The organism is Acrocarpospora sp. B8E8, assembly GCF_039871605.1.
Taxonomy (GTDB): Bacteria; Actinomycetota; Actinomycetes; order Streptosporangiales; family Streptosporangiaceae; genus Acrocarpospora; species Acrocarpospora macrocephala.
In genome coordinates this window covers 56,803-114,473 of sequence record NZ_JBDPLV010000034.1, presented here as the reverse complement: position 1 = coordinate 114,473, position 57,671 = coordinate 56,803, and the positions used below count along the sequence as shown (strand labels likewise).

Annotated in this window: 46 protein-coding genes (2 of these 46 only partly in view); 19 read left to right on the top strand and 27 right to left on the bottom strand. The window is 67.1% G+C overall.

The features are described from left to right. Nucleotides 1-883 carry the 3' portion of a small ribosomal subunit Rsm22 family protein gene (locus ABGB08_RS29675; RefSeq protein WP_347596474.1) on the top strand. The gene continues 149 nt to the left of window position 1, outside the view, so only the last 883 of its 1,032 coding nucleotides appear in the window; its start codon lies beyond the left edge, outside the window; it ends in the stop codon at nucleotides 881-883. A gap of 33 nt (nucleotides 884-916) precedes the next feature. On the opposite strand, the gene ABGB08_RS29670 is transcribed toward ABGB08_RS29675, so the two are convergent. Both ABGB08_RS29670 and ABGB08_RS29665 read right to left on the bottom strand, forming a co-directional pair. Next, entirely contained in the window at nucleotides 917-1,246 is a 330-nt protein-coding gene (locus ABGB08_RS29670; RefSeq protein ID WP_347596442.1) for a hypothetical protein, read from the bottom strand. Then, nucleotides 1,243-1,476, bottom strand: coding sequence for a hypothetical protein (locus ABGB08_RS29665; RefSeq protein WP_347596439.1), 234 nt, complete (start codon nucleotides 1,474-1,476; stop codon nucleotides 1,243-1,245). Before ABGB08_RS29665 ends, ABGB08_RS29670 begins: the two co-directional genes overlap by 4 nt. 263 nt (nucleotides 1,477-1,739) lie before the next feature. Here ABGB08_RS29665 and ABGB08_RS29660 point away from each other — a divergent pair, with 263 nt between their 5' ends. Both ABGB08_RS29660 and ABGB08_RS29655 read left to right on the top strand, forming a co-directional pair. Beyond that, the gene (locus ABGB08_RS29660) at nucleotides 1,740-3,419 is read left to right on the top strand and encodes a PHP domain-containing protein (protein WP_347596437.1); all 1,680 of its coding nucleotides are present in this window, start codon (nucleotides 1,740-1,742) and stop codon (nucleotides 3,417-3,419) included. After that, the gene (locus tag ABGB08_RS29655) at nucleotides 3,416-3,967 is read left to right on the top strand and encodes a hypothetical protein (RefSeq protein WP_347596434.1); all 552 of its coding nucleotides are present in this window, start codon (nucleotides 3,416-3,418) and stop codon (nucleotides 3,965-3,967) included. Before ABGB08_RS29660 ends, ABGB08_RS29655 begins: the two co-directional genes overlap by 4 nt. Nucleotides 3,968-4,039: 72 nt before the next feature. On the opposite strand, the gene ABGB08_RS29650 is transcribed toward ABGB08_RS29655, so the two are convergent. Both ABGB08_RS29650 and ABGB08_RS29645 read right to left on the bottom strand, forming a co-directional pair. Further along, complete coding sequence (locus tag ABGB08_RS29650; protein WP_347596431.1) at nucleotides 4,040-4,399, bottom strand: hypothetical protein; 360 nt, start codon at nucleotides 4,397-4,399, stop codon at nucleotides 4,040-4,042. 154 nt (nucleotides 4,400-4,553) lie between these two features. Continuing rightward, complete coding sequence (locus tag ABGB08_RS29645) at nucleotides 4,554-6,746, bottom strand: protein kinase (RefSeq protein ID WP_347596428.1); 2,193 nt, start codon at nucleotides 6,744-6,746, stop codon at nucleotides 4,554-4,556. A gap of 294 nt (nucleotides 6,747-7,040) precedes the next feature. Here ABGB08_RS29645 and ABGB08_RS29640 point away from each other — a divergent pair, with 294 nt between their 5' ends. The 3 genes from ABGB08_RS29640 (at nucleotide 7,041) to ABGB08_RS29630 (ending at nucleotide 9,870) form a co-directional block, all read left to right on the top strand. Beyond that, nucleotides 7,041-7,919 carry a metallophosphoesterase gene (locus ABGB08_RS29640; RefSeq protein WP_347596425.1) on the top strand — a complete coding sequence of 293 codons (879 nt, stop codon included), beginning with the start codon at nucleotides 7,041-7,043 and terminating at the stop codon, nucleotides 7,917-7,919. A gap of 183 nt (nucleotides 7,920-8,102) precedes the next feature. Then, nucleotides 8,103-8,660: a hemerythrin domain-containing protein gene (locus ABGB08_RS29635; RefSeq protein ID WP_347596422.1), complete on the top strand. Its 558-nt coding sequence runs from the start codon at nucleotides 8,103-8,105 to the stop codon at nucleotides 8,658-8,660. A 28-nt stretch (nucleotides 8,661-8,688) separates the two neighbouring features. Beyond that, entirely contained in the window at nucleotides 8,689-9,870 is a 1,182-nt protein-coding gene (locus tag ABGB08_RS29630; protein WP_347596419.1) for a zinc-dependent alcohol dehydrogenase, read from the top strand. A 3-nt stretch (nucleotides 9,871-9,873) separates the two neighbouring features. Here ABGB08_RS29630 and ABGB08_RS29625 read toward each other — a convergent pair whose 3' ends face one another. Genes ABGB08_RS29625 through ABGB08_RS29610 form a run of 4 tightly spaced genes read right to left on the bottom strand, consistent with a single transcriptional unit; the run spans nucleotide 9,874 to nucleotide 14,614 of the window. Continuing rightward, nucleotides 9,874-10,602 (bottom strand): hypothetical protein, encoded by a 729-nt coding sequence (locus tag ABGB08_RS29625; RefSeq protein WP_347596416.1) that lies wholly within the window; start codon nucleotides 10,600-10,602, stop codon nucleotides 9,874-9,876. Nucleotides 10,603-10,611: 9 nt separating this feature from the next. Then, the gene (locus tag ABGB08_RS29620; RefSeq protein WP_347596413.1) at nucleotides 10,612-11,418 is read right to left on the bottom strand and encodes a hypothetical protein; all 807 of its coding nucleotides are present in this window, start codon (nucleotides 11,416-11,418) and stop codon (nucleotides 10,612-10,614) included. Nucleotides 11,419-11,423: 5 nt separating this feature from the next. Further along, nucleotides 11,424-13,598 carry a hypothetical protein gene (locus ABGB08_RS29615; protein ID WP_347596410.1) on the bottom strand — a complete coding sequence of 725 codons (2,175 nt, stop codon included), beginning with the start codon at nucleotides 13,596-13,598 and terminating at the stop codon, nucleotides 11,424-11,426. Beyond that, a complete protein-coding gene (locus ABGB08_RS29610) occupies nucleotides 13,595-14,614 on the bottom strand; it encodes a BTAD domain-containing putative transcriptional regulator (protein ID WP_347596407.1) in 1,020 nt (339 codons plus the stop codon). Before ABGB08_RS29610 ends, ABGB08_RS29615 begins: the two co-directional genes overlap by 4 nt. Nucleotides 14,615-14,717: 103 nt before the next feature. On the opposite strand from ABGB08_RS29610, the gene ABGB08_RS29605 reads away from it, so the two are divergent. Continuing rightward, a complete protein-coding gene (locus ABGB08_RS29605; protein WP_347596404.1) occupies nucleotides 14,718-14,921 on the top strand; it encodes a DUF397 domain-containing protein in 204 nt (67 codons plus the stop codon). 71 nt (nucleotides 14,922-14,992) lie between these two features. Here the strand turns inward: ABGB08_RS29605 and ABGB08_RS29600 are convergent, their stop codons facing one another. The 6 genes from ABGB08_RS29600 to ABGB08_RS29575 form a co-directional block, all read right to left on the bottom strand. Then, nucleotides 14,993-15,886 carry a helix-turn-helix transcriptional regulator gene (locus ABGB08_RS29600; protein ID WP_347596401.1) on the bottom strand — a complete coding sequence of 298 codons (894 nt, stop codon included), beginning with the start codon at nucleotides 15,884-15,886 and terminating at the stop codon, nucleotides 14,993-14,995. 148 nt (nucleotides 15,887-16,034) lie between these two features. Next, nucleotides 16,035-17,273: an oxygenase MpaB family protein gene (locus tag ABGB08_RS29595; protein WP_347596398.1), complete on the bottom strand. Its 1,239-nt coding sequence runs from the start codon at nucleotides 17,271-17,273 to the stop codon at nucleotides 16,035-16,037. Nucleotides 17,274-17,471: 198 nt separating this feature from the next. Next, complete coding sequence (locus tag ABGB08_RS29590; protein WP_347596395.1) at nucleotides 17,472-19,262, bottom strand: glycoside hydrolase family 13 protein; 1,791 nt, start codon at nucleotides 19,260-19,262, stop codon at nucleotides 17,472-17,474. Further along, a complete protein-coding gene (locus ABGB08_RS29585) occupies nucleotides 19,259-20,110 on the bottom strand; it encodes a sugar ABC transporter permease (protein WP_155354454.1) in 852 nt (283 codons plus the stop codon). The genes ABGB08_RS29590 and ABGB08_RS29585 overlap by 4 nt, the downstream gene beginning before the upstream one ends. Further along, nucleotides 20,107-21,684 carry an ABC transporter permease subunit gene (locus tag ABGB08_RS29580; protein ID WP_347596392.1) on the bottom strand — a complete coding sequence of 526 codons (1,578 nt, stop codon included), beginning with the start codon at nucleotides 21,682-21,684 and terminating at the stop codon, nucleotides 20,107-20,109. Before ABGB08_RS29580 ends, ABGB08_RS29585 begins: the two co-directional genes overlap by 4 nt. Nucleotides 21,685-21,694: 10 nt before the next feature. Next, a complete protein-coding gene (locus ABGB08_RS29575; protein WP_347596389.1) occupies nucleotides 21,695-23,008 on the bottom strand; it encodes a maltose ABC transporter substrate-binding protein in 1,314 nt (437 codons plus the stop codon). Nucleotides 23,009-23,221: 213 nt separating this feature from the next. Here ABGB08_RS29575 and ABGB08_RS29570 point away from each other — a divergent pair, with 213 nt between their 5' ends. After that, nucleotides 23,222-25,492 (top strand): alpha-amylase family glycosyl hydrolase, encoded by a 2,271-nt coding sequence (locus tag ABGB08_RS29570; protein ID WP_347596386.1) that lies wholly within the window; start codon nucleotides 23,222-23,224, stop codon nucleotides 25,490-25,492. Between the two features lie 44 nt (nucleotides 25,493-25,536). Further along, nucleotides 25,537-26,556: a LacI family DNA-binding transcriptional regulator gene (locus ABGB08_RS29565; RefSeq protein WP_155354458.1), complete on the top strand. Its 1,020-nt coding sequence runs from the start codon at nucleotides 25,537-25,539 to the stop codon at nucleotides 26,554-26,556. On the opposite strand, the gene ABGB08_RS29560 is transcribed toward ABGB08_RS29565, so the two are convergent. Continuing rightward, entirely contained in the window at nucleotides 26,548-27,732 is a 1,185-nt protein-coding gene (locus ABGB08_RS29560) for a Bcr/CflA family efflux MFS transporter (RefSeq protein WP_347596383.1), read from the bottom strand. The genes ABGB08_RS29565 and ABGB08_RS29560 overlap by 9 nt on opposite strands. Before the next feature lie 332 nt (nucleotides 27,733-28,064). Here ABGB08_RS29560 and ABGB08_RS29555 point away from each other — a divergent pair, with 332 nt between their 5' ends. From ABGB08_RS29555 to ABGB08_RS29545, 3 genes are read left to right on the top strand one after another with little or no spacing between them, the layout of a single operon-like run. Continuing rightward, nucleotides 28,065-29,684 (top strand): ThuA domain-containing protein, encoded by a 1,620-nt coding sequence (locus ABGB08_RS29555; RefSeq protein ID WP_347596380.1) that lies wholly within the window; start codon nucleotides 28,065-28,067, stop codon nucleotides 29,682-29,684. Nucleotides 29,685-29,714: 30 nt separating this feature from the next. Then, complete coding sequence (locus tag ABGB08_RS29550) at nucleotides 29,715-31,373, top strand: PQQ-dependent sugar dehydrogenase (RefSeq protein ID WP_347596377.1); 1,659 nt, start codon at nucleotides 29,715-29,717, stop codon at nucleotides 31,371-31,373. Beyond that, nucleotides 31,366-32,574 (top strand): carbohydrate-binding protein, encoded by a 1,209-nt coding sequence (locus tag ABGB08_RS29545; protein WP_347596374.1) that lies wholly within the window; start codon nucleotides 31,366-31,368, stop codon nucleotides 32,572-32,574. Before ABGB08_RS29550 ends, ABGB08_RS29545 begins: the two co-directional genes overlap by 8 nt. Before the next feature lie 54 nt (nucleotides 32,575-32,628). Here the strand turns inward: ABGB08_RS29545 and ABGB08_RS29540 are convergent, their stop codons facing one another. From ABGB08_RS29540 to ABGB08_RS29525, 4 genes are read right to left on the bottom strand one after another with little or no spacing between them, the layout of a single operon-like run. Then, nucleotides 32,629-33,675, bottom strand: coding sequence for an ABC transporter ATP-binding protein (locus ABGB08_RS29540; protein WP_347596371.1), 1,047 nt, complete (start codon nucleotides 33,673-33,675; stop codon nucleotides 32,629-32,631). Continuing rightward, nucleotides 33,657-34,463, bottom strand: a complete 807-nt coding sequence (locus ABGB08_RS29535; protein ID WP_347596368.1) for an ABC transporter permease — start codon at nucleotides 34,461-34,463, stop codon at nucleotides 33,657-33,659. Before ABGB08_RS29535 ends, ABGB08_RS29540 begins: the two co-directional genes overlap by 19 nt. 22 nt (nucleotides 34,464-34,485) lie before the next feature. After that, nucleotides 34,486-35,259 carry a molybdate ABC transporter substrate-binding protein gene (gene modA / locus ABGB08_RS29530; protein ID WP_347596365.1) on the bottom strand — a complete coding sequence of 258 codons (774 nt, stop codon included), beginning with the start codon at nucleotides 35,257-35,259 and terminating at the stop codon, nucleotides 34,486-34,488. Nucleotides 35,260-35,275: 16 nt separating this feature from the next. Continuing rightward, complete coding sequence (locus ABGB08_RS29525; RefSeq protein WP_155354463.1) at nucleotides 35,276-35,674, bottom strand: helix-turn-helix transcriptional regulator; 399 nt, start codon at nucleotides 35,672-35,674, stop codon at nucleotides 35,276-35,278. A gap of 134 nt (nucleotides 35,675-35,808) precedes the next feature. Between ABGB08_RS29525 and ABGB08_RS29520 the strand changes: the two genes are divergently transcribed. The 6 genes from ABGB08_RS29520 to ABGB08_RS29495 all read left to right on the top strand — a co-directional run bounded on the left by ABGB08_RS29520 (nucleotide 35,809) and on the right by ABGB08_RS29495 (nucleotide 41,928). Next, a complete protein-coding gene (locus ABGB08_RS29520; RefSeq protein ID WP_155348796.1) occupies nucleotides 35,809-36,732 on the top strand; it encodes a LysR family transcriptional regulator in 924 nt (307 codons plus the stop codon). Between the two features lie 97 nt (nucleotides 36,733-36,829). Next, entirely contained in the window at nucleotides 36,830-37,987 is a 1,158-nt protein-coding gene (locus ABGB08_RS29515; RefSeq protein WP_347596361.1) for an NAD-dependent formate dehydrogenase, read from the top strand. Between the two features lie 377 nt (nucleotides 37,988-38,364). Further along, nucleotides 38,365-40,257, top strand: coding sequence for a DUF6571 family protein (locus tag ABGB08_RS29510; protein WP_347596358.1), 1,893 nt, complete (start codon nucleotides 38,365-38,367; stop codon nucleotides 40,255-40,257). A gap of 110 nt (nucleotides 40,258-40,367) precedes the next feature. Continuing rightward, nucleotides 40,368-40,859, top strand: coding sequence for a hypothetical protein (locus ABGB08_RS29505; RefSeq protein ID WP_347596355.1), 492 nt, complete (start codon nucleotides 40,368-40,370; stop codon nucleotides 40,857-40,859). A 62-nt stretch (nucleotides 40,860-40,921) separates the two neighbouring features. Then, nucleotides 40,922-41,167: a hypothetical protein gene (locus tag ABGB08_RS29500; RefSeq protein WP_155354467.1), complete on the top strand. Its 246-nt coding sequence runs from the start codon at nucleotides 40,922-40,924 to the stop codon at nucleotides 41,165-41,167. Between the two features lie 164 nt (nucleotides 41,168-41,331). Beyond that, nucleotides 41,332-41,928, top strand: a complete 597-nt coding sequence (locus tag ABGB08_RS29495) for a class I SAM-dependent methyltransferase (protein ID WP_347596352.1) — start codon at nucleotides 41,332-41,334, stop codon at nucleotides 41,926-41,928. 236 nt (nucleotides 41,929-42,164) lie between these two features. Here the strand turns inward: ABGB08_RS29495 and ABGB08_RS29490 are convergent, their stop codons facing one another. From ABGB08_RS29490 to ABGB08_RS29475, 4 genes are read right to left on the bottom strand one after another with little or no spacing between them, the layout of a single operon-like run. Next, a complete protein-coding gene (locus tag ABGB08_RS29490; protein WP_347596349.1) occupies nucleotides 42,165-45,395 on the bottom strand; it encodes an amino acid adenylation domain-containing protein in 3,231 nt (1,076 codons plus the stop codon). Continuing rightward, complete coding sequence (locus ABGB08_RS29485; RefSeq protein WP_347596346.1) at nucleotides 45,392-46,630, bottom strand: nucleotide disphospho-sugar-binding domain-containing protein; 1,239 nt, start codon at nucleotides 46,628-46,630, stop codon at nucleotides 45,392-45,394. The genes ABGB08_RS29490 and ABGB08_RS29485 overlap by 4 nt, the downstream gene beginning before the upstream one ends. Beyond that, nucleotides 46,618-46,944 carry a phosphopantetheine-binding protein gene (locus tag ABGB08_RS29480; RefSeq protein WP_347596343.1) on the bottom strand — a complete coding sequence of 109 codons (327 nt, stop codon included), beginning with the start codon at nucleotides 46,942-46,944 and terminating at the stop codon, nucleotides 46,618-46,620. The genes ABGB08_RS29485 and ABGB08_RS29480 overlap by 13 nt, the downstream gene beginning before the upstream one ends. Continuing rightward, nucleotides 46,941-52,310, bottom strand: coding sequence for an amino acid adenylation domain-containing protein (locus ABGB08_RS29475; RefSeq protein ID WP_347596340.1), 5,370 nt, complete (start codon nucleotides 52,308-52,310; stop codon nucleotides 46,941-46,943). The genes ABGB08_RS29480 and ABGB08_RS29475 overlap by 4 nt, the downstream gene beginning before the upstream one ends. 742 nt (nucleotides 52,311-53,052) lie before the next feature. On the opposite strand from ABGB08_RS29475, the gene ABGB08_RS29470 reads away from it, so the two are divergent. Then, nucleotides 53,053-54,084, top strand: coding sequence for a polysaccharide deacetylase family protein (locus ABGB08_RS29470; protein WP_347596337.1), 1,032 nt, complete (start codon nucleotides 53,053-53,055; stop codon nucleotides 54,082-54,084). A gap of 87 nt (nucleotides 54,085-54,171) precedes the next feature. On the opposite strand, the gene ABGB08_RS29465 is transcribed toward ABGB08_RS29470, so the two are convergent. From ABGB08_RS29465 to ABGB08_RS29450, 4 genes are all read right to left on the bottom strand, one after another. Further along, nucleotides 54,172-54,456, bottom strand: coding sequence for a YiaA/YiaB family inner membrane protein (locus ABGB08_RS29465; RefSeq protein WP_155348804.1), 285 nt, complete (start codon nucleotides 54,454-54,456; stop codon nucleotides 54,172-54,174). A 69-nt stretch (nucleotides 54,457-54,525) separates the two neighbouring features. Then, nucleotides 54,526-55,725 carry an alpha/beta hydrolase gene (locus ABGB08_RS29460; RefSeq protein WP_347596333.1) on the bottom strand — a complete coding sequence of 400 codons (1,200 nt, stop codon included), beginning with the start codon at nucleotides 55,723-55,725 and terminating at the stop codon, nucleotides 54,526-54,528. 33 nt (nucleotides 55,726-55,758) lie between these two features. Continuing rightward, nucleotides 55,759-56,796, bottom strand: coding sequence for an ABC transporter permease (locus tag ABGB08_RS29455; RefSeq protein WP_347596330.1), 1,038 nt, complete (start codon nucleotides 56,794-56,796; stop codon nucleotides 55,759-55,761). Between the two features lie 162 nt (nucleotides 56,797-56,958). Further along, nucleotides 56,959-57,671, bottom strand: the 3' portion of a protein-coding gene (locus ABGB08_RS29450) for an ABC transporter ATP-binding protein (protein ID WP_347596327.1). Its footprint extends 178 nt past the window's final position; only the last 713 of its 891 coding nucleotides appear in the window; its start codon lies beyond the right edge, outside the window — the gene reads right to left on this strand; its stop codon occupies nucleotides 56,959-56,961.

Genomic DNA, 57,671 nt, shown 5'->3' with positions numbered 1-57,671 from the left:
GGTTGCTCCCGCTGAGGTCATCCTCGACTCGGAGATCGATGTTGCGGCGTATGCCGGGTATCGGATGCCTGCGACGTTCGCGGCGGTGTCGGCGGCTTTGCGTCATACGGCGGAGTTGGCGCCGGGCTTCTTGCCGCGTTCCCATGTGGATGTCGGTGGTGGGACCGGGGCCTCGGTGTGGGCGGCGGCGCGTGTCTGGGAGTCGCTTGAGAAGGTGACGGTTCTGGAGCAGTCGCCCAAGGCGATCGCCATGGGTGAATGGCTGGCGAAACGGTCGGAGAGTTCGGCTGTGCGTAGGGGTCAGTGGAGGCGTGGAGTTATCCACAAGGCTGTGGATAAACCTGTGGCGGATCTGGTCACCATGTCGTACGTGCTGGGCGAGTTGCCCTCCGCTGTGCAGGAGAGCGTCGTCGGGTCGTTGGCCGCGGACGCCGAGATGGTCGTGTTGATCGAGCCTGGCACTCCGGCGGGATACGGCAGGATCCTCGCCGCCCGCGATGTGCTGATAAATCATGGTCTGTCAGTGGTGGCTCCTTGCCCGCATGACCACGCCTGCCCGATCCCCCGCGGCCGGGACTGGTGCCATTTCTCGGTACGGCTGAACCGCACCGCCCTGCACCGGCAGATCAAGGTAGGCACCCTCAGCTTCGAAGACGAGAAGTTCTCCTATGTCGCCGCCTCCCGCCACCCCTGGCCGCGGGCGACCAACCGGGTCCTACGCCATCCCACCCAACGCAAGGGAATGGTCTCCATGCGCCTGTGCACAGACGAACACGGCCTGACCGACGCCATCGTCTCCAAACGCCAGCGCGACCTCTACCAGCACGCCCGCGACATCTCCTGGGGAAACCAATGGCCACCGGCGACTGCGGAGAATCACTGACGTTCCACGAGGACGAAAGGCGTGGTGAGCACGTCAGGCAGCGGAGATATGACGCAGGAGTTCGGCTCGATCGGCCTGTGAGATCCCTGCCTCGGTCAGCTGAGAGGCCAGGGACTCCAGCGCCTCCTGCACTCCGGGCAGCGCGTAGACATACTCCACCACGATGGGCGTCTCCTCGGGCAGGTCCAGGACGAAGTGCTTGAACTGCTCGACCTCGGCATACAGGTCAGCGAGGGTCTCGCCTGCCACGCATCCGATGGTGTGGTCGACCGGGGCGGCGACCCAGACCAGTGCGCCGGTCTGCAGGTCTTCTTCGCGGGTGATGTGAAAGGTAAGCCGGTGGGTGGCGGTGGTCGTGGTCATTTGAGCCACTCCTTTCCGAACAGATGCTCAAGCGCGCGCTGGAGCTCCAATACGGCACGAGCCGTTACCGGCCGTACCGGCACCGAGGCCCGGCCGACCACGATCTGATCGCGGTCGTGGAGCAAGACTAGGCGAGCCGACCGAGTCGTCTCCGCCCAATCGACCCGCAAGTCGTGCTGCCGGGCGAGTTCGTATATCCGATCCCGGATCTCGGCGTAGCTAATCAGCACGTGGCCAACGTAGCCGGACGGGACGAAGTTCGAGGGGGCCTTCAAACAGATCACTGGGTAGCCCCGGCACCGAGACGACGGAGATAAGGGCAGCCACGGCGGGACTACGAGTCGGTGCTGGTTTATGCGTGTAGGCGAGTGATGGTGTCGGGAATCGGGTGGTTCGGGTGGTGACGCTTCACTCGTTGGATTGATCGGTGTCACCGGGTGTTCTCACGGGTGGCCCATGGTCTGTTCCGTACCAGACGGATACGGAGGCGACAATGGGCCACAGTCACCACCATCATGACCAGCACGAGCACCATCACGATCACGCGGGCGACCTGTCCGTGCCGGAGCGGGAACTGGAGCCGGGTGAGTTGAACCGGCGGTCGCTGATGCGGCGGGCGGGGTTGCTCGGTGCGGCGGCGATGGCGGCGGGGGCGGTGGCGAGTCCGGCCGCGGCGGCGACGCCTCGGCATCCGGGGCGGGAGCCGCGGCACGGGTACCAATGGCTGGCGGGCGATCACCACATTCACACCCAGCACAGCAGTGACGCGCTCTACCGCGTGGTCGACCACGTGCGGCACGCCAACGCGTACGGTCTGGACTGGATGGTCATCACCGACCATGGTGGCGCGGCGCACGCCAGGATCGGTGTGGAGAAGGTGAATCCGGACATCGTCCAGGCGCGTGAGGCGTACGAGGATGTGCTGATTTTTCAGGGGCTGGAGTGGAACATTCCGGCCGCTGAGCATGCCACCGTTTTCGTGCACCCGGGGCGCAACGAGGTCGCGGTGCTGAAGGAGTTCGAGAACTCCTACGACGGTTCGGTCAAGAGCGCCAACGACAGCACGCCGGCCAATGAGGCGCTGGCCGTGGCGGGGATCGCGTTCCTGGGTGAGCAGGTGCGGCGGCGGCGCGTTCCGGACGCGCTGTTCTTCGCCAACCACCCGGCGCGGCGGGGCGTCGACTCGCCGCACGAGATCCGCGCCTGGCGGGACTCGGACCCGTCGATCGCGGTCGGTTTCGAGGGCGCGCCCGGCCACCAGGCCGCGGGGATCAAGGCGCCGCTCGGGCCGGGCAGCGGGCGTGGCTTCTACAGCGGCAGCCCGAGCGCGGCCTCATTCCCGGCGTATCCGGTCGAGAGCTACCGTACGTTCGGCGGTTTCGACTGGATGACGTCCACCGTCGGCGGGCTCTGGGACAGCTTGCTCGCTGAGGGCAAACCATGGTGGATCAGCGCGAACTCGGACTCGCACCAGGTGTACGGGGACACCGCGCAGCGCGGCCCGAACAGCGACTTCGAGGCCAACGGGCGCTACAACGACCCCGTCTACGGGCAGCCCACGCAGGTCACGGCGGGTGACTTCTGGCCGGGCTTCTACAGCCGCACCAACGTCGGCGCCGAGGACTTCTCCTACGCCGCCGTCATGCGCGGCCTGCGCGCGGGCCGGGTCTGGGTCGACCACGGCAACCTCATCAGGGGCCTGAACGTGCGCGCCCGCGTCGCCGGGAGCCGGGATTCGGGCATCACGCTCGGCGACACGCTGGCGGTCCGCAAGGGCACGCCGGTCGAGCTGGTCATCGAGATCGATCTGGCCGCCGAGCCGAACTGGGCGCAGTTCGTGCCGGTGCTGGCCCGGGTGGACGTCATCCAGGGCGACGTCACCGGACCGGCCGCCGATCCCGACGTGTTCACCACGCCGAGCACGAAGGTCGTCAAGTCCTTCGAGGTCACGGCGGGGGCGAAGGGATCCGTCCGGTTCGTGTACGGGATCGGGCCGGTCGATCGGCCGATCTACCTGCGGGTGCGCGGCACGGACGGCAAACGCTCCGCGGTCGGCCTGCTCGGTGCGGGCGTGGACCCGGCCGGGCCCCAGATGGACGTGCTCGGCGACGCCGACCCGTGGCTTGACCTGTGGTTCTACAGCAACCCGCTCTGGGTGCGTCCGCGCGGATGACCATCCTGGGAATCGACGCGGGCACCCCCGACGTCGCGGCGGCCGAGCATCTGATCCACGACCTGGTGACGATGCTCGGGCCGCCGACGCTGGCCTGTACGCACTTCGTGCGCACCGGCCGCCCCCATGTGGCGGTCACCCTCGTCGTGGAACCTGATGTCCAGCCCGAGCAGTTGGCGGAGTACGGCGTTGCGTGGGGCGACAGGCGTACCGGGCCGGAAGAACTGGCGGCAGGGGCGTCGCAAGCGGTGGCCGAATTTGAGGCCGGAGGCGGGCGAGCCGTGGTTTTCGCCGGATCCGCTGGAATAGGTGGTGTGCTGACGGTGGCGGAGTTGGTCGAGCGGTCGGCCATCGAGCAGGTGTCTGTGCTGGCGTCGCCGTCCCCGGCCGGACCGGAGGTCGTGCTGGATACGCGCGGGTATCTGCGGCCGGAACGGAAAAGCGGAGTGCTGACCCTCGCCGCGACGCCGGGATTGCTGCCGGATGGGTCGGTAGGGCTGGTGCCGTTTGAGATTCTTGATGTGCAGGCGTGCTGCGGGGGGCACTAACTAAGAACGTGCCTGGTTCTGTCGTGACGGCGTTCGTAAATCTTCACCGTCCCTACGAGTGCCGCGCCGACCTCATGGGACGCAGTGTTTCTTAGAAGAGGTCTCGTATCCCTGGGAGTATCCAGAGCCGTAGCCTGCTCTGTACCCCACCCACCAAGCACCCTCCTTATCCGCGTAAGCCAGGGCGTATCCCTTGTTCACGTCGAACTGGCAACGTTGCCAAGCATCCTGCTCAGCGGCCGCCATGCCGTTGCGTGTGCCTTCCGCGTAGCCCTCTTGGTACGGCGACGGTGGATCGGCGCCCGGAGCCGCCGTCATCGAGGTGATGACCTTGGCCGACGTGGAGTCGGTTGAAGCCTCCGAACTGCTGACCGGGCACAGCGCGGCAGTGACGACTACGGCGCAGCCAATTGTTGCGCGAAGGTCACTCATATTCGATTTCCTCCGCTTTTCACACTAATGCGCGGTGAGGAAATACCTCAACCACCGCACTTTAAAGATTTGGGACGTCCAGTTTTGCCGTGATGCGGAGACGGCCTCAAGTAACCGGTGCCAAGTGCGGCGGCAGCGGCATTCTGAAAGTGTTCTAGGTGAGGTTCCAGAGTCTGATTGTTTCGTCTTTGCTGCCGGTGACGGCGATGGGTTTGCCGTTGAGTTCGGCGAAGGTGACGGACCAGATGCAGTCGGTGTGGCCGGTTAGTGGGGGGCCGAGTAGCTTTCGGGTGGAGAGGTCCCAGGCGCGGGCGGTGTTGTCTTCGCTGCCGGTGAGGGCGATGACGTTGTCGCCGATTTTGGTGAGGGCTACCGACCAGATCCAGCTGGTGTGGCCGGTGAGGGGGGCGCCGAGTTGGGTTTGGGTGGTGAGGTCCCAGATTCTGGCGGTGTTGTCTTCGCCGCCGGTGAGGGCGATGGGCTTGCCGTCGAGTTCGGCTACGGCGACGGAGCGTACCCATCCTTGATGTCCGGTTATGGGGGCGCCGATTTGTTTTCTGGTACGGAGATCCCAGAGGCGTACCGTGCTGTCGTCGCTGGTGGTGACCGCGATCGGGGTGTTGTCGAGCGTGGTCAGGGCAACGGACCAGACGGTGTCGGTATGGCCGGTGAGGGGGGCGCCGATCTGTTCGCGGGTGCGGAGGTTCCAGATTCGGGCGGTTTTGTCGACTCCGGCGGTGATGGCGATGGGGGTGCCGTCGAGGTCGCCTAGGGCGACGGCTTTGATGCCGCCGGGGTTTCCGGCGATGGGTGAGCCGGTGCGCCGGCGGGTGTTGAGATTCCAGACCAGGGCGGTGCCGTCGTCGCTGCCGGTGAGGGCGATCGGTTCGTTGTTGAGGGTGCCGATGGCGACGGAGCGGACCCATTTGGTGTGGCCGGTGAGGGTGGGGGTGAGTTCCACCCCTTGGATCAGGTCGACGACGCGGGCGGTGTTGTCGTCGGAGCCGCTCACGGAGATGGGGCCGTCGAGTTGGCCGATCGCGATCGAGCGGACGTCGTCGGTGTGGACGCGGATGGGGTCTCCGACAGGGGTGCCGAATGTGGAGGAGGGTTTGAGGGTTGTGCTGGTGCGGGCTTGGTTTGTGGGGGTGCTGTTCCGCGGCCACAGGGTGACGGCTGTCAGCACGGCGGCGACCACGAGAATGCTGCCCAAGACGAGCAGGATCGGGGTGCGCCGGGATTTACGGACCGGCTGGGTGTACGGGAGGCCATTCGCGGGCTGCCCGGACGAAGCATACGGCGACGCGAGATCTGTGGACGGAGGGTCCATGGACGCAAGGCGCGTGGAGGGGAGATCCGCGAAAGGCCGATCCGTGGCGGAAGGGTTGGTGGAAAGTCGATCCGTGGGGGGAAGGTTCGCGGTCGAACGAGATGGAATATCGGGCGGGGCATTTACGACGGGTGCGGGGCCTGCGACCGGAGCGGCACCCGGGAAAGAAGCAGCACCCGCGACCGGAGCGATGCTCGGGAGAGGCGCAGCGCTCGCGGAAGGGGCAGGAGTGTCATCGCCAGTCAAAGTTCTGACGAGGTCAGCCGCCGTAGGCCGGTTCTCGGGTGATTTATCCAGACATTTCGTGATTAATGGGCGCAGGCTGTCGGGGACGCCGGACGTGTCTGGGGTGCCGTACAGGAGGGCGTGCAGGACCACCGGGACCGAGTCGCCCTGGAAGGCCGGACGGCCGCTCGCCGCGTACACCATCGTGGCGCCCCAGCTGAAGACGTCGGCGGCCGGACCCACCTCGCCGGACGCGACCTGTTCGGGCGCCATGTAGCCGGGCGTCCCCATCGACCCCGTGTGCGTGACCGTGTGGTCAAGCGCCCGCGAGATGCCGAAGTCAATGACCACCGGCCCTTCCGGGCCCATGATGACATTGCTCGGCTTGAAGTCCCGATGCACGACCCCGGCCCGATGAATAGCGGCCAGCGCGGTCGCGGTAGCCACGGCAAGCCGCTCAAGCCCTCCGCCCGTGCGCGGCCCCTCCTGCCGTACGACATGATGCAACGACGCGCCAGGCACGAATTCGCTGACAATGTACGGCTGATTGTCATGGACGCCCACATCCAGGACCCGCGCCGTGCAGAAAGGCGCCACCCGCCGCGCGAGTTCCACTTCCCGGAAGAATCGGCGGCGCGCGCCGTCGTCCTCGGAAAGCGTCGCATGCAATATCTTGACCGCGACCTCGGCCCCCGACGGCGCGGTGGCCCGATGGACTTCGCCCTGCCCGCCGCTCCCGATCCGGCTGGTCAGCCGATAGTCACCCAGGTCACGGGGTTCGGCACTGGGCAAGAGCCACCTCTTCAATAAACCACTCGATCGGCCACCCAATAATACGCGCCGACCATCCCGCGACAGTCAGCCACCGAATCCTCCATTGCCCGTCAATTCACCTCCGATTAGCGCGGAATTTCTCGTCCGTACATCAAGGCGTAGACTGATCGCAAAGCATCAAGAAGATCAGGCCTGGCCGCCGAGGAGCGGTGGAGCGGTTGGACGTGAGCTACCGGGCGGGAACCGGTGGCTGACGCCGTATCGTTGCGCCACTCCTGCGTCGCCGGGTCCTCGAACGTAGGAGGACATGCGATGAAGGTCGCATTCTTTGGTGATGTCCATGGCTATGTGCTGCACGCGCTGGGCGCGGCGGTCATGCTCCAGAACCGGCGGGGAATCACCCTCGACGCGTTGATCCAGGTCGGCGACCTGGGCGCGTTCCCCTCGCCCGAACGCTGGGACGAACCCAGCCGCCGCTTCGGCGCGAACGCCCCAGCCCAGGGCGATTTCTTCCGCCTGCTCGACCCCTCACCACACCTCGCCGCGGGAGTGCGGCTCGCGCTCGCGGAACTCCCGCCATTCCTGTTCGTGAGCGGCAACCACGAAGACCACGAGTGGCTCGCCACCCTGCACCAGGCGTCCGCCGCCGGCGTGACCCCCGTGGATCCGCTCGCCGCCTACCACCATGTCGCCTGCGGCCAGGTCCTGGACCTCGCCGGTCAGCGCGTCGGCTTCCTCGGCATGGTCGACGTGCCCGGCAAAATGGACTTCGACCCCGACGCCTACGCCTACTTCCTCACCGCCGAACCCGGCAGCGTAGACATCCTGATCACCCACGAAGGCCCATACGGCATGTCGCGCAACGTCCACGGCCACGTCCAAGGATCCGCGAAACTGACCAAGCTCATCGAGCATTTACAACCCCGCCTGCACGTCAGCGGCCACTACCACCACGAGAACGGCCACCGCCACTATGGCCGGACCATCTCGTACGCCCTCGCCCAACTGGTCCCACCCAAGATCACCCGTTGGGACCCCAACCCGGTCAACCCGCAGCAACAGGTCGCCCCCGGCAGCATCGCCCTGCTCGACACCGATACCGGCACGTTCGACTACATCCACGACCCCTGGCTGGCCGAGATCAGCGGCGACTACCTCGACCTGGCCAAGCTCGTCGCGACCTCTCGTTGATCCCCAAGCCACACCCACCGGACGTTGCGCTCTCCCCCAAACTTCCCCAAACGCGTACCCAATTCGGGCGTGGGAGCGCGCCCACCCGGTTCGACCCGACATACCTGGGCATGCGTGACCCTTAACCGCAAATAACGCGAAAGCAGCGAAAGTAGCGCAAGCAGCGAATAAGGAAGAAGGGTCATGAAGGACACAGACATGGACGTCATCACGTTTCTCATGCGCCAGCACGACGAGATCCGGGAGCTGTTCGAGGAAGTCGTCACCACCAAGGGCACCGGCCAGCAGGATGTCTTCCACCATCTCGTCCGCCTGCTCGCCATCCACGAAACCGCCGAGGAGGAGCTCGTCCACCCGTACGCCCGCAAGGCCATCGCCGGCGGCGACAAGGTGGTGGACCAGCGGCTCCAGGAGGAGAACTCGGCGAAGGAGCTGCTGAGCCGCCTCGACGACATGGGCACCGACCACCCCGACTTCCTCAAATACTTCGACGAGCTCCGCACCGACGTGCTCGCCCACGCCGAAGCCGAGGAGAAGTTCGAGTTCGCCAAGCTGCGCGAGAAGGCCAGCGGCCCGCAGCTGCGCGCGATGACCGCGGGCGTGAAGGCCGCCGAGGCCCTGGCCCCGACCCGCCCCCACCCGGGCGTCGAGTCCGCCACCAAGAACGTGCTGCTTGGCCCGCCGACCGCCATCATGGACCGCACCCGAGACGCCATCCGGGCCGCGATGGGCAAGTCCTGAGCACGCCAGAGCGAACCGAGGAGGAGACGTGAAGGCTCTCACCTGGCACGGAAAGCGCGACGTCCGCGTCGACGAAGTCCCGGACCCGGCGATCAAGGAACCCAACGACGCGATCATCAAGATCACCTCAACCGGGATCTGCGGCTCCGACCTGCACCTCTACGAGGTGCTCGGCCCGTTCCTGGCCGAAGGCGACATCCTCGGCCACGAGGCCATGGGCATCGTGGAAGAGGTCGGCTCCGAGGTCACCAACCTCAGACCCGGCGACCGGGTGGTCATCCCGTTCAACATCTCGTGCGGGCACTGCGTGATGTGCGACAACCGCCTGTACGCCCAGTGCGAGACCACCCAGAGCCCCGAGTACGGCACCGGCGCCGCCCTGTTCGGCTACACCAAGCTCTACGGCCAGGTCCCCGGCGGCCAGGCCGAATACCTGCGCGTCCCGCAGGCCCAGTTCGGCCCGATCAAGGTGCCCGACGGCCCTCCCGACGAGCGTTACCTCTACCTCTCCGACGTCCTGCCCACCGCCTGGCAGGCTGTGCAGTACGCCAACATCCCGGACGGAGGCAGCGTCACCGTCCTCGGCCTCGGCCCGATCGGCCAGATGTCGGCCAGGATCGCCCGCCACCTCGGCTACCGCGTCATCGCCGTGGACGGCGTGATGGAACGCCTGGCCATGGCCCGCCGCCACGGCGCCGAGATGATCGACGCCAGCGAGACCCACCACGTCGCTGACGCCGTACGCGAGTTCACCGGCGGCCGGGGCACCGACGCCGTCATCGACGCCGTCGGCATGGAGGCCCACGGCTCTCCGGCCGCCAAGTTCGCCCAGACGATCACCGGCCTGCTCCCGGACAAGCTCGCCGCCACCCTGATGACCAACGCGGGCATCGACCGCCTCGCCGCCCTCACCATGGGCATCGACATCGTCCGCCGCGGCGGCACCTTGTCCATCTCCGGCCTGTACGCCGGCACCGCCGACCCGCTGCCCATGCTCCGGATGTTCGACAAGGGCATCACCGTACGCATGGGCCAGGCCCACGTCCGGCGCTGGACCGACGCCCTGCTCCCGCTCGTCAACGACGAAACCGACCCGCTGGGCGTGATGGACTTCACCACCCATCAGCTGCCCCTGGACCAGGCCCCGCACGCCTACGAGATGTTCCAGAAGAAGCAGGACGGAGCCATCAAGATCATGCTCAAGCCGTAAGGGTCAGATCTCGCCCACCTTCCGGGTGGGCAGGCCGAAGCCCGACGCGATCGGATTCCAGATCGCCACGAATCGCGTCTTGTGCGTGGTTGCCCGCTCGGAGTTCCAGTTGCCTGCGCCGAAGGCGGGACTGCCCGAACACCCGGCGGCGAGGAATTCCTCAGCCGCCGCCTGGTAGGCGGCATCGGCCTGGTACGAGGAGTCGAGCGCGCTGACGAGATGCCCCTTGAGCGCCGTGCCTTCGGACAGGAAATCGACCCGCAGGTCCCGGGCCGACTCCAGCTGGGCACGGCGCGCCTCGGTGATGTCGGAGATGACGCCGATCGCGCTGGACTGGCACCTGGTCACCCCGGCGATCGCCGCACCCAGATCCAGCCGGCTGGCCTGGCTGTTGGTGAGCAGGTCGTCGATCGCCGTGGCCTGCTCAGCGGACAAGTCCAGCGGAGAGGGTGATATCGACGGCGACGGCGACGGAACGGGAGTCTCGCTGATCTCGCTCACCAGCGAACCGGTCGTGACGGGGGTCTCGTCGCCGTTTAGCAAGATCACGGCGACGAGGACTCCCATCAGCGTGAGAACCGCCAGGAAGGGAACGGCCGGGGCAACCCGCCGCCGCTGCACGGGCAGCTCGGCCGCGAGCAGCACCGCGTCGCAGTGGGGGCAGGTGGTCTGCTCGCCCGCGTCGTTGCCACACTGCCCGCACAGCCAGCCGGTGGTTCGTGCAATCGCCACAACATCCTCCTAACTGGCATCGTCCGGGTCGCTGAAGACCGACCCGGGAACAAGATCGGGCACGGGGAGTCCCATCATCTTCAGCGTGTTGCGCATGACCGTCTCGCTGCTCGCGACGAAGTCGAAGACGTTGGCGGCCTGCTGCGCGTCGACCACCCGCTTGACCATGCCGAGAAACGCCTCGGCCTCGCTGCGCCGCTCGCCGAGCATGGTGTCGGTCACGTCGGCGATCCCGGTCGGGGTCTCGGCGAGGCGGACCGCGTGCGGCGTGATCCAGTCGTCCAGGCCCTCGGACAGGAGCTCCCGCCAGCGCCGGCGCAGGTCGGTCATCGCCTCGATCTGCCGCTTGGTCGCCTCATGGTCGGCCTCGCGTTCCAGCCGCTGGTGCAGGAACTGTTGCTGCTGCTGGACCACCGGCAGCGGCGGCAGGAGCCGGATCACCGCCGTGCACTCCAACTGGACCCCGTGGTCGACGACCCGGACACCCTTCAGCTTCTCGTTGACCATCGCCTCCGCGTCCGCCGCCCGATGCGGCTCGAACCCGCGGGCGTAGAAGCGGATGGTGTCCTCCACGAAGTAGCGGAACCGCTCCCGGCAGAGGTTGACCTCGCTGGACAGCGTGCCGGCCGGGCAGTTGCCGGTCGCGCGCCACTGGAGCCGGACCGTCACCGGGAAGTGGAAGCTGTCGTTGAACGCGGGCGTCTCGAAGGCGAACGGCGGATCGATCACGTGGGTGGAGGTCGATTCCAGAATGGGGGTGGACCGGAACCAGGATCGGATGACGCTGGTCCAGCCGGTCCTTTCAGGCCGCGTCATGGACATCAGGGACTTCTCCGATCGAGGTAGGCGAGGAAGGTGTTCGCGGTGGCCGTGGAGATCACCCGGTCCCGCCACCAGCTGAGGTAGAAGCGCAGCGCCCGGCGCAACCTCGGGTCGGCGCCGAGTCCGGCGACGAAGTCGCCCAGGAGCGGAGCCAGTCCCGGATCGGTGTCGGCGTGCCGCGCCCACGCGCCGAAGGCGGGCCAGGCCCGGCCGCCCTGGTCGGCGAGCGCGTTACGCCATAACTGCATGATCTCGGCGCGCACCCTGGCCCCTCCCTCAACGGCCTCGCCCTCAACGAGCATGCCGAGCAGCAACGGCCGGTGCGGCTCGTGATCGCGGGTGGCCACGGCGAGGCGGAGCATGGCCTCGACGGCGGCCGTGCGCAGGCCGGTGTTCCCGGCCCTGGCCCAGTCGGCCAGCTCCCGGACGATCTCGCGGTGCGCCCCGCCGAGCGAGAGCTCCGCCATCGCGCGGGCGGCCTCGGTGCGCAGGTCGGCGCGGGCGGTGGCGGCGATTCCGCGCAGGCCGGACAGGGTGTCGCCGATGTCCAGGAGCCCAAGCGAGGTGGCGTAGGCGCGCACGGCCACCGACCGCTGCGGCAGCGTGCCGCGAGCCCACGCCTGCAGCCGCTTCCGCACCCGGGGGGCGAACCTGGCCTCCTGGGCGGCGGCCTCCAGCGCCCACGCCGCCAGCCGGTGACCGGCCACCCGGTAGGCGCGCACCCACGGCTGGATGAACTCCTCGTCGATCGCCGTGTAGTCGTAGCCGGCGAGCTTGCCGATGGCCTGCGCGGCCGCGATCCTGACCTGGGTGTCCTCGTCCTCGGTGAGGTCGGACAGCCAGTCGGTGAGCGGCTCGCGCAAGGTCGGATGATTGTGCCAGGCCACATCGAGGATCATCGGGATCAGCGCGGGCACGCGCAGCCGGATGCGCCGCTCGGTGCCCTCGTCCTGGTGGTCGTCCTCGGCGTGGGCGTACTCGAGCCAGCCGGACAGGGTCTCGTCGAACGGCGACCAGGTGGATTCCACAAACGGACCATCCCGCTCGACGTCCACCTTCTCGGCCAGCCGGAGCGTGGCCGAGGTGATCGTGACCATGGACTTGCCGTCCAGCACGGCGAGGGCCAGCACGAAACTCCGGCGGTAGATGGACTCCTTGGCCTGCGTTGCCGATGCGGCCGGGCCGGGGGCGAGCAGGCTCTGGGCGCGCTCGCGCAGCCGGGACGGCCGCTCGTCGCAGACCTCGTTGATCACCTCGTCCAGGTCCCGGCCCTGGCGCAGCCGATTCAGGACCGACATGGCCAGCGCGTACGCCTCCCGCGGCCGGGTATCGCTGTCGAGTTCCTCCCGGATGCGCTGGTGCTCGGCCAGCCGCCTGGCCTGCCGGTCGGCCTCGAAGCGGCTCTGGTCGCGCAGCCCGTACGCCAGGCAGCGCTCGAACACGCGGATCGCGTGGGGCGGGACGTGGCTCACCACGTAGGTCGAGCGCTGGACGGGGGTGAGGTGGGCGCGCTCGCTCAGGAGCACCACGAAGGCGGACTTGGCCTGGGTGGCCAGGTGGGTCAGGTGCTGGAAGACCGCCTGGTTCTTGCTCCTGGTCCAGTCGGCGTCGCTGGCGTCGATCAGGTAACCGGTCTCGGCCTTCACGTCGGCGAGGCGGAGCCGCCGGGGGTCGGTGACGCCGGGCAGGGTGACGACGCGGGGTCGGGTTCCGAATCGGGCGAGCGCGGCCAGGGCGAGCGTGGTACGGCCCGAGCCCAGCGGCCCGGCCAGCCCGTGGACCCGGCCGGGTTGCATGGCCTCGGCCAGGGTGGTGAGGGTTTCGGTGACGACGAGGTATTCCGGGTCGAGACGGGCAAGCTCGTCCTCGGTCAGCGGGATCGGCTCGGGTCGCTGCTCGTGGCCGGGCGAACCGATGGTGATGTCGCCGTCCGCGTGATAGATCCGCCCGCCCTGGGGCATGTTGAACTGGTTCTTGATCGCGGTGCCGTCGCCGAAGGCCGCCGCCCCGACGGATTCCGGATAGAGCCGGGACAGACCTTCCAGGCGAAGCAGCCGCTCGCGGATCTCCTCCGCCAGTTGCTCGTGCGGCCGCGCGGGTTCGCCCTTCTCCGCCTGAAGCCGCGGCGGCTCATCGGAGTCCGGCTCCTTCGGGGGCGGGTCGATCTCGTTCACTGCTCGTCCGCCTGCGTCTCGGTGACCTCCATGGAGCCTTCGCTGTAGTTGATCCGCGCGTGTGTTCCGGGCACGTTCCACTGGTTCCTGATGGCGGTGCCGTGCTCCCCGGTGGCGAGCGCGTCCACTTTCTCGATCTTCGGCTGGATCGTCTCGGCAGGCTGTTCGGATTCGTTTTCGGTCATGGAACGCTCCTTCGACTGATCGACCAGGGTGATGGTGGCGCCTTGGGTCTTGAGCTGACGGTTGAGGCGTCGGAGTTCGAGCGCGGGGACCAGGCCGAGGTCGGTCAGGCGGTCCTCGATCTGCTCGAACGCGCGGATCGCGTCACCGGCGCCACCGGCCCGGCTGAGTGATTGCATGTACAGGCCGGCGACGATCTCGTTCGGCACCGGTTCGCTGGAAAGCTGGGTGAGCGCGGGAAGCAGCTCCACGTGGTGGCCCATCTCGGTCCGGGCCTCCAGCCAGGCGATCAGGGTGTTCTGGTAGCTCTGCTGGAGCGAGCCTCGGTACCCGGCTGCCCACAGACCGTTCAGTCCTGCCAGCGGTTCACCCCCGCGCAGCCCTTGGGGGATCTCGCCCCACTGCCGCAGGGCTTGCTCGGCGATCCGGACGAACTCGCCCTTGTCCGTGGCGGCCTGGGCGAGTTTCACCAGATCCTCGAACCGGTAGGCGTCGACCGCCACCTCTGGGCCAACCAGCAGCCGATAGCCCTCCCGCTTGTGGTTGTCCGGGATCAGAGCCCCCGCATCCGGATGCGCGACACGCAGCTTCGTACGCAGCTTGTCCATATGGCTGTAGAACAGCCCGATCGGATGGTCCGCCTTCCTCCGGCCTTCCTCGCTCAGCCGTTCCGTCAACTGCGCGGCCGAGAGCGCCCCACCCCGGAGCTCGATCAGGGAGGCCAGCAGCAGCTGGGACTTGGGGGGCAGGTCAACCGGTTCGCCGCGGACGTGAACCTTGACCCGTCCGAGGAGTGAAACGTCAAGCAGGGGACTTTTGTTGAGGTTTGTCATACGAATCCACCATCCAAGGCGAGGTTTCCGCGAGCCTTTCGGCTAACCACGGCGTCGATGCTGGTGCCACGGCCGGAAAGACCGGCCGTGGAAGGGAAACATCATGGCGAGCAAGAGCTGGCGCAAGAGCACCTTCAGCGGGTCCGTCGGGGAGTGTGTGGAGGTCGCGGTGCTGAACACGATCGCGGTTCGCGATTCGAAGAACCCGCACGGGGCCGTCCTCTACTTCACGCCCGGCGAGTGGCGGGCGTTCTGCGCGGGGGTGCGGAACGGGCAGTTCGAGGTCCGCGAGGGAACCTTCGCCTGAGGGGCGAGAACGGGGGCCGCGGCCAAGGGGTCGCGGCCCTTCTCGTCGGGGCGGGGCTGGCCCGAGCATGGCTAGCTCATCTCGGTGCGTACCTCGGTGGCGAGTTCGGTGAGGAACTCTCGTGCGGCATCGTCAAAGATCGCCATCTCGGTGAGCAGCGACCATTGCTTCTCGTACAGCGTGATATCGAAGTCGGGGATGGTGAGCTTGGCGTGGTTGGTCTCCACCTCCACGAAGGTTTCCGCGGTGTCGTCGTCGCCGCCGTACACCGGGCCGTAGATGACGAAACCGTGCAGCGGCAGGACGGTCGACTGGCGGCCGTGCGGGATCAGCCCGATGGAGACGTTGTCCAGCGTGCTCACGGACGCGAGGCGATCCCACTGCGCGAGCAGCTGGGCCGGCGAGCTCGGCCGCCAGCGCAGCGCCGCTTCGGTGATCAGGAAGTCGAAGCGCCGGTCGCCCTCGTAGAGGGCCTCCTGCCGGAACAGGCGACTCGCCGTCGCGGCGGCCAGGTCCTCCTTCTCGTACGGCAAGACCGACATCGCGAACACCGCGCGCGCGTACGCCGCCGTCTGGAGCAACCCGGGGATGACCGCGCACTGGAAGTTGCGCACCAGGCGGACGGAGGACTCCCGCTCCTGGAAGTCGTCCTGCAGGTGCGGCTTGCCCTGGAGCGCGGTGCGCCAGGCGTGGCTTTCGTAGACGGCGGCCTGGGTCAGGTCGGCCAGCCGTTCGCGGGTGTCCAGGGGCGCGTCGACGGCCTCCGCCCAGCGCTGGACTTCCGGCAGGGAGGGCATGGTCACTCCCGATTCGATACGCGACACCTTGGACTGGCTGATCTGGACCCGGTGGGCGAGCTCACGACCGGACAGGCCGGACAGATCCCGCAGGCGGCGCAACGTGGCCGCGAGCCGCAAGCGGCGCGCGCGAGAATCGCTCCCCTCGCCTTCCGACACATCGGCCACGTCGCTGTCCCCCATTACCATGCGCGCTGATTCAAACTGACCCAGGCTGAATCAGCCCCCGTGACACGCAGTAAATGTAGACGCCTGATGGCGTCCTGGGCTGCTTACCCGGAGGAGATGTGACTGATTCGATACGATTCGCGCTGATCTATTTGTGGGCGTAGCCGCCGTTTGCGTAAGCGGAGGTGGGGAGGAGGTTGAGGAAGGTTTCGGTGAGGCTTTCGTTGAATTTGATCTGGGTGTTCCAGGTGAGGGGGATGGCGCGGGCCAGGGTTCGGGTGTTGCGGGTGGCCAGGGCGGTGGGGGGGATGAGGGCCTGGGCGGGGGTGCGGCGGATGGCGTACAGGTCGGAGATGGGGTCGCCGTTGATGTGGCGGAAGGTGGCGTTGACGGTTTCTGCGCTGATGGGTGGGAGGACGGTGGCCAGGGAGAAGAGGCCGGAGGTGGCGCGGACGGATTCGGTGACGAGGGCGCGGGAGTTGGCGTCGGGGGGTTGGTTGGTGGCGTCCACGAGGGTGAGGAGGCGGCGGGCGGTGGTGTGGTCGGTGATCGAGCGGTAGAAGCGGGGGTCGATGCCAAGCAGGTGGGCGATGTACCACCACGTCCGGTAGAGGTCGGAAATTTCGTTGGAAGTCAGGTCGTAGCCGAGGCGGGAGAGGCAGCCGTACGAGATGGGGAGGAAGTCGAGCCAGGTGCGGGCCAGGTCGACCTGGCTGATGGGCGTGCCGAAGGCGGCGACGTTCCAGCCGTTGGCGAGGGTTCTGGCGCGGGCTTGGGCGTGCAGCATGCGGACCTGCAGGGTGGCGACGTAGCCGCGGCCGCCGACGCGAAGCGCCCCTGGTTGCATGCAGCGGAGCAACCAGTCGGTGGTTTCCAGGAGGCGGCGCTGGGTGCTGTTGATGAGCTCGCCCGTGCCGATCAGGACGGCGGCGATGGCGGGCGAGCTGTAGGTGTGGGTCAGGGCGCCTAGCGCCAGGGTGAGCGCATGCGCAGGCAGCGGGATGGACATGAATGTCCTGGATCCACCCGTGTACGTCGAAGGGGTGACCCACGGGGGAATCGTCTCGTTGGCCCGGAGGAACGCGGCGAGCGCGGGCGGCGGGTCGGCGAGGGATTTCAGACCCTGCGCGATGCCGCTCTGGAGGAATTTCTTACCGTCCGAGCCAAGCAGCACGAGTTCGGCCACCACCGCGTCGGCGAGCGGGTCACCGACGTGGAGCATCTCGCCGATGAAACGCTCCGAGTCGCCGAAAGTCGTTCCGTCCCCTCGCTGGGTGGGCCATGGGGCCGCGGCGTGCGCGGGCCAGCGGCCGAGGGTCGCGAGACCGAGCCCGGAGGTCGCGCCGAGGAACATCATGCGGCGTCGGGTGAGGGTGGTCGCCTGCATTGGAAAATCGAGCTCCCCGGATCGGTGGCTGTCAGCGCACCCGATATACCCCCATGATCGTCAACTGTTGATCTTCAGCGCGGCAAGACTTCCCGCCGCATGGAAGCGGCCCGCCCGGGGTGGGGCCAGGCGGGCCGCGGGTGGTGTCCCGGTCCGGATCGGCTTGCTGCAGGAAGGCGTGCCGGATCCGGGCCGGGGTTAGAGGGACCAGACCTGGAAGGTTGGGCCGTCGGTGGGGAGGGTGAGGGTTTCGTCGGTCAGGGTGGTGTGGGCTCCGCCGTAGATGTTGTGGGGGATGTCGCGGGCGAGAGCGGCGGGCAGGTGGAGGGAGGTGTGGGGGGCGCGAGAGGCCAGGATCAGTAGGCGTTCTTCGGGGGATTCGCGTAGGTAGAGGAGGACGTCTGGGCCTGCGTGGAGCCAGCGGAGGCCGCCGTTGCGGAGGGCGGGGTGGGCTCGGCGTAGAGCGATCAGTTCACGGTAGACGTCGTAGGTCGGTTCGGCGAAATGGACAGAGTCGCCCCAGGGCATCGGGACGCGGGCGTCTTCGCCGTTGGCGCCTTCTATGCCGATTTCGTCGCCCATGAACATCATGGGCGTGCCGGGATAGGTGAACAGCAACCCGGCGGCGACGGCCACGCGCTCGGCGGTGCCGAGGAAGGTGCGGATGCGCGGGCTGTCGTGCGAGCTGAGCAGGGTGACGTTGGCGTTGGTGGCCGACCACGGCACGCCGGCCGCGAACGCGCGCATCGTCTGCGCGGTCCGCTCGCCGGGCAGCGCCCGCAGTGGCAGCGGGATGCCGGGGATGATCGGCCCCCGCTGGTACGGCGTCAGCCACGACCACACCGGCTTGGCGAAACCGGCGTAGTTCATGACGCCCTGCCAGCCGTCACCGGGCAGATCAGCCGTGTAGTCGTGAAAATGCTCCGCGAACAGGAACTTCTCCCCATCGACGACCCCGCGCAACGCCCGCGCGGCCTCGTGGTAGTGATCTTCCGCCCCCTGCCGCCCGGTCATGTTGGCGACGTCGATCCGCCACCCGTCCAGCCCGTACGGCTGCCGCAGCCACCGCGAAGCCACCGCCAGAATGCGCTCCCGCAATTCCGGCGAACTCCAGTTGAGCTTCGGCAGCGAAGGCACGTCGAACCAGGAGACGTACCCGCCGTCACCGGTCAGGTAGTAGTACGACGCCTCCGGCGAGGACGGATCGGTCATCGCCCGCCGGAACCACTCATGCGTGTCGCCTGAGTGGTTCGTCGTCAGGTCCCCGATGACCCGCATCCCCCGTTGATGCGCGGCGGCCGTGAGCGCGGCCAGCGCGGCGTCCCCACCCAGATGCGGATCCACCTGGTCGAACGAGGTCGCGTTGTACCGATGGTTGGACGCGGCCGGAAAGAACGGCGTCAGATAGACGACGTCCACCCCCAGCTTGACCAGATAGTCCAGCCGGTCCGCGATCCCGTAGAGGTCACCGCCATAGAACTGGATCCCCGCCTGCGGCCCCCGGTCGATGACCTTGTCGTTCCACTGCGCGGGCAACGCCCAATCGGGCGCGGGCAGATCCACCTGCCCCGACCGAGCAAACCGATCCGGAAATATCTGATAAATCACCGCATCGTCCACCCAGGCGGGCGGGCCGCCGAACGTGGTCAACCGGAAGTCGGTGGCATCGGTCGGGTCATGGTCGCTCAGCCCACCCGCGTGCAGCCAGATGTGCCCGCCATCCCCCCGATCCAGCAGAAACCGGTAACGCGTGTCCGGGTTGTGCACGAGCAGGTCGGCACGCCACCAGACCTCCAGCGCGTCCTGGTGATCGACGACCGCCTGCGCGTACCGCGGTTCGCCGTCGTAAACCGTGCGCGCATAGACGGCTTCGACCGGATAGCCGTGCGGAAGGCGTACATAAACAGGAACGATGTCGCCGAGTGAAGGGCTTTGTTCCGGCACGTGCAGGGCCGAACCGTCATGGTGCGGCACGAGCGCGACTTTCATCCCTTTACTGACCCCCTGAGAAGACCGGAAACGATATAACGCTGCAGGAAACGGAAGAGCAGCACGCTGGGGATCGCCCCGATGAGCGCCCCGGCGGCGAAGACGCCCCAGTTGGCGGAGAGCCGTTCGGAGATCAACGTGTAGAGGCCGACGGCGAGCGTGTGCTCCGACGGCGACTGCAGGATCACGCTGGCGACCAGGAACTCGTTGACGGTGTTGATGAACGCCAGCAGCCCGATGACGGCGAGCACGGGCGCGCCAAGCCGCAGGATGATGGTGAAGAACACCCGCGCGTGGCTTGCGCCGTCCACTTTGGCGGCATCGTCCAGCTCACGCGGGATGGAGTCGAAGAATCCCTTGATCAGGAAGGTGTTCACCCCCATCGCCCCGCCCAGGTAGACCATGACCAGCCCCCACTGGGTGCCCAGCCCGATACCAGGGAAAACACCCTTGATCCGCGCCATCAACAGGAAGATCGCGACCGCCCCGAGCACCTGCGGGAACATCTGCACGAGCAGCAGTCCCAGCAATCCGAGCCGCCGCCCCCGGAACCGGAACCGCGAGAAGGCATAGGCCGCGCTGGCCGCGAGCAGCACGGTCAGCACCGCCGTCGCTCCCGCGATGATCATCGTGTTGGCGAACCACCGCGTATACGGCAAGGTCGGCGAAGTGAACAACTTCAGATAGTTGTCCAGCGACGCCCCATCGAACAGCGTCGCCGAAGCGGTCAGCGTCCCACGCGGATTGAGCGACGCGCTGATGACAAAGACCAGCGGAAACAGCGCGAACGCCAGCATGAAGAACCCGACCAGGTGCCGCCATCCGGTGTCGGCCAGCCAGCGCCTCATGAGTACGTCTCCTCAAGCGAGCGCGTCCGCCGCAGCCCGAAGGCCGAGATACCCGCCACGATAACGAAGATCATCGCGGACATCGCGGAGGCGAACCCCCACTCCCGCCCGGCCCCGCCAAACGCGATCTTGTACACCATCGAGATGAGCAGATCCGTACTGCCCAGCGTGATCGGCGCCTCCGGCAGGTTGGGCCCACCCCCGGTGACAAAGTAAATCACCGTGAAGTTGTTGAAGTTGAACGCGAACGCCGCCACCAGCAACGGCGCCGTCGACACCAGCAACAACGGCAACGTGACCCGCCGGAAATGCTGCCACGCACTCGCACCGTCGATCTTCGCCGCCTCGTTGAGCTCGGCCGGAATCGCCTGCAACGCCCCCGTGCAGATCAGGAACATGTACGGGAACCCCAGCCACAGATTGACCAGCAGCACACTGCCCTTGGCCAGCCACGGATCATTCAGCCAGGGCACGTCAGCCCCGCCGAGCAGCGTCTGGTTCACAAAGCCGAACGTCTGATTGAGCATGCCCGTCCACACCAGCGCGCTCAGGAACGACGGCACCGCATACGGCAACACCAGCAACGACCGGTAGAGATTGCGCCCCTTCATCCCGGTCTTGTTCAGCGCCAGCGCCAGCAGCAACCCGATCGCGAAGTTGAACAGCACCGACAGCGCCGCGAACACGAACGTCCAGATGAACACCGAGACGAAAGGCCCGCGCAACCGCGTGTCGGTGAGCACCCGCGCGAAGTTGTCGAACCCGACGTTCTCCGTCCAGCCCGGCGTGAGGGTGCTCCCGTCGGCGGCCTCGTAATACCCCGAATGGGAAGCCGCGTAGACCTTGCCGCTCTCCACATCGGTCAACGTGTCGGCAGCCGGATCATGCCGCAGCGTCGGCCGGGCCAGAAACCCGGTGGCCCCATCCTGGGTACGCAACGCGCCCTGCGCGCCGAGCGGCACCCGCAGATCCAGAACCTCCTCCTGGCGCGTGGTCAGGTCACGCAACTCCAGCGTGCGATACCCCTCCACCGCCGTGGCCTTACCGGAGGAATCCCGCGTGATCCCCTCGGTCACCTGCTCACCGCCCAGGGTGACCTGACCGGCCGGGTCGGTGGCGAGCAGTTCCAGCGTGCCATCGCTCCCGGTGACCACCGCGACCTTGTAGAGCGGGCTGTCCGGGACACGCTTCTCCGAAACCGCGAGAATGTGCTCAAGCGCGCGCGGTTTCTCCAGGTTGTGGCCGTCGCCCACGTTGGTGAACGCCGCCGCCGCGGTATGGACGACGATGTAGACCTGGAAGACCAGCAGGAACAACAGCCCCGGCACCAGGTACTTGCCCGCCTCGACCCGCTTGCTGAAGTACACGTAGTCGGCGACCGCGGTGGCGATCGCGACGAAGCCGAAGATTCCCCAGTCGCCGACGGCGAAGGCCGTCAGCAGGCCGTAGACGGCCAGGGCGTTGATGGCGCCGAGCAGCGTGATCTTGCCGATCAGCGCCGCGGTGGAGGTGGACCCGCCCTCGGCCAGACGCGGGCGGTGAGCGCCGACGCGCTCACCGCCCTTGGTGGTCAATCCCACAAGATCAGCCGATCTTCGCGCGGATCTTCTCCGCGGCCTGCTTCATCAGCTTCTCCGGGTCGCCCTTGCCGAGCAGGATGTCGCGCTCGGCGTGGCCGTACTCGGTCCAGACCGCGTCCATGGCCGGGATGCTGGGGAGCGGCTGGCCGATGTCGCCGGCGGCCCCGAAACCGGCGATGATCGGGTCGCTCTTCACCTGGTCGTACACCGAGATCATGGCCGGGGGGCGCTTGCCGGTGTCGTACAGCTCCTTCATGACCTCGGGGGTGCCGAGGTAGTTGACCACGAAGTCGTTGGCGACGAGCTTGTTCTTCGCGTTCGCGGAGATCATGAAGCCCTGGACGCCGACGAACGGCGCGGCCGGCTTGCCACCCGCGGACGGGATCGGGTCGATCGCCAGGTCGATGCCCGCCTTCTGGGCGTCCTCCGTGCTCCACGGCCCGGTGATCATGTAGGGCGACTTGCCGGTGTTGAACGCCTCCTTGGCGATGTCCAGCGTCAGGTCGGCGGAGAGCAGCTTCTTCTTGCTCCACGACTCCAGCGCCTTGGCGAACGCCAGGCCGCCCGCGTCGTCGATGGTCAGCTGGGCCGGGTCGTAGCTGCCGTCCGGCTTGGTGGCGAAGATGCCGCCGCCGAAGGAGGTGTGCACCGGGTAGAAGTGGTAGGGGTCACCCTCAGGACCGACCTGCAGGCCCAGCGGCACGGTGGCCTTCTTCTCCTTGACCAGCTTGAGCGCGTTGTCCATCAGCGCGTTCCAGTCCTTGGGCGCCTCGGGCGCCAGCGCGGTGTTGCGGAACAATGCGATGTTCTCGATCGCGTACGGCAGGCCGTAGAGCTGGCCGTCGTACGAGAGCGCCTTGAGGGCGACTTCCTTGAACTGGGAGGTCTTGTCACCGAGCTGGATCGGGGCGACGGCGCCGTTGGTGACCAGCTTGCCCAGCCAGTCGTGCGCGCCGATGACGACGTCGGGGCCCTCGCCGGCCTGACCGGCGGTGACCAGGTTGTCGCGGATGTCGCCGAACTCCAGCTGCTGGACGGCGACCTGCACGCCCTTCTCGGTCGCGAACCTCTGCGCGATCTTCTGAATGATCGGCGAGCGGGTGTCGTCAGCCCAGATCACCAGGTCCGCCTGGGCCCGCTTCACCGGGCCGTCGGTGGGCTCGACGATCGTGGTGGCGCCCGGCGCCGGTCCTGAAGGGGTGGCCGCGGCCGAGGGAGCGGCGCTCTCGCCGCCTCCCCCGCAACCGGCGGTGAGCAGGAGGGTGACACCCGCGGCCAACGTTGAGACCTTGCCTGATCGCTTGAGGCTCAAACGCATGGTGGCTCCTAGGGGGAGATTCTCAGGCGGCCTGAGCGCCGCCCTTCTTGCGAAATCAGGGCAGCATTTGCGCTGCCGTCTTGCGAAAGCTAACCACGGATTTCGGCAAGTTTCTAGACAGTTACTGACATGTTGCAATCGGCTTGATACGGTCGCGCTCAGCCCGGCCCCCAGCCGGGAAGGACCTACCGTCAAGTGTTCTGGAGAACGCAGATGGCCGCCTTACGCAAGCTCGCCACGATCGCGGCGGGAGCGGTACTTCTCGCCCTACTCCCGGCCCAGGCCCCCGCCCTGGCCGCCGGAGCCCCCATCGGACCATTGACCCCCAAAGACGTCGTCTACCAGATCATCACCGACCGGTTCTACGACGGTGACACGGGCAACAACAAGCCCGCCGGATTCGACCCCACCCTGTTCGACGACCCGGACAACAACAACGTCGGCAACGGCAGCGATCTCAAGCTCTACCAGGGCGGGGACTGGGACGGCATCATCGCCAAGATCCCGTACCTGAAGAACATGGGCATCTCCGCCGTCTGGATCTCGGCCCCCTACCGCAACCGGGACACGGTCATCGAAGACCACCAGCCCGGCGGCGGCATCGACCGGTGGACCAGCTTCCACGGCTACCACGTGCGCAACTACTTCGCCACCAACAAGCACTTCGGCGCCCTGACGGAGTTCCGCTCACTGCGGGACGCGCTGCACGCCGAGGGCATCAAGCTGGTCATCGACTTCGTGACGAACCACACCAGCCGCTGGCAGAACCCCACCCTTGGCAACGCCGCCGAGGACGGCAAGCTCTACGAGCCGGACAAGGACGGCCTGGGCAACTACGTCTTCAACGCCGCCGGCGAGCCGATCGACAACAACAGCGACGGGATCACCGAGAACCTGCTCGCCAACCCGCACGCCGACGTCAACGGCTGGTTCCACGGCCTCGGCGACCGCGGCGCCGACTCCAGCAGGTTCGGTTACCGGCACAAGGAGCTGGGCTCGCTCGCCGACTTCTCCCAGGAGAACGCGAACGTGGTCAAGCACCTGGAGAAGGCCGCGCTGTTCTGGAAGGCCGAAGGCGTGGACGGCTTCCGCCACGACGCCACCCTGCACATGAACCCCGCCTTCACCAAGGGCCTGAAGGACGCGATCGACTCCGCGCCGCAGGGCCCGATGGCGCACTTCGGCGAGTTCTTCATCGGCCGCCCCGACCCCAAATACGACGAGTACCGCACGTTCCCGGACCGCACCGGCGTCAACAACCTGGACTTCGAGTACTTCCGGGCCTCCACCAACGCCTTCGGCAACTTCTCCGAGACGATGGCGAACTTCGGCTCGATGCTGACCCAGACCAGCAACGACTACATCTACGAGAACCAGGCCGTGACGTTCCTGGACAACCACGACGTGACCCGGTTCCGTTTCATCCAGCCGAACGACAAGCCGTATCACGCGGCGCTGGCCACGCTGCTCACCGCGCGCGGCACGCCGAACATCTACTACGGAACCGAGCAGTACGTGAGCTCGGTGAACGCCAGTGACGTGGCCGGCCGCCAGTTCCTGCAGACGGCCGCGCCCGCGTTCAGCCAGACCACCACGGCGTACAAGGTGATCCAGGCGCTGTCCGCGCTGCGCCGTACCAACGACGCGGTGGCCTACGGCGAGACGCAGATCCTGCACAGCACCAACGACGTGCTGGTCTTCAAGCGGCAGTTCTACGACAAGCAGGTCATCGTCTCGGTGAACCGGCAGCCGAACACGGCGTTCGTCGTGCCCGCGCTGTCGACCACGATCCCGGCCGGAACCTACACCGACCAGCTGACCGGCCTGCTCGGCGGCGCGTCCACCACGGTCGCGGGCGGGCAGCTCCCGAGCTTCACGCTGTCCGGCGGCGAGGTGAACGTCTGGTCCTACAACCCGTCGCTGGGCACCACGATCCCGCGCATCGGCGATGTCGTCTCCACCTCCGGGCGCGCCGGGAACACCGCCTACATCTACGGCACCGGCCTGGGTGGCGCGGTGACCGTCAAGTTCGGCACGGTCACCGCCACGGTGACGTCGAACTCCGACGGCCAGATCACCACCACCGTGCCCGCGGGCGCGGTCGCCGGGGTGCAGAACATCACCGTGACCAAGGGCGCCAACGTCAGCAACACCTTCCGCTACGAGGTGCTGTCCGGCAACCAGGTCCAGGTCATCTTCAAGATCAATACCGCCACGGTCCCCGGGGAGAACATCCACGTGGTCGGCAACATCCCGGAGCTGGGCTCGTGGGACGCCGCCAAGTCGACCGAGGCCATGCACAACCCGAACTATCCGGAGTGGTTCCTGCCGGTGTCGGTGCCGGCCGGAACGACGATCCAGTTCAAGTTCCTGAAGAAGAACGGCGGATCGACGATCTGGGAGGGCGGCTCGAACCGGAGTTTCACCGTGCCGGCCGACACGCAGGGGTCGACGGACACGACCGTCTACACCTGGCAGCCATGAAAGCCATCATGAATTCCTGCTGCAAGGACTGTTAGACTTTCAGCATGAAAGTGACCTTGACGGAAGTCGCCGCCCGTGCCGGTGTCAGCGAGGCCACTGTCAGCCGGGTCCTGAACGCCAAGGCAGGTGTGGCGGAGGACACCCGGGACCTGGTCCTGGCCGCGGTCGAAGCACTCGGCTACGAGCGCCCGTTCAAGCCCGAAGCCCCGCGCAAAAGCGCGGGGCTGGTGGGCTTGGTAGTGCCCGAACTGGAAAATCCCATCTTCCCGTCGTTCGCTCAGGTGATCGGCACGCTGCTGGCGCAGCAGCGGTACACGCCGGTGCTGTGCACCCAGACCCCGGGCGGCGTCAGCGAGGATGAGTACGTTGAAATGTTGTTGGAACACAACACCGCGGGCATCATCTTCGTTTCCGGCATGCACGCCGACACCCACGCCGACCCGTCCCGCTACCGGCGGCTGGTCGACCGGGGGCTGCCGATCGTGCTGATCAACGGGTTCCTGCCGGGGCTCGACGTGCTGTCCATCTCGGTGGACGAGAAGTCGGCCATGTATCTGGCGGTCGAGCACCTGGCCTCGCTGGGGCACGTCCGGATCGGCATGGCCATCGGGCCCGAGCGGTATGTGCCGGTGATCAGGAAGGTGGCCGGGTTCCTGGAGGCCGCGAAAGCCACCCTCAGTCTGGATTTGTCGGACATGGTGGAGCACACCACGTTCACCGTCGAAGGTGGGCAGGTCGCGGCGTCGCGGCTCATCGACCGGGGGGCGACGGCGATCATCTGCGGGTCGGACATCATGGCTTTCGGTGCCGTACGGGCGGTGCGTGGCCTGGGGTTGAGCGTGCCGCACGACGTGTCGGTGGTCGGCTTCGACGACTCGTCGGTGACCGTGTTCTCCGATCCTCCGCTCACCACGCTCCGGCAGCCGGTCCAGGCCATGGGCACGGCGGCGGTCCGGGGTCTGATCGACGAGATTCACGCGCTCTCGCCGCCCCGAGGGGAGTTCGTGTTCCGTACCGAACTGCTGGCGCGCTCCTCGACCGGGCCCGCGCCGTCGTCATCCTGAGTGTTCGCCGTGGCCCCGCCAGGGGCGGGCCAGGACGGCGAGCGCCAGGACCGCGCAGGTGAGGGCCACCAGCATGATGACGGCCATGGGGGTGGCACTGCTCTCCCCGAACACCCCCACGATGGGGGCGGCGATCGCGCCGAGCAGGAACTGGCCGCCGCCGAGCAGGGCGGAGGCGCTGCCGGCCGAGTGGCCCGCCACGCCCTGGCCGATGGTCATGATGGCGGGGAAGGCCGTGCCCATGCCCGCGATGGTGAGGATCAGGCAGGTCCAGGTCACGGCCATGTTGCCGCCGGTGGTGAGGTTGATGACGACGTGCGCGAGGGTCCCGGTGAAGGACACCGCGAGGGCGGTCATCAGCAGGGTGTTCAGGCGGACCCGGCGGGATAACGCGCCGAACAGGGCGGCCGCGGCGGTCATGCAGAGGGCGTTGACCGCGAAGACGACGCCGTAGCCGAGGGGGCTCATGCCGTACACGATCTGGAAGACGAACGACGAGCCGGACACGTAGACGAAGAGAGCGGCGGCGGCGCAGGACAGGGCGATGGCGTAGCCGACGAAGAAGCGGTTGCGCAGCAGGCCGCCCATGGCGTGGAAGGCGACCCGGAGGCCGCCGGGGTTGCGGCGGTCGGGGGGTAGGGATTCGGGCACGCGCCACCAGACTGTGGCGCACTGGGCGAGGCCGACCAGGGCGAGGACCAGGAAGACGGCCTGCCAGGGGGCGCCGAGCAGGATCAGGCCGCCGAGCAGCGGGGCGATCACGGGGGCGACGCCGGTGATGATGGCCAGGGTGGAGAAGTAGCGGGCGACGCTTGGCCCGCGATACCAGTCCACGATCACGGCGCGGGCCAGCACGGCGCCGCACGCGCCTGCCGCGCCTTGCAGAAATCTTGCGGTGGCCAGGAACTGCACGGTCGGGGCGAGGGCGCAGAGCAGGGAGAAGAAGCCGAACAGCGCGGTGCCGCCGAGCAGCAGGCCGCGCCGGCCGAGGGTGTCGCTGATCGGGCCGAGCAGGAGCTGGCCGAGGACGAGGCCGGCCAGGAAGGCGGTCATCGACAGCTGCACGCCGGAGCTGGTGGTTTCCAGGGTGCGGACCATGTCGGGGAAGGCCGGGACGTACATGTCGATGGCGAGCGGAGCGGCCGCCGTGAGGGAGGCGAGGGAGGGGAGCAGCACTAAGGGCCGGGGTGGAGCGGAGGGCACGTGGCCAAAGGGTAACGAACCCCGTCAGAGACACCCAGCTCAGGGGGCAATTAGTAATTTATGTATTGACACTTATGCTCGCCTCATGTGAACCTTCGGGCGGAAGAAATCATAAGTCGGTTGATCAAGAACCATTCTGTTCGTCATAGGTGCGGCGGCGCGCTCCTCTTCAACTCAAGGAGTGGCGTATGTTGATGCCCAAACGACCGATTTCAACCTTATTTCGCGCCTTATTATCACTCGTCCTAGTCACAGCGGGCCTCGCCCTACTTCCGAGCAGCGCGTCGGCCGCGCCGCTCACCCGGGTGCTGGTCTTCTCCAAGACGGCAGGGTTCCGGCACTCGTCCATCCCCAACGGCATCACCGCCATCCAGCAGCTCGGCGCGGCCAACGGCTTCACCGTGGTGGCCACCGAGGACGCGAACGCGTTCACCACCGCCAACCTGGCCCAGTACCAGGCAGTGATCTGGCTCTCCACCACCGGTGACGTGCTCAACGCCACCCAGCAGAGCGCGTTCCAGTCCTATATCGCCGCCGGTGGCGGCTACGTCGGGGTGCACGCGGCGGCCGACACCGAGTACGACTGGGCCTGGTACGGCGGCCTGGTCGGCGCCTACTTCCAATCCCACCCGGCCACCCAGCAGGCCACCATCAAAGTCGAGGACCGGGCCAATCCGTCCACCTCGCACCTGGCGCCGACCTGGACGCGGACCGACGAGTGGTACAACTACCGGACCAACCCGCGCTCGGCGGTCCGGGTGCTGGCCAGCCTGGACGAATCGTCGTACTCGGGCGGGTCGATGGGCGACCACCCGATCACCTGGTGCCAGGACTACCAGGGCGGGCGTTCCTGGTACACCGGGCTCGGTCACACCGAGGAGAGCTACGCGGACGCGAACTTCCGGACCATGCTGCTCGGCGGCATCCGGGTGGCGGCCAAGGCGGTCCCGGCGGACTGCCGTCCCGAGGTCGGCTACACCCAGCTCTTCGACGGCAACCAGAACACCTTCAGCCAGTGGCGGATGGCGGGCCCCGGCGGGTTCACCCTGGCCAACGGCACGCTGACCTCGTTCGGCGGCATGGGCCTGCTCTGGTATCCGGTGTCCACCTTCAGCAACTACTCGCTCAAGGTCGACTGGATGATGCCGGGCGACGACAACGGCGGCGTCTTCATCGGCTTCACCGATCCCGGCAACGACCCCTGGGGTCCGGTGAACACCGGTCACGAGATTCAGATCGACGCCACGGACGCCGACCCGAGCCGGACCACGGGCAGTGTGTACAGCTTCAAGGCGCCGGACACGGCCGCGCGGGCGGCGGCGCTCAATCCGCCGGGGCAGTGGAACGCGTACGAGATCGGGGTGCACGGGCAGCGGGTGGAGATCTGGCTGAACGGCGTCAAGATCAACGACTACACGAGCACGCGGAACATCGCCAATGGCTACATCGGCGTGCAGAACGACGGTGACGGTGCCGACATCAATTACCGGAATATCCGGATCAAGGTTGACGGCGGCCAGCCGCCGCAGCCGGGCAGCGACATCGCGCAGGGCAAGCCGACGACCGCGTCCAGCGTGGAGACCGGGAGCGCGCATGTGGCCGCGAACGCGACCGATGGCAACTCGGCCACCCGGTGGGGTAGCGCGTATGCCGATCCGCAGTGGATTCAGGTGGATCTCGGTCAGAGTTACAACATCAGTCGGGTCCGGCTGAACTGGGAGGCGGCGTTCGGTCGCGCGTACCAGATCCAGACCTCGCCGAATGGCACCACCTGGACGAACATCTACTCCACGACCACCAGCGACGGCGGCGTGGACGACGTCAACGCGACCGGCACCGGGCGATATGTCCGGATAAATGGCACTCAGCGGGCTCTCACGCAGTATGGCTACTCCCTCTGGGAATTCGACGTCTACGGCTCCTGACACCCCCTCTCTACATCCTCTGGAGTTCTCGTGTTCGGTTCCGCGCGCCTGCGTCGCGCTCTATCCGCGCTCCTGTTACCCGTCCTGGCCGGTACGGCACTCGCCGCGCCCCCGGCCGCCGCAGCCCCACCCCCGACCAGTGGCTTCGAGAAGGTCAAGCTGGACGGCGGCCTCTCCATGGGCGAGCCGATCGAGCTGTCCGTGCTCCCCGACGGCAAGGTCCTCTACATCAACCGCGGCACCTCCGCCGGCGGCGGCCAGGTCAGGGTCTACAACCCGGCCACCCAGACCACCACGGTCGCGCTGACCGTTCAGCTGGACGCCCGCTTCGAGGACGGCCTGATAGGCATCACCCTCCACCCCCAGTTCGCCACCAACCGCTGGGTGTTCCTGTTCTACTCCCCCAAGGTGACACCGCTGGTCAACCGCATCTCCCGGTTCACCTTCAACCCGGCCACCAACGTCCTCGACCCCGCCAGCGAGGACATGATCATCGAATGGCCGACCGAGCGTGACCTGTGCTGCCACTCGGCCGGGTCGATGAGCTGGGACACCAACGGCAACCTGTATTTCGCAGTGGGCGACAACACCAACTCCGGCGGCGACTCGGCGGGCATGGCGCCGATCGACGAGCGGACCAGCCGCAACCCGCAGTACGACGCACAGCGCACGTCGGGCAACACCAACGACCTGCGCGGCAAGATCAACCGCATCCACCCGGAGAACAACGGCACCTACACGATCCCGGCGGGCAACCTGTTCCCGCAGGGGACGGCGCAGACCAAGCCGGAGATCTACATCATGGGGGTGCGGAACCCGTACCGGATCTGGGTCGACAAGAAGGCCAACAACACCCTGTACTGGGGCGAGGTCGGGCCCGACGCTGGGGCCACCATCCCGAACCGGGGTCCGGCGGCCTACGACGAGTTCAACCGGGCGACCGCGCCGGGCAACTACGGCTGGCCGTACTGCGGCGGGCCGAACGTGGCCTACAACGACTGGGACTTCGCGGCGAACGCGCCGCGGGGCTGGTTCCCGTGTGGCGGCAGCACCGGTCCGGTCAACAACTCGCCGCGCAACACCGGGCAGCAGCAACTGCCGCCCACCAAGGCGTCCACCGTGTGGGAACAGCACGGCGGCAGCGTGCAGTGGCCGGCCCTGGACAACCCGGGCGGCTGCGGCTCGCCGAACCACACCGAGGTCTATCACTACGACGCCACCCTGGTGTCGGACGTGAAGTGGCCGCAGTACTACGACAACAAATGGCTGATCTCCGAGTACTGCCGTAACTGGATCAAGGAGGTCCAGTTCGACAACGGCAACCCGTCGACCGGGAACCCGACCATCATCGAGCCGGTGCTCGCGGGCATGAACCTGGGTGCACCCGATCGACATGGAGTTCGGGCCGGACGGCTCGCTCTACCTGCTGGAGTACGGCAGCGGTTACTTCTCCGGCGCGGCCGACGCCGGACTCTACAAGATCAACTATGTCCAGGGGGGAAGGTCGCCGATCGCCCAGGCCACCTCCAACGTCAACAACGGGCTGGCGCCGCTGGCGGTCACCTTCTCCAGCGCGGGCAGCTCCGACCCCGACGGCGAGACCATCACATACGCGTGGGACTTCGACAACAACGGCACCACCGATTCGACAGCCGCCAACCCGTCGTTCACGTACACCACCGTGGGTGACAAGCGGGCGAGGCTGACCGTGCGGGATCCCGGCGGACGTACCGGCACGGTGGTGCTCCCGATCGTGGTGGGCAACAACCGGCCGGTCGTGACGCTCAACGGCATCCCCGCGGGCGGCATGTACAGCTGGAGCGAGAACCTCAACCTCACCGCCAGCGCGACCGACGCCCAGGACGGCACCATCGCCTGCGGTTCCGTCATCATCCGGGCCGCACTCGGCCACCAGGAACACGCCCACGAGGAGGGTGAGGGCACCGGCTGCGGCTCCTCGTTCAACACCGGCCCGATCCACGCCGGTCTGGACGCGGTGCAGTTCTTCGTCCTGCGCGGCAGCTACACCGACCGCGGCGCGACCGGCACGGTCGCGCTCACCGGCGAGCGCGAGATCACCGTCTGGCCCAAGCAGTGGCAGGCCGAGCACTACGTCACGCTCAACGGCCCCCGCGTCGTCGACCAGGCCGCCGCCGAGGGCGGCAAGCGCCTCGGCGACATCCAGGGCGGCGAGTGGGTACGGCACCACGCCGTCAGCCTCAAGGGCATCACCAGCGTCAAGGCCCGGGTGAGCTCCGCCAACGCGGGCGGCACCCTGTCCTTCCGGTACGACTCACCAACCGGCCCCGAAGTCGCCAGGCTCACCGTCGGCAACACCGGCGGCTGGGACAACTACACCGAGGTCACCGGCCCCGTCACCAAGCCCGACGACAACACCCACGACCTGTACCTGGTGTTCAACGGCACCGGCACGCTCTACGACGTGGACAGCTACACCTTCATCGGCCCCGGCGTGAGCGTCCCCGGCACCGGCAACCCCGGCTCGGACCTCGCCCAGGGCAAGCCGGTGACGGCCTCCAGCACCGAAGCCGGCGCGAACGTGGCGGGCAACGTGGTCGACGGCAACTCCGCCACCCGGTGGAGCAGCCTCTACGCCGATCCGCAGTGGATCCAGGTGGACCTGGGCGCGTCGTACGCGATCAACCGGGTCCGCCTCAACTGGGAAGCCGCCTACGGCCGCGCCTACCAGATCCAAACCTCCCCCAACGCCACCACCTGGACGAACATCTACACCACCACAACCAGCGACGGCGGCATCGACGACCTGACGGTCTCCGGCTCTGGGCGTTATGTCCGCATAAACGGCACCCAACGTGCCCTCACCCAGTACGGCTACTCCCTCTGGGAATTCGAGGTCTACGGCACCTAAATCCACCCTCCTGGCCTCCACGGCGCCGCGCATCCCCCCCCGTGGAGGCCCTTCCTAGGCCGGATACGCGTGGGTCTCCGTTGCTTTGACGGAGGCCCATACGTCTTGGCCAGGGGTGAGGTCGAGGGCGGTGACGGCGGCGGGGGTGATGTCGGCGGCAGCGGGGATCGGGCCGCTGAGGTGGATGCGGATGTTGTCGCCGTGGCGTTCGATGCCGTCGATCGTGGCCTGCCAGAGGTTGCGGGGGCTGCCGTCGGGGCGGGTGCGGTAGAGGGCGACGGCGCTGGGGGCGAAGGCGAGGAAGGCTGGTCCTTCAAGGCGTTCTGTGACGGTGAAGAGGATGTCGTCGACTTTGATCTGGCGGTCGGTGGCGGTGCCTCGATAAAGGTTGAGGCCCACCAGGCGGGCGACGTAGTCGGTGCGGGGGCGGCGGGCGACCTCGGTGGGGGTGCCTTCCTGGACGATGGTTCCGTGTTCGATGACGACCAGGCGATCGGCCAGGACCATGGCGTCGAGAGGGTCGTGCGTGACGAGGACCGTCGCGCCGTCGAAGTCGGCGAGGTGGCGGCGGAGCTGGGAGCGGATCTCCAGGCGGGTGTGGGCGTCCAGGGCGGCCAGTGGCTCGTCGAGGAGGAGCAGTCGGGGGCGGATGACCAGGGCTCTGGCCAGCGCGACGCGTTGGGCTTGGCCGCCGGACAGCTGTCTGGGGCGTACGCCGGCGTGGTCTTCGAGGCCGACGCGGGCCAGCCAGGCGGCGGCCTGGCGGCGGGATTCGGCCTTGGCGGCACCGTGGCAGCGGAGGCCGAAGGCGACGTTGTCCAGCGCGGACAGGTGGGGAAACAGCAGGTAATCCTGGAAGACCATGCCGATGGGGCGCTTCTCGGCGGCGAGGTCGTGCAGGGGCTGGCCGTCCAGGGTGATGTGGCCTTCGGTCAGGCGGGTGAGCCCGGCCAGCAGGCGCAACGCGGTCGTCTTGCCCGCGCCGTTGGGGCCGAGCAGGGCGACGACCTCGCCGGGCGCCACCTCAAGGTCGAGATCGAGGCGGAAGTTCGGGCGGGTGAGACGGAGCCGGGCGGTCAGGGTCACGGGCTGTTCACCCATCGATCGCGCAGGCTGGCCAGGATGATCACAGACACCGCCAGGAGCACCAGGCTGAGCACGATCGCGGCCTCAGGTTCGGTCTCCAGGGCCAGGTAGACGGCCAGGGGCATGGTCTGGGTCTGCCCCGGGAAGTTCCCGGCGAAAGTGATCGTCGCCCCGAACTCGCCGAGCGCCCGCGCCCAGCAGAGCACCGCGCCCGCCACGGTCCCCGGCGCGATCAGCGGCAGCGTGACCCGCCTGAACACGACCCAGCGCGTCGCGCCCAGCGTGGCGGCGGCCTCCTCGAAGCGCAGATCGGCGGCTCGAAGCGCCCCCTCCACACTGATCACCAGAAACGGCATGGCCACGAACGCCTCAGCCACCACCACACCCGCCGTCGTGAACGGCAAGGTGATGCCGAACGTGCTGTCCAGCCACTGCCCTACCAGCCCACGCCGCCCCAGCGCCAGCAGCAGCGCGACTCCCCCGACCACCGGTGGCAGAACGAGCGGCACGGTCACCAGCGCGCGTACGACCCGGCGCCCCGGAAACGCCAACCTGGCCAGGCACCAGGCCAGCGGCACCCCGAGCACCATGCAGATCACCGTGGCCAGCGTCGCCGTGACCAGCGAAAGCCGCAACGCCTCCAGCACCTGAGGCTCCGTGAGGCGCGCCCAGAGCGTGGACCACGGCGCTCGGACGAGCAGCCCGACCAGCGGCAGAACCAGGAACACCAGGCCGATTGCCGCGGGCAGTACGAGCACCCACGGCAGACGGCCCGCTACCGGCGAGCGATCGGTGTCGTTCATCCGGTTGATTCGCCTTCGATCGTCAAGGGGCTTGGAAGCCCGCCTTGGTCAGCACATCCTTACCCTGCTGGGACAGGACCAAGTCGACGAACTGCTTGGCCAGGTCGGCTGCGGGGGCCTTGGTGAGGGTCGCGATCGGGTAGTCGTTGATGGCCTGGTCGGCTTCGGGGAAGGCGATGCCGGTGACCTTGCCCGCGGCGGCGATGACGTCGGTCTGGTAGACGAGGGCGGCGTCGACCTCGCCTAGTTCGACCTTGGTGAGGGTGGCCTTGACGTCCTGTTCCAGCGTGACGGGGGTGACCTTCAGGCCGGCGGCGTCCAGGGCCTTGATCGCGGCGGCGCCGCAGGGGACCTGTTCGGCGCAGAGGGCGACTTTGACCTTGGGGTCGGTCAGGTCCTTGAGGGATTCGACCTTGGCGGGGTTGTCCGGCGGCACGGCGATCTGCAGCTTGTTCTTCACGAACACGGTCGGGCCGGTGGCGAGACCGGCGTCGGTGACCGTCGTCATCGTCGCCGGGCTGGCGGCCGCGAACACGTCGGCGGGCGCGCCCTGGGTGATCTGGGTGGCCAGGGTGGCGCTGGAGCCGAAGTTGAATTTCACGGTCGTACCCGGGTGGGCGGCTTCGAAGGTCTTGCCGAGTTCGGTGAAGGTCTCGGTCAGGGACGCGGCGGCGAACACGGTCAGCTCTGTCGCGGCCGGAGCGCTGGCCGCCGGTGCGGCCGTGTCATCGCTCGTACCGCATGCGGATGCGGCTAAGAGGACCGCGATGAGCAATCCGGAAACGCGCCTGAACAATGGGTCCTCCTACTGACTACTGACTCTGATCGGGGATCTCCACGACGACATTGGTGGACTTGATCACGGCAACCGCGACGACGCCGGGCGCGAGGCCCAGTTCGTCGGCGGCCTGGCGGCTCATCAGCGACACCACCCGGTACGGGCCCGCGGCGATCTCCACCTGGGCCATCACCGCGTCCTTGATCACTTCGGTCACGATCCCCCGGAGCCGGTTCCGCGCGGACGAGTGCCCCGAGCCGTTTCCGGTCTCGATCTGCGCTCGCGCGAACGCGGCCAGGTCCGAGCCCTCCACGATGCGATGCCCGTTGTCATCCCGGCGCGCCGGGAGCCGACCCGCGTCCACCCAGCGACGCACGGTGTCGGAGCTCACTCCGAGCAGCCCGGCTGCCTCACTGATTCGGAACGTCGTCACGAAATATCACCTTACCCTCGCACTTTCTGGCCAATACATCCGACATGCCTCGCAACAGCATCGTGATATCCCTCGATGTCCTCGCAGGTGAGATATCACTGGACCAACCCCACGATCACACGACATGCTGTGACGTGCTGTTGCGCCAACTGGAGTATCTGGTCGCGCTGGCCCGGGAGCGACATTTCGCCCGGGCGGCGGCGTCCTGCCACGTCTCCCAGCCCTCCCTCTCCGCCGCGATCCGCAAGCTTGAGCGCGAACTGGACGTGCCCATCGTCCGCCGTGGCCGCAAGTTCGACGGCCTCACCCCCGAAGGCGAGCGTGTCCTGCTGTGGGCTCACCGCATCCTGGCCGAAGCCGACGCCCTCCGCCAGGATCTGTCCCTGATGCGCAGCAGCCTCTCCGGCACCCTGCGCATGGGCGCCATCCCCACCGCCCTGACGGCTGCCTCCCTGCTCACCACCCCGTTCTGCGAACGCCACCCGCATGCCCGCGTGTCCCTCGCGTCCCTTTCCTCCCGCGAGATCACCCGCCGCCTGGCGGACTTCGAGCTGGACGTCGCCATGACGTACCTGGACGGAGAGCCGCTGGGCAACGTCCGCACGACCCCCCTCTACGAGGAGCGCTACCTGCTCCTCACCCCCGACGACGCCGAACTCGCCGGCCGCGCTTTCGTGCGCTGGACCGAGGTGGCCGCCCTCCCGCTCTGCCTGCTCGCCCCCGAGATGCGCAACCGCCGCATCCTCGACGGCATCTTCGAATGGGCCGGCGTCGTCGCCGTCCCCGCCGTCGAAACCGACACCGTCTCCGCTCTGTACGCCCATGTCGCCACCCACCGCTGGTCCAGCGTGATCGCCCACGCCTGGCTGCACATGTTCGGCGTCCCTGACGGCATGCGCGTGATCCCCCTCGAAAACCCCCGCCAGGCCCCCCGGGTCGGCCTGGTGATCGCCGACCGTACCCCCGAACCGGTCCTGGCCCGCGCCCTGCTCGACGTCACCGCCCACATCGACATCCGCGGCACTCTCGACCGGCTACTCCACGATTACCTGCGATAGTTTATATCTATCAATAAATAGGCAAATTCATTTTGACTCTTTATCCGCAGCGCGAGGAGGGTGGAAATACGACCCGATTCTCTTTAGGAGCAAACCCATGGCGAAAATCCTGTGCGTTCTGTACGACGACCCGGTCGACGGCTATCCCTCGGCGTACGCCCGCGACGACCTTCCGCACATCGACCACTACCCCGGCGGCCAGACCCTCCCGACCCCGAAGGGCATCGACTTCACCCCCGGCCAGCTGCTCGGCAGCGTCTCCGGTGAGCTCGGCCTGCGGTCGTTCCTGGAGAGCCAGGGTCACACGCTCGTCGTCACATCCGACAAGGACCGCGAGGGCTCGGTGTTCGACCAGGAGCTCGTCGACGCCGATGTGGTGATCTCGCAGCCGTTCTGGCCCGCGTACCTGACGGCGGAACGCATCGCCAGGGCGCCGAAGCTGAAGCTGGCCATCACCGCCGGGATCGGCTCCGACCACGTGGACCTGGACGCGGCCATCGCGCACAACATCACGGTCGCCGAGGTCACCTACTGCAACAGCATCTCGGTGGCCGAGCACGTGGCCATGATGATCCTTTCGCTGGTGCGCAACTATCTGCCGTCGTACGAGACCGTGCTGAAGGGGGGCTGGAACATCGCGGACTGCGTGTCCCGGTCGTACGACCTGGAGGGCATGCACGTCGGCACCGTGGCCGCCGGGCGGATCGGCCTCGGGGTCCTGCGCCGACTGCACCCGTTCGACGTGCACCTGCACTACACCGACCGCTACCGGCTGCCCCGCGAGGTCGAGGAGGAGCTCAACCTCACCTTCCACGAGAGCGCCGCGGCCATGGTCCCGCACTGCGACGTCGTCACCATCAACGCCCCGCTGCACCCGGAGACCGAGGGCATGTTCAACGACACCCTGATCGGCACCATGAAGCGCGGCGCCTACCTGATCAACACCGCCCGCGCGAAAATCGCCGACCGCGACGCTGTGGTCCGCGCCCTGGAGAGCGGCCAACTGGCCGGTTACGCCGGAGACGTCTGGTTCCCCCAACCGGCCCCCGCCGACCATCCGTGGCGCACCATGCCCCACCACGGCATGACTCCGCACATCTCCGGCTCCTCCCTGTCCGCCCAAGCTCGCTACGCCGCCGGCACCCGCGAAATCCTCGAATGCTGGCTGGACGGCACCCCTATCCGCGACGAATACCTGATCGTCGAAAAGGGAAACTTGGCAGGCACAGGCGCCCACTCCTATTCGGTGAAGTAATCGATTTTCGGTCAACGTCGGCCCCGGTCGGGCAGCCCATCAAGCGGCCCCGCCCGGGGCCCTCCGCGCCGTCTCTCTGACGAATTTTTCATCAGCCAAATCGAGACTTATGAATGAACCGATTCCTTGGCGGGCTGTCTGCGCCACAAACCCAATAGGGAGGGCTCACAGTCGTCGACGCTGTAAACGTGCCTCTCTCCCGAAAACCAGCAGAAAGAAGGTGTGATCTATGTAGTCTGAAGTTCCCGTGCGCATCCGATCGCGTCGGAGGCCCGATGACGCAGCCCTCACCAAAGCCGTCGCCGCGCCCACAGCAGCCCCCGGCCCCCCCGCGTAACGTAGTCGACTGGGATTTCTCGGGGATCGACCCCAAGCTGATGGACGAATTCGAAAAGGGCCTGGGCCGGGCGGGGAACACGCTGAGCGCGAACGAACTGCACATCCGGCGGGCGTTGACCAGGCTGGACCTGGACACATCCGGCTTAGCTGCCCTGCGCGAACTGCAGAACTGGATCAGCAGCAAGAGACCCGAACTCCGCAGGCGGAACGAGACCATCCAGGCCGTCCGCCTGGACTGGGGCCCGGGATCCGGCCCGACGAGCGGACTGACCGCTTTCGACGAAGGGCTCTACAACAAGGCCGCCAACGATCCCGAGGTCTACGCCGCAGCCATGGCTCTCGATGAGACCACGCGCGATGGGCAGATCACCGAAAAGTCCCTCACCGCGCTGGAGAAGCGAATCACCGATCCCGTCTTCTCCACCACTCTGATGTACGCCCTCGGCACGCGCACATTTCATGACCTACTCGCGAAGACCACCGACCCTGCCGACGACGCCAACGCACAGCGCCTGCAAGCAGCCCTAGGCAAGGCACTGGCCACCGCCAGCCCTCGGCTGAGCACCGCCTGGCGAAACGAACTCACCGCCGATCTTTCCGGCAGACACTACGCGCTCTCCAGGGCGCTGGCGCACGGCACTTTCGACGCCGCTTTCCTCTTGGATGTGGCCAGAAAGATCGACGCCAAGATCCATCAACCGCTGCGGTCGGACGAACCAGCGGTGGTTTCCCCGGGGGCGTTCAGGGATTCCATGGTGGGGGTGATGACCGCGCTGGCCCGGGACCCAGCGGCGGCTCAGGATTTCTTCACCCAAGATCCCACAGCTCTGAAGCGTTATATGACCGGCCTCAGAGTAGGCGACGGAAAAGCGCTCAGCGCAGCCCTGGAAGCGGCCACGTTGACCTTCCGCGACCATGACGGATCGGCGGAACACCCCTCACGTGGATACCTGTCGGCGAAACTCACGTCCGAACTCATTCATCTGGAATCCGAACGGATCAGGGCAGGAGACCCGCCCAAAATCACCCCCACCGCCGTCGGCACCATCCTTGCTGGCTACATCACGGACGTCAGCCGGGTCGCATCCACCGATACGGATGAAACCCTCGGCGTGTTTGGGGGAGACAGCCCGCTTCTTCCGGAGCGCGAGAGTTGGGGCGCCAGATTCAGGACCAACGATTTGCGGATTGTGATGGAGCAGTCCTTCCAGGATGACGAAAAGGCTTTCCTGGCCGTGGCCGGCGCCGAAACGGTATGGGCGAACAAGTTGATCGACCACAGTGCCAGCGAGATGGCGGCCAGCGGCAATATCTCGTTGTTCGTAGTCAACGCGAACACGATCGGCAGGGGCTTCGGCTTCATCACGAACGCCGCGGGGATAGCCCGCATCAGGGAAGGCCAGGAACGGGACGAGGCGCAGGAGCGAAACATGAGGGCTCTGATGGCGCTGGTCAACACCGGGCTGGCGATTCCGCAGACCGCGAGTTGGCCCATCACCTCCGGTGTCGTCGGAGCGTGGACCGGAGCCATTGAGGACGCCGCCAAGGGGGATGCGAGAGAGAAGGCTGTGCGCATAGCGAACACGTCGGTGGAAGAAACCCAATTCCTCATCCATCAACTCGCCGCCCAGGCAATGCTCAACCATGGCCTGTTCGGTTCCGCCGACCCACCGGCCAAGACCCATCCGTGGGCTTCGCTCACCGATCTCCAGCCCGGGCAGGATCCCCGGACGGCACCGAGCAACTTCCTGAAGGACGACGGGAAGACGCTGATGACCCGTCGGGAGATGCTGAACGCCACGGACGGGAACCCCGCCGCCTATGACGAGTACCGCATGTGGCTCTATCAGAACGATTCGAGCAAGACATGGTTGGATATCAAGAGAGACCTGGACATCGGCTTCTCCGGAGGGTTCGCCAAATTTCAATGAGGAACCGGAGGCCAGTTACCGCCATAGCGGCCCTGACGTGCGTGTTGATATCAATTACCGGGTGCGGCCCAGAAGACACCGAAGCGGTAGACAAGACACCATTGCCTGCCGTGGCCGCGCCGCCTTATGTCTGTGACCGCATACCGACGCTGGCCGTGGAGCGGATGACAGGGCTGCATGATCCGCTCGTCCGAGGCTCTTTCGTGCTGCCCGGCCCTGAAGGGTACGGTCACGGGTCCTGCACTGTCTACGAGCCGACTGGGGAAAAGTTGGAGGTCATGGATGTGTTGCTGACCCCCATGTCCCCGTTGGAAAACGTCGACGAGGAAGTTCGCCTTGGCGCGAAACGCTTGCCGCAGATCGTCCCAGACGGGGATGGTTTCTATTTCTCGTATCAACACGATAAAGGCTCCGATCACGAAGGGTATACCGCTGCGAAGGCGGCGCTGGTCCGCGGCCAAGCAGCGCTGATCATCAACATTGTTCGGAGCCCCCAAGGGCGTGATCCGGCGGCCGATGCGGTGGCGTTGATGAAGCTGATCGGCCCGGAACTGATCATCGCGGCCGCTCCTCCGTCGCCCTCCCCGGCGAAGAAGGGCTGAACCAGGTGGCGCAGATGGTGCCCAATCCGCTTCACGTGGCGCTACAGGACACGCTCCGGACGGTGGAATCGTTGATCCAGGCGACCGAAAGAGACCTCGGGCGGCCATGCGAGGCCTTTCAATCGGGGAAAGTCTGGACCGGACCTGCCGCCAAGCTGTTCGGCGAGCAACTCGCCCACCTGCGCACCCGAGTCCGCACCTCAGGCGATCGCATCCTCGCCGACCTGCACCACTCCCTGTCCCGAGCTCCCCGCCAGGTAACCGAGGATGAGGCCAGAACCATCAGAGCTCGCTACAACCTGCCGTGACCTGGCATCCCGTCCCCTTCGCGGACGAACGTCTTGCACCAGAAAGGCCGTGGAGCCAGGGCCTAACCACAAGATCAACCTGGACCGGAAGGCTCCACGGTGGGACACCCACTGGCTCCAGGCGTCTGACCTGCTTCTATAAGGCCCAATGACAAAATGGTTTCATGGACCGAGAGAAGATCACTCTCACCGGCTCGCCGGAGACCATGCTGGCCACCCTGTACGCCCGGGCAGTCGACAGCCGGGCCAAACGCCCCATCCTGAATGACCAGGAGGCGGCGCGGGCGGTTGAGCGGATCGATTACGACTTCCGCTGGACTGGAATCAACGCGATGACGGCGGCGGTGGTTGCCCTGCGGGCCAGGCAGTTGGACAACTGGACCAAGGAGTTTCTCGGCGCGCACCCGGATGCGACCGTGCTGCATCTTGCGTGTGGGCTGGACACCAGGGTGCAGCGGCTGGATCGGTCGTCCACCATCCGATGGATCGACGTGGACTATCCCGAGGTTCTGGAGCTGCGGGATCGCCTGCTTCTACGCCCTTCCGGTGACTATCGCATGATCGCGACCTCAGTGACCGACGAAGAATGGCTGACAGAAGTGCCCGCCGACAGGCCCACTGCGGTCGTCTTTGAAGGCTTGTCCATGTATCTCCGCAACGACCAGGGTAAATCCCTCATCCAGCGACTCACCGCAAGATTCCCCTCGGGGGAGCTGCTATTCGACTCCTACGGGAGCATGGGGATTCGATTGCAGCGCTAGATTCCAGCTATCCGTAATGCCGGGGCCAGGCTGTATTGGGCCATCGATGACCCGTACGAGCTGGAGGCCTGGCATCCGGGCCTGAAATGCGTGACAGCACTGAGCAGCACGGAATTGACCGGACTGGCGGAGTTCCCCCCTGCCGCACGCGTCGGCATGTGGGTGATGGCACGAATTCCCGGCCTCCGGGACGCCGGACGTCTCCTGCGCTACACGTTCTGAGCGCCGCCTTCTCCTCAATCATGAGCGCCGGTCAGGCGGGTGGCTTCCTCCTCGGTGAGGTTGGTGAGTTCGGCGGTGATGAGGTCCTCGATGGTGCGGGCCAGGTCGGCGACCGTACGGCGGGTGAAGAGGTTGCGGATGGGGACGTCCAGGTCGATGGTGGCGCGGAGGCGGGCGGCGACGCGGACGGCGATCAAGGAGTGGCCGCCGACGGTGAAGAAGTCGTCGTGGGCGCCGACGCGTTCGAGGCCTAGGACTTCGGCCCAGATGTCGGCGACCAAGCGTTCGGCGTCGGTGCGGGGTTCGACGTAGGTGTCGGCGCGTTCGGGGATGGGGTCGGGGAGGCTCTTGCGGTCGACCTTGCCGCTGATGGTGAGTGGGAGGGTGGGGAGGCGGGTCCAGAGGGCGGGCATCATGTACTGCGGGAGGGTTCGTTCGAGGTGGTCGCGGAGGTCGGCGATGTCGACTTCGCCGACGATGTAGCCGACCAGGATGTCGCCTCGGGCGACGACCGCCGCCTGGTCGACGCCGGGGCAGGTGAGGATGGCGGCTTCGACTTCGCCCGGCTCGACGCGGAAGCCGCGGACCTTGATCTGGTTGTCGAGGCGGCCGAGGAATTCGAGCTGGCCGTCGGGGCGCCAGCGGGCGCGGTCGCCGGTGCGGTAGAGGCGGGCGCCGGGTTTCCCGAAAGGGTCGGGGATGAAGCGGTCGGCGGTGAGGTCCATGCGGCCGTGGTAGCCGCTGGCTACTCCCGCGCCGCCGATCAGGAGTTCTCCGGCGACGAAGGTGGGGGTGATTCCGCCGTGTTTGTCGAGGATGTACACCTGAGTGTTGGCGATTGGGCGGCCGATTCGGGGTTCGGCGGGTTCGGCCGGGACCTCCCAGGTGGTGGACCAGATCGTGGTCTCGGTCGGGCCGTACACGTTGACCAGGCGGCCCAGGCGGGGGCGCAGGTCGCGGGAGAGTTCGTCGGGGAGGGCTTCGCCGCCGACCAGGCCGGTGATGGTGGGGTCGGAGAATCCGGCGTCGATCAGGACACGCCAGCCGGAGGGAGTGGCCTGGATGTGGTTGATCCCGGTGTCCTTGATCAACGCGATCTGGGCGGCTCCGTCGACCGAGGTGTCACGATCGACGATGATGGCCCGGCCACCGCCGATCAGCGGCAAGTAGAGCTCCAGCGCGGAGATGTCGAAGGAGACCGAGGACAGCACCATCCACACCTGATCCGGCTCGGAACCGAATAGATCGGTCATGCCGATCAGCAAGTTGGCGAGCGCGGAGTGCTGAATGGCGACACCCTTCGGCCGCCCGGTCGAACCTGAGGTGTAGAGCAGGTAGGCCGGGTCATCCGGCCCACTTGCCGCAGACGGGTCGGCGGGTACCGCCGCGTGCACACTCGCAGCGAACAACTCGCCCGATCCCGCATCTTGCTCGCCCACAGCAGACAGCCCTACGGATACCGCCGCTTGCGCGGTCGTCGCGAACGCCTCGGAGGATGCCGTCATCGACGCGCGGCCGCTTTCGGTGGGCTTTGCCGTTAATGCGTCGGGGAGGAGGACGATCTTCAGGTCGTTAGGGAGGCGGTCGCGGAGGTGGAGGGCGGCGAGGGCGAGGGTGGCGTTGGAGTCGTTCAGCATGTAGGTGATTCGTGCGGGCGGATTTTCCGGGTCTATCGGGATATAGGCCGCTCCGGATTTCAGGACGCCGAGCAGGGCGGGTAGGAGGAACACCGAGCGTTCGAGGCAGATGGCGACCACTGATCCTCGCCCGGCTCCTTCGGCCATGAGCCGGGAGGCGACCCGGTCGGCGGCGGCGTCGAGTTCGTGGTAGGTGAGGGTGTTTCGCGTGTCGGAGGCGGCGATCGCGTCCGGGGTCCGTACCACCTGGGCTTGGAAGAGGTTCAGCAGCGTGGCGGGCCGCGGCAGCGGGCGGGTGGTGGCGTTCCACTCGACGGCCAGGCGGTTGTGTTCGGTGGCGTCCATGAGGGGCAGCTTGGAGATCGGCGTGCTGGGATCGGCGGCGATGCCGCGCAGCAGGACCTGGAAGCGGTCGAACAACGCCGTGATCGTGGAGGCCTCGAAGAGTTCGGTGTTGTAGCGGGCCACCGCGGCCAGGTCGCCGCTGTCGTCGCCGGCCCACCACAGGTCCACGGTCAGGTCGCACACCACCCAGCGCCAGCCGTGCGGGAACGGCGTCGCCAGCAGGCCGCCGAACCGCTGGTCGCGCTCCAGCTCCCGCGGATGCAGGGTCAGCGTGGTCTGGTAGAACGGGGTGACGCTGAGATCCCGGCCGATGTCCAGCTCGTCCACCAGCCGCTCGAACGGCACGGTTCGCCGGGCCATCGCGCCCAGCAGGGCGGTCCTGGTCCGCTTCAGCAGCTCGCGGAAACTCGGATCGCCGGACAGATCGCCGCGTAGCACCAGCATCCCGGACAGGTTCCCGACCAGGGCGCGGACCGCGTCCCCGTCCCTCCCGGCTTCGGGTACGCCGACGGTGAGATCGTCCTGGCCGCTGTGCCGGGCGAGCAGCACCTGGTAAGCGGCCAGGACGACGGCGAAGAGCGTGCACCGCTCACGCCGGGCCAATTCCGCCAGTTCGGCGGTGAGCGCGGCGTCGATCCTGAAGTCGATCTGCGCGCCGTACCCGAGGCGTTCGGCGGGCCGGGCGCGGTCGGCGGGCAGTTCCAGCGTCGGCGGGTCGGCCAACCGGTCCAGCCAGTACGCCAGTTCCTTCGGATCCACGTCCGGCGTCCGCTCGACATGTTCCTGCGCGGTGATCGTGAGGGGTTTCGGCTCCTGCCCGGTATAGAACAGGGCGAGATCATCCATCAGCACGTCGAGCGACCAGCCGTCGGCGGCGAGATGGTGCATGACCAGCACCAGCACGTGCATGTCCGCGGCCAGCTTCAGTACGGTCGCCCGGAACGGCAGGTCCCGCATCAGATTGAACGGGGTATTGGTCCGCTCCGCGACCAGACGTTCGGCCTCGCCGTCCGCGGCGTCGGTCAGGTCGATCCACTCGATCTGAACGGGCTCGGGCGGCTCGACGAGGCGGATCGGGCTGCCGTCGACGTCGGGGAAGCGGGTGCGCAGCGGCTCGTGGCGGGCGGCGACGGCGGTGATCGCGCGGTTCAGCGCCTCGGGGTCCAGGGCGCCGGTGAGCCGCCGGACCCGGTGGAGGTTGAAGGAGGCGTCCTCCGGGTCGAACTGCTGCAGGAACCAGACGCGGAGCTGAGCCGGGGTCATTCCTTCACTCCAGTTCTCAAGCGGCGGCCGAGCGCGAGTTGCTCGGCCCGGGTGAGCAAATGCCGCGCCGAATACGAATTCGCGCTTCCGATCAGCCCTTCGATAGCCTCGGCGGCTGCCGCCAGGCCGTGATCGGCGGGCACTGCCGGTCGCGGCTGGGCCAGCGCGGCCGCCAGCAGGGACGCGGTCTCCTCGGCAGTCCATCGCGATTCCGGCAACCATGACCCGAGCTTGGCCGCCGCCAGCCGCGCGCCGTTCTCCGACCGGTCGAACCCATGAGCCAGTACGACCTGCGGCGTCCCCGCCGTGGCCGCCCGGATGAGCGTCCCGATCCCGCCATGGTGCAGCACCGCCCCGACGCCCGGCATGACCTCGGGAAACGGCAACCGGGGGAACCACCGCATTCCTTCGGGCAACTTCTCCGGAACCAGATCCCGATGCCGTACGACAAGCAGGGCCGGACGCCCGACCAACCGGCACGCCTCGACGGCGACCTCGTAGAAGCGGCGATGCAACATCCGACCGGTGCCACCGGTGACCAATACGGCGTCCTGGTTGAGCAGTTCGGTGGCCTCGGCAGGCATTTCCGGCATGTCGGTCTCGTCCCCGAGCGGGGCGCCGGTCAGCCGGACCCGGCGGGGGGCGGGGGTTCCGGCGCGGTCGAACCACTCCGGCCAGAGGGCGACGTCCAGGTGCGCGGAAGCGAACCAAGCGGTCCAATCGCCCACCGGAGGGAGGCCGAGGTCGGCTCGGATGCCGTCCAGGTGGTCGTTCATCGTGCGGGCGTACATGTGGGCGATGCCACGTTCGGACATGTACTGAATCGGGGTCACCGCCACCCACGCGGTCGGCGCGTCCAGGGCCTCGCCGGCGAATAGAGCGGAGATCGAGGTGGTGTGCCGGCCGACGAAGACCGTCTTTCCCGGGATATATCGCTCGATCAGGTGGTCTGCTTCGAATTTGAGCTGGTTGAAGAGGTTGTTGCGTTCGTAGTACGCGCGCCAGCGGTCCAGGCCGGAGGCCAGCAAGGGCGGGGTGTCCGCCAGGTTGCGGTCGTACTCCTCGGTGGTGTCGATGGCGGTGAACGTCATGCCTGCCTGTTCGACGATCGGGGCGAACGGCGCATGCGTCAGGATTTCCACCTCGTGGCCGCGCCCGCGCAGCACCCGCCCGAGCGCCACGAACGGCAGCACGTCGCCATGGCTGCCGTGCGTGGACATGATCACTCGTGCCACGTGCGGTCCTTCCCGCCCAGCAGCGCCCTGATCTCGCCGCCCGGGAGCCGATCCACCTCGGCGAGCAGGCCCGCGACGTCCTCCAGCTCGCTGTCCGGGCACTCCTCGACCGCCCGCGCCGCGCCCGCGACCGTCAGATCCCCCGCGAACAGCACCTCGATCGGCAGCGCGACGCCGAACTCGCTCTCCACCCGCGCCAGGAACTGCACCATCGCGAGCGACTGCCCGCCCAGGTCGAAGAAGTCGTCCTCCGGCGAGGTGACCGGCACCCCGAGAATCTCGCTCCAGAGCCGCATGACCTGCTGTTCGTTCACTGTTCCTCCGTGCTGCGCGATTTGGTACGAAGTGCTTCGAACCCAATGACGTCATCGGGGATGGCGTCCGGAACCGTGTAGTCGAAGTTCCAAAGTCCCTTCATCCGGGTGCCCACCAGCACGGTGAGCGCCATCAGGACGGCGAAGAGGATGTACATGAACGCGATCCCGCGCCCTTCTCCGGTGCCGATCACCGCGCCGACCGTGTCGGCGAGCAGGCCGTCCGGCAGGAACATGGGCTCGAACAGCGCCGTGCCGTAAGGCGCGACTAAGCCGAACCCGATCGGGAGCGTGGAGAACGCGACTAGCTGGTTGAGGGCGAATACCCGGCCGTGGAAGCGCTGCGGGACCTTGACCTGGATGATCGTGGCGTAGATGCCGTTGAGGATTGTCAGTGAGGCGAACATGCCGAAGATGCCGATGGCGATCGGCACCAGATGTTCCTGCAATCCGACGACGAACGCGAAACACGCGAGCGTCAGGGTTGAGAGGATCTGACCGCGCATGCGCAGGCGCCTGGGGCCGCCCCAGAAGGTCATGGTCAGGCCGCCGAGGAAGATGCCAAGCCCGCCGAAGAATGTGACCCGCCCGACGTCGCCGAGTTCCGCGAAGGACAGGGTCAGCGGCGACACCAGCAGGAACATCGGCGACATGAACAGGTTGACCACCGCGAAGAACAGCAGCATGCGCCTGATTCCGAGATGCCCCCAGGTGTATCGGAACCCCTGGACCATCTCGGTGAGGACGCTTTCCCGTCGTTTCCACGGCATCGTCTTGGGGAACCGGATGATCAGCACGATGATGATGGCCACCGTGTAGCTCGCCACATCGATGGCGAGAATCCCGCCGAGCCCCACCACCGAGAGCAACCCGGCGGCGGCCAGCGGAACGACAAGCTGAGCGACACCGGTGGCCATTCCGACCACTCCGTTGGCGTGCCCGAGATAGCGCTTGGGCACCAGCTGCGGAATCGCCGAACTGTACGCCACCCGCTGGAATGTGAGCGCTATGGAAAGCGACACCAGCAGCGGATAGATATGCCAGATCTCCAGATTCCCCGTCCAGACCAGCAGCCCCAGCATGAGCTGCGTGGACCCGGCCGCGACATCACTGACAATCAGCACCACCCGCCGGTTGAACCGGTCAACAACGGTCCCCGCCAACGGCGCGACCAGCAGCCCCGGCACCAGCCCCAGCACCGAGAACAAGGCGAAGTTCGCCAGTGACCCCGTGGTCAGATAAATCCAGATCGGAATCGCGAACTCGGTCAACGCCGACCCGGTCATCGAAACAAGCTGCCCCGCCGCGAGAACCAGGAACCGCCGCATACTGGGTGGCGGCCCGGTTACTTCCGCGGTAATCGCGACCTCGTCGATGGCTTTGGGCTCTTCGGACCGAGAGACACCCTCAAGCCACCAGGTTTCTGTGCCGGTACGGCGTTCGAGAGCTGCCGTGTCTCCGGAGGAGAGGGCGGGGTGAGTGGTGGTGATGATGGTGGCTAGTTCGGGGGCGCGGTATTTGAGGAAGTAGTGGGCGGCTTCGTCTAGGACTACGCAGGCGGCTACGGGGGAGAGGCAGTGCCATTCGCGGTAGCGCTCCTGGTAGAACTCGACGACGGGGTCGCGTTCGCCGGCTACGGCGATGACGGGGGCGGAGAGGAGGGTGGCGCCTTGTTCGAAGAGGTGGGCGAAGTAGCGTTCGGCTTCTCGGGTGCCGCGGCGGCGGTTGCGGACGATGAGTTGGAGTTCTTCTTGTTCGAATTCGGAGACGTCCAGGCCGGCGGCGACGAGGTTGTTGATTCGGGCTTGGTCGCCGCCGATGTCTTCGAGCCATTCGGCGAGGCGGGCGAAGGGGCTGCGGGGGCGGGCGAAGGGGAAGACGCCGCCTAAGTAGATGGCTTCGACGGGGCGGCCTGCGGATTCGAGGCGGCGGGATAGTTCGGCACAGAGGGTGGTGCCGACGCCGCAGTGGCCGTACAGGACGATGGGGCCCTGGACGGTGGCGAGGATTTCGGTGGCGCAGGTTTCGGCGACGTCCAGGAGAGATTGGGGTTCTTCGCCTAGTTCGTGGCCGGGGACGGCGATGGAGAGGAGGGCCCAGTCTGGGGGGAGGGCGTCGGCGAGCGGTTTGTAGATGATGGCGCTGCCGCCGCCGTAGGGGGCGCATATGACGGTGGCGGTGGTGGGGCGGGCGGGGGTGAGGCGGTGGAGTAAGCCGGTTGAGCCTTCGCCGCCGGATTCAACCAGATGGGCGAGTTCACGGACGGTTGGGTGTTTGAAGAGCTCCATTAGCGTGACTGGATGGTCGGCCTTGCGCATTCGGGCGACCACTTGCATGGCCAGCAGGGAATGGCCGCCTAGGTCGAAGAAGTCGTCTAAGACGCCGACGCGTTCGAGGCCGAGGACGGAGGCCCAGATTGCGGCGATGGTCTCTTCTACGGGGGTTTCGGGTGGGGTGAGGGTGCCTTCGTCGGGGCGGGTGTCGGTGGGGTCGGGGAGGGCGGCACGGTCGACCTTGCCGTGGGATTTGAGCGGCATCTGGTCGAGCCAGATGGAGCGGACGGGAACCATGTAGTCCGGTAACCGCTGCTTGAGCCAGGAACGTAACTCAGGGGTGGGTAGCGGATCGGAGCCGACCAGGTAGGCGGCTAGGCGCTGGTCGCGGAGTTCGACGACGGCCTGGGCGATCGCAGGGTGTTCGGCCAGGACGGTTTCGACTTCGGCGAGTTCGACGCGGTAGCCGCGGACCTTGACCTGGAGGTCGCGGCGGCCGAGGAATTGGAGCACGCCGTCGTGGGACCAGCGGCCGAGGTCGCCGGTGCGGTACATGCGGGCACCCGCGGCGCCGTACGGGTCGGGGAGGAACTTCTCGGCGGTGAGCGCCGGGCGACCGAGGTAGCCGCGGGCGAGCCGGTCGCCGCCCAGGTAGATCTCGCCGGGGACTCCGGCGGGGACCGGGCGCATGCGCTCGTCCAGGACATATACCCGCGCGCCGGGGAGCGGGCGGCCGATGGGGAGGCTGGCCTGGCTGTCGACGCGTTCGGCTGGGACGGGGAAGGTGGTGACGCCGACCGTGGTCTCGGTGGGGCCGTAGTGGTTGACGACCGCGCAGCGCCCTGCCGTGGCGAGTTCGCTGGCCCAGCCGACGGTGGCGGCTTCGCCGCCGAGGATCAGGAGCTTGGCGGGAAGCAGCTCGGCGGGTTCGGCTTCGGCCAGGAGCGCGGCCAGATGCGAGGGCGTGATCTTGAGATAGTCCGGCCTGGCCCAGGCGAAATATTCGCATAAATCGGGGGCGGCGGTCTTCGGAGGGATCAGGTGGAGAGTGCCCCCGGTCATCAGCGACAGGTAGAACACGGTGACGCCGAAGTCGAAGGCCAGCGACTGCGGCAGCGCGAACACACCCCCCGGTTCGACCGCGAAGCGCTCGTGCACCCCAGCCAGATAGACCAGAACCTCCCGGTGCTGCACCGCGACCCCCTTGGGCCGCCCGGTGGTCCCCGAGGTGTAGATCACGTACGCCAGGTCAGACGGCCGGGCCCCACTGTCCACAGGACTATCCGGCCAGTCATCCGCAGAAGGAGCGATCTCGGTAACGCCCCCCGGAAGGGACCGTTCCGTCACCGCGATACGAATTCCCGCATCGCCGATCATGTACGCGAGCCGATCATCCGGCTGCTCCGGATCAAGCGGCACATACGCCGCCCCCGACTTGAGCACCCCCAGCAACGCCACAGCCAGCTCCGCCGACTGCTCCAGACACACCGCAACGCGATCGCCCGGCCGTACCCCACCATCGCGAAGCCGATGCGCCAGCCGATTCGCCCGCCGATCGAGTTCGGTATATGTCAGGACCTGGGAGTCGAAAACGACCGCGGGATCATCCCGCCGAACGAGAACCTCGTGCAGCAGCCCGCTCTCCAACGACCGCGGAACCGAAGACGACCCCAGCCCGAGCACATGAGAACGCTCCCCCGCAGAAACCCACTCCAACTCGGACAACCGCGTATACGGATCGTCCACGATCGCCCGCAGCAGCGTCCCCAGCGAGGACGCCATCCTGGCGATCGTCTCCTCCCTGAACAGATCCGGATTAAAGATGAAAAGCCCGTCGAACTCCTCCCCGCCCTCCCACAGGTACAGCGCCAGATCGAACCGGCTCACCGCGATATCCGCCCGGAACGAGGACACTTCAAGCCCGAGCGTCCCCGCGTCCGGCGGCACGTAGTTCTGCAGCGCGAACATCACCTGGAACACCGCGGACCTGCTGACGTCCCGCTCGACCTTCAGCTCGTTGACCAGCTGATCGAACGGCAACTCCTGATGGGAGTACGCGTCGAGACACGCATCCCGTACCCGGATAAGAAACTCGGCGAAGGACGGATCACCAGACAGATCCGCCCGCATGGCAAGGGTGTTCACAAACATCCCCGCCATACCGTCCAGCTCCGGCAGGCCCCGCCCGCTGACCGGCGTCCCCACCGCGAAGTCCCGCTGCCCCGACCACCGCGCCAGCAAGACCTGCAGCGCGGCCAGCAACACCATGTACGGCGTCGCCCCATGAAAAGCACTCAACGCGGTGATCGCGCCACCCACCTGGGCATCCAGATGGAACTTGAAATCCCGCCCGGCCGTCGTCTGCTCGGCCGGACGCGGAAAGTCGGTGGGCAACTCCAGCGGCGGCACCCCCACCAGCTTGTCCCGCCAGAAAGCAAGATCCTTCTGGTACGCCGGAGTGCCCTCCCGGGCCCGCTGCCAGATCGAATGGTCGCCATACTGCACGGCCAGCGGCCGGAGCGGCGACTCCCGGCCCTCCCGGAAAGCCGCATGCAGGGCGATCAACTCCCGCAGCAGGATCTCCCCCGACCACCCATCGGTGATCGAGTGATGCGCGGCGAACAGCAGCACATGATCATCCGCCGCCCGGCGGATCAACAACACCCGTAGCAGCCCTCCGGCGGACAGGTCGAAGGTCCTGGCCAACTCCTCGCTGATCAGCGCCCGAGCTTCCTCGTCGGACCCGGCGTCGACCAGCCGAAACCCCGTCGACGGCTCCTCATCGATGACCAGGCTCGGCAGCCCATCCTCGGAGGTGACGAACCGCATCCGCAGACTCTCGTGGCGGCGGGTGACCTCCTCCACCGCCCGCGCGAAGGCGTTAGCGTCAAGATCACCGCCCAGCCGGACCATGAACGGGATCGTGTACGCCGTGGTGCCAGGCCGGTACTGCTCCAGGAACCACAGCCGTTCCTGCGCCCGCGAGAGCGGCGGGATCGTCCCAGGTGGGCGGGGCGTGATCGTGGTTGCGGCGGTTCGACGCTGAAGGCGTTGGGCGAGCAGAGCCTGTTTGGCCGGGGAGAGACTGGTCACAAATGCTCCGGGTGAGATCGTTAACTTCGCGCTGCGTCGTCATTCCCAGGGGTTGCCCATCCCCAAAAGGGTTGTTATCCCCACGGACAACACGAACCCGCGCTCCCCGTTCCATTGGTGCAAATGGGAACGCTCCCACGCCACTGGCAGGCTAGGTTTCGACTCAGACACCGGTCAAGCATTCACGCATATTTCATTACGATTCATGACTTATCGGACATGTCAAGGAAACGGCCTGCACTTTCGTCATGAGAATGATGTGAGGATCCCAGAAGCCTTGACACGACGGCGCGAGCGATCCCACACACGAGACCGCCCGCCGACGGCCTTACCGGGCTTTACAGCAGGTCAGGGTAGTTGTTGATGACGCTCGTGCCGAACGACCCACCGTGCCCAGACTGGCGACCGCGCCCGCCCTGTCCGCGCAGGCCATGACCAGCCGCCAGCACCACCGAGGTAGAAAGCGCGAGAAGTCTGCGCAATTGGTGACGGATGTTTACTCATCGACCTGCCTATCAAGTACGGACGGCGTGACGAGCCAGAGGCCGAGGGAGCGCTCTCTCGACCTCCGTGATGCTTACGTCAAGCGTTGTATGAAGGGATGAGATGTTTCTATCCGGTTAATCGCCCGAGCGCTATGCCCTGACGGACCGATCCAGATGCGGATTTTAACCCCCATGTCGACTCTCCTCGGCTTTTCACGGGGAGTAGTTAAACATGTCGTCATGGTGAGGGGATCCGGATGAAAATCGCACTACTGATAGCAAGCCTGGCCGTCCTGGCCGGATGTGGAACACACGGGGGAAGCACAGACACGAAGCCCGCCAAAGCGCCCGCCAAAGCGCCGATCAAGAACGCCGCCGGGAAGCCGATGAACGCGGCCCGGGCCAAGGCCGTGAAGGCCAACGAGCTCGGCCAGATCCCGGTGTTGATGTATCACCGGATCGTCGAGAAACCCGGCACCCAGGACGACCGCACCCCACTCCAGTTCCGCACCGAGCTGGAACGCCTGGCCAAGGAGAACTACGTCCCGATCACCGCCGCCGAGTACGTCACCGGCAAGATCGACATCCCGGCCGGGAAACACGCCGTCGTGCTCACGTTCGACGACTCCTCCCCGTCCCAGGTCACCCTGGCCAACGACGGCACGCCCATGCCCAACACGGCCGTGGCGATCATGCGGGAGGTGGCCGCGAAACACCCCGGCTTCCGCCCGGTCGGGACGTTCTACGTCACCCGCGACATGTTCGGCAAGCCCGACAAGATCGAGCAGGCGCAGATCATCACCTGGCTCAAGACCAACGGCTTCGACATCGGCAACCACACCAAGGACCACCTCAGCCTCTCGGGCAAGCCCCAGAACCAGGTCGCCGCCGAGGTCGCCGCGGGCCACCAGCTGATCACCGCCCTGGACGGACCTGCCCCGGTGACCATCGCCTTGCCGTACGGCAACCAGCCGCGCACCAAGGCGTGGGCGCTCAAGGGCAAGGACGGCGCGGTGTCGTACGACTACGGCGGGGTTTTCCTGGCCGGATACACACCCGCCCACTCGCCGTACAGCAAGGAGTTCGACCCGGTCGGGATCCCCCGCATCAGGTCGATGGACAAGAAGGGCGACTGCATGAAGTTCTGCTCCACGGCGTGGCTGGACTGGCTCCAGGCCAACCCCACCGAGCGCTACACCTCGGACGGCGACGCCCGTTCGGTCGCCGTGCCGAAATTCCAGCAGCCAATGGTGTCGTCGAAGTTCGCCAAGCGGGCGCTGCCCTATTAATGAGAAAGTCGTGATCTGGACGGCCGCAGCGGTGAATCGCCTGGTCGGCGGCTATGCGGCTGGCTATGGGACGGGTTTCTCATTAATTTAGTCGGTTTTGAAGGGATCGTGCTCGGCGAGGAGTTTGTCCAGCCGAGCCTGATCCACCCGCGTCACCACCGCGGCCTCCTCCTGCCGGTCGCGGATGCACTTGGCCAGCGTGAACGACGAGGTCACCAGGTAGAACACCCCGACGGCGAAGAACCCCCGTATCCAGGCGTCCACGGGAAGGTAGGCGACGCCGACCACGAGAGCCGTGAGCGCCAGCCCGAACGAGATCACGGACTGCAGGTAGAAGGCCGCGGTCGTCTTGCTTTGCACTGGTCTGGTCATAGCAGAATCCTGACCATTTCCGGCGCTCCGGACCTGAGCTCAACTACCTAAGTTACTGATGAGTATCAACTACTCGCAGGTCTCCACCGAGCAGAACGTGACCTCGGGGTATCGCTCCGACGGCGCCTCCAGCAGGGGTTGTGGCTTGTTGCGCAGGTGCAGGTCGAGGAAGGCCCGGACGTAACGGCGGGTGATCTCCACCGACCGACCTCCAGAGATGCCGAGCTCAAGATCGACGCCGAACTGATCCACCAGCAGCAGCGGAAGATCGGTGAAGGACAGATGCTGCGCGCCGGCCACCACCAGCCAGCGCTTCCATCCGGTCAGGTGTTCCCAGACCTGATCCCACGTGACGTCACGACCTCCAGGATTGTGATTCTCCTGCGCGCCCAGAAACAGAAACGGCCGCGACAACCCACTCTCCGGGATCGACGAGTACGACGTGCCGTCCATGTCGATCCCCGCGCGTACCCGGGAGTCCTTCAGCATGGCCGCCAGGGCACTGGCGCCTCCTATCGACGGCCCCGCCATCGCGATCCGGGACGGGTCGATCAGAGCTGAGCCCGTCCATTTCGGGTGTGACCCGGTCAGCTCGTCGAGCACGAACGAGACGTCCGCCGCCCGGCCCTCGACCACCTTCTTACCGAAATCCTCCTCGTCGTCGCTCTCGCAGGCGACACACGTGGCGATCCGTCCGTCGGGGAAGGTCGTAGCGTAATTCTCATACGTGTGATCGATTCCGACCACCACGTAGCCGCTGCTCGCCAGCTCCTCGGCCAGGGCCGTAAGCGTGACGCGAGGCTTGTTGAAGCCGGGCGAGAGCACCACCAAGGGCAGCTCATGCCCTGCCGGTTTGACGTCGCTGAAGGCATTGGTCCTCGTCCGGCTCAGCACGTCGTACGGCACGCCGGGGATCTGTCCGCCTTTCAGATGAAGCTCCGACTCCTTGGGCGTCATATACGCCGCCCGCCGCTTACCCGGCGAGCTGGCCGGATACCACAGGGAGACCATGAGCTCCCTGGCCTTCGCCTCAGGCACCCAAGGGTCGGCGCGAGAGACGTCCTTCAGATGCAGCACCGTGGTGCCGACCGGATGGGGTCCGGTCGGCTTGGGCAGGTACGGCGTGCCACTCGGCGCGGCCAGAACGGACACTTCCGAAACAGGAACAGCCGCGGAGCAGGCGGACAACACGAAAACGAGCAGTCCGGCCAGGATCGGCTTAACGAGCGCCAGTGCGGCGGCTCCCTCCAGCTCGATCACATGACCCATGAGATGCCGGTCCTTCCGGTCGACGAGGCTTTGTCAGAACAGGCGATGGCGGGTCCACCAGAAGCAGAATCCGGCGAGGCCGAAGGCGAAGGCGAGGTAGATGCCGGTCTCGAACCACTGCAAAGGCCAGAAGCGGCTGGCGGGATGGTAGGTCACCTGCTGCCGGTAGCCGAGCCGCTTCATCTCGGCCAAGCACGCCGAGAGCCCCCGCGGCCTGGTGGTGCCGGGCTCCGGCGCACTTAGCGTGCATGCGGACGCGGGCACGGGGATGATGTCGGCGACCGCGTGCCCGGACGCGTCGACGGGATGGCTGGACAGGACCCAGCCATCCGAAGCGCCCGCTACGACCCGCACCGTGAGCGTGCCGTTGACCGGCGAGCTAACGCTGTCCACATTGTCGGCGGTGATTTCGGTGGTCGAATGGGTGGGCGGAAGGAGGTAGGGCCGGACCAGCAGCGGCATGGCGAGCTGGACGGCGACGAAGACGGCCAGGGTGACGGCCATGGCGGGCAGGATGCGGCGGACCAGCATCCCGATGGTCACACCGAGAACGAAAGCGAAGGCCGCGTAGCCGACGGGGACGATGCCGCGTGCGCCGAACAGCAGGGGCTCGATCCGCGGGTAGTCACTGGCGGCAGCCTGATCCAGAGGGCTGGACCACCAGGTCACCGCAAAACTGCCCAGACCGCCGACGATCATGGCGGCCAGGCCGGTCAGCGTGAGTTTGACCGCCAGCCAGCGGCTGCGGGTGACGCTCTGGTTCCACACCAGCCGGTGCGTGCCGGCCTCCAGCTCCCGGGTGATCAGCGGTGCTCCCCAGAAGAGCCCGACCAGAGCGGGCAGCACCAGCGCGGCGGCGGTGACTGCCAGGAAGGGCCCCCGGAAGTCGTCGAAGAACTGCCGCAGGAAGTTCGAGCAGCCCGCGGCGTCGGCAGTGCAGCCGGCGAGCCCGGTGGCGTAGTCCTCGGCCAGGTCCGGACCGGTCAGGGCCAGGAAAGCGGCCAGCCCGACCAGGATGGCGGCCATCATCGCGGCGGCGGCGCGAAACTGACGCCAGGTCAGCCAGATCATCGCAGAACCTCCAGGGCCGATCGATCGCTGATGTGGGCGGGCACGCTCATGTAGGCCAGGACCCGGAACTGCTGCCAGGTCATCGCAGAATCTCCAGGGCCGGTCGGTCGCCGGTGCGGGCGGGCACGCTCATGTAGGCCAGGACCCGGAACTGCTGCCAGGTCATCGCAGAACCTCCAGGGCCGGTCGGTCGCCGGTGCGGGCGGGCATGCTCATGTAGGCCAGGACCAGGTCTTCCAGGCTGATCTGGCTGACGGTCCAGGCGGGGTCGTGGATCGGAGCGCCGGTGCGGATGATGAGGGTGCTCTGCCGGTCGGTGTGGCTGGCGGAGATGACGTGCTGGTCGGCGGGGAGCCGGGCGGGGTCACGACGCGGGCCGGTGAGCCGGTGGTGGGTGGCCAGCAGCTCCTCGACCTCGCCGGCCACCTGGACGCGGGAGTCGACGAGCACGATCAGGTAGTCGCAGGCCCGCTCCACGTCGGAGACCAGGTGGGAGGAGAGCACCACGCTGAGCTCGTGCTCGGCGGCGGCCTCCATCAGGCCCTGCAGGAACTCCCGGCGGGCGAGCGGATCGAGCGCGGCGACCGGCTCGTCCAGGATCAGCAGGTCGGGCCGTTTGGCGATGCCCAGCGTGAGGGCGAGCTGGGCACGCTGACCCCCCGACAACTTTCCGGCCTTGCGGGCGGGATCGAGATCGAGCCGGGCGATCCGTTCGCGGGCCAGCCCGTCGTCCCAGCCGGGGTTGAGCCTGGCGCCGAACCGCAGATGGTCGGCGACGCTCAGCCCGGAGTAGGTGGGGGTGTCCTGGGCGACGAACCCGACCCTGGCCATCTGCGCGGGGCTGGCCCCGGGGCGGCCGCCGAGCACGGTGATGC

What these genes read in the sequence shown, in the direction of transcription:
- ABGB08_RS29570 (WP_347596386.1), top strand. Translation starts at nt 23,222, where the DNA reads ATGGCCGCCTTACGCAAGCTCGCCACGATCGCGGCGGGAGCGGTACTT.
- ABGB08_RS29495 (WP_347596352.1), top strand. Translation starts at nt 41,332, where the DNA reads ATGGACCGAGAGAAGATCACTCTCACCGGCTCGCCGGAGACCATGCTG.
- ABGB08_RS29455 (WP_347596330.1), bottom strand. Translation starts at nt 56,796, where the DNA reads ATGATCTGGCTGACCTGGCGTCAGTTTCGCGCCGCCGCCGCGATGATG.
- ABGB08_RS29465 (WP_155348804.1), bottom strand. Translation starts at nt 54,456, where the DNA reads ATGACCAGACCAGTGCAAAGCAAGACGACCGCGGCCTTCTACCTGCAG.
- ABGB08_RS29635 (WP_347596422.1), top strand. Translation starts at nt 8,103, where the DNA reads ATGAAGGACACAGACATGGACGTCATCACGTTTCTCATGCGCCAGCAC.
- ABGB08_RS29460 (WP_347596333.1), bottom strand. Translation starts at nt 55,725, where the DNA reads ATGGGTCATGTGATCGAGCTGGAGGGAGCCGCCGCACTGGCGCTCGTT.
- ABGB08_RS29510 (WP_347596358.1), top strand. Translation starts at nt 38,365, where the DNA reads ATGGACGAATTCGAAAAGGGCCTGGGCCGGGCGGGGAACACGCTGAGC.
- ABGB08_RS29590 (WP_347596395.1), bottom strand. Translation starts at nt 19,262, where the DNA reads ATGAAAGTCGCGCTCGTGCCGCACCATGACGGTTCGGCCCTGCACGTG.
- ABGB08_RS29605 (WP_347596404.1), top strand. Translation starts at nt 14,718, where the DNA reads ATGGCGAGCAAGAGCTGGCGCAAGAGCACCTTCAGCGGGTCCGTCGGG.
- ABGB08_RS29660 (WP_347596437.1), top strand. Translation starts at nt 1,740, where the DNA reads ATGGGCCACAGTCACCACCATCATGACCAGCACGAGCACCATCACGAT.
- ABGB08_RS29655 (WP_347596434.1), top strand. Translation starts at nt 3,416, where the DNA reads ATGACCATCCTGGGAATCGACGCGGGCACCCCCGACGTCGCGGCGGCC.
- ABGB08_RS29575 (WP_347596389.1), bottom strand. Translation starts at nt 23,008, where the DNA reads ATGCGTTTGAGCCTCAAGCGATCAGGCAAGGTCTCAACGTTGGCCGCG.
- ABGB08_RS29620 (WP_347596413.1), bottom strand. Translation starts at nt 11,418, where the DNA reads ATGACGCGGCCTGAAAGGACCGGCTGGACCAGCGTCATCCGATCCTGG.
- ABGB08_RS29540 (WP_347596371.1), bottom strand. Translation starts at nt 33,675, where the DNA reads ATGGGTGAACAGCCCGTGACCCTGACCGCCCGGCTCCGTCTCACCCGC.
- ABGB08_RS29565 (WP_155354458.1), top strand. Translation starts at nt 25,537, where the DNA reads ATGAAAGTGACCTTGACGGAAGTCGCCGCCCGTGCCGGTGTCAGCGAG.
- ABGB08_RS29640 (WP_347596425.1), top strand. Translation starts at nt 7,041, where the DNA reads ATGAAGGTCGCATTCTTTGGTGATGTCCATGGCTATGTGCTGCACGCG.
- ABGB08_RS29490 (WP_347596349.1), bottom strand. Translation starts at nt 45,395, where the DNA reads ATGACCCCGGCTCAGCTCCGCGTCTGGTTCCTGCAGCAGTTCGACCCG.
- ABGB08_RS29650 (WP_347596431.1), bottom strand. Translation starts at nt 4,399, where the DNA reads ATGAGTGACCTTCGCGCAACAATTGGCTGCGCCGTAGTCGTCACTGCC.
- ABGB08_RS29610 (WP_347596407.1), bottom strand. Translation starts at nt 14,614, where the DNA reads ATGACAAACCTCAACAAAAGTCCCCTGCTTGACGTTTCACTCCTCGGA.
- ABGB08_RS29470 (WP_347596337.1), top strand. Translation starts at nt 53,053, where the DNA reads ATGAAAATCGCACTACTGATAGCAAGCCTGGCCGTCCTGGCCGGATGT.
- ABGB08_RS29515 (WP_347596361.1), top strand. Translation starts at nt 36,830, where the DNA reads ATGGCGAAAATCCTGTGCGTTCTGTACGACGACCCGGTCGACGGCTAT.
- ABGB08_RS29585 (WP_155354454.1), bottom strand. Translation starts at nt 20,110, where the DNA reads ATGAGGCGCTGGCTGGCCGACACCGGATGGCGGCACCTGGTCGGGTTC.
- ABGB08_RS29595 (WP_347596398.1), bottom strand. Translation starts at nt 17,273, where the DNA reads ATGCAGGCGACCACCCTCACCCGACGCCGCATGATGTTCCTCGGCGCG.
- ABGB08_RS29535 (WP_347596368.1), bottom strand. Translation starts at nt 34,463, where the DNA reads ATGAACGACACCGATCGCTCGCCGGTAGCGGGCCGTCTGCCGTGGGTG.
- ABGB08_RS29670 (WP_347596442.1), bottom strand. Translation starts at nt 1,246, where the DNA reads ATGACCACGACCACCGCCACCCACCGGCTTACCTTTCACATCACCCGC.